This window comes from Pseudomonas sp. NY15463, assembly GCF_048068415.1.
In the GTDB taxonomy this organism is placed as follows: Bacteria; Pseudomonadota; Gammaproteobacteria; order Pseudomonadales; family Pseudomonadaceae; genus Aquipseudomonas; species Aquipseudomonas mosselii_C.
In genome coordinates this window covers 1-57,671 of the sequence record NZ_JBLUQD010000009.1, presented here as the reverse complement: position 1 = coordinate 57,671, position 57,671 = coordinate 1, and the positions used below count along the sequence as shown (strand labels likewise).

The window sequence follows — 57,671 nt, the reverse complement described above, 5'->3', positions numbered from 1 at the left end:
CGACTGCCACGGTTTGCAGGCGCGACAGTCGCTCGCCATACACCAGCCGTCCGGTCAGGACCATGGTCAAGGGCAACAGAAAGTAGCCCATCGACACTTCCAGGCTGCGCCCGTGCAATGGAGCCCACAGGAACAGCCAGAGCTGCACGCCCATCAACCATGAGGTGCCGAGCATGCCTAGCAGCAACAGCGGAGCCTGGCGTACCCGTGCAAGCAGCGCACCGACGTGTTTCCAGTCACGCGAGAACAGCATGAACAGCGTCAGGCAGGGCAACGTGAGCAGGATCCGCCAGCCAAAGATTTCCTCGCCGTCCAGTGGGGCCAGGAAGGAAGTGTAGTAATACATCACGGCGAACAGGCAGGATGCCATGACCGACGAAACAATGCCTTTTGACACGAATGCCTCTGAAACGGGAGGAGGAGGGATAAATCAGCCGCGTATGATCTCAGGGGCAGGGGCCTGCGGCAACCGCAGGCTGCCTGGGCGTGCCGCCAGGGCCAACAACAGTTCAGCCAAGGGCATTGGCCGGGCGAACAGGTAGCCTTGTTGGAAGTCCACCCCATGACGTGCCAGATAGTCGCGCTGCGCCGTGGTCTCCACGCCTTCGGCTACGATGCCCAGGGCCAGCTTGCCGGACAGCTCGATGATGGTGTCGAGAATGTGTTGAGAAAGGGCATCGCCACCGATCATGGCGACGAAGCTTTGGTCGATTTTCAGGTAGTCGACCTTGAACTGGCGCAGGTAGTTGAGGCTCGACTGGCCAGTGCCAAAGTCATCCAGCGCGATCATGACCCCCATCTCGTGGAGTTTTTCGAACACTTCAAGGGTGATCGGCGTTGGCTCGATCAGCTTGCGTTCAGTGAGTTCCAGCGTGAGCGTCACCCGTCCAGGGGGGAAATGTTGCAAGAAGGCGCGGCAGTCGTCGATCAGGCTCATGTCACGGCAGTGATCGGCAGTAATGTTGATGCCGATGTGGAAGCCGTCTTCGAGCAGCGTCGAGTGCGGGCCCAAGGCTTGGGCGGTATGCTGCATCAGGCTGCGGGTCATGTCGACGATCTGCCCGCTGTGCTCGGCATAGGGAATGAACAGGTCCGGGCGAACCAAGCCCTCGCGTGGGTGGCGCCAGCGCATCAGCACTTCGACGCCGGCCCAGCGGTAGTCGTCTTTGCGTACCACAGGCTGGAAGTAGGGCAGGAATTCGCCAGCTTCAAGCGCACGGGCAAGTTCCGCTCGCGGTGAATTGGCCCGGCGCAGCTGCCAGCGGCAGGCCATACCGGCCAACACACCCAGCACCAATAGCAGGCTCAACAGCGCCGGATAGCGGCTGCGCAGAAGCTGCGCGGCCTTGTCCGGGCCGAAGCCTGCACGAACGCTGAACGGGTAACGACTGGAGCCAAGGGTGACCAGGGCGCTGGCTGGCACCGGCAGCGCGCCGCTGCGCACTTGGCCATCCTGGCCCAGCCAGTGGTTGCCTACCTGCACGTACACCTCTGCACCTGCTCCGAGCAGGCGCAGGGCCGTCAACAAGTGATAACCGTCCAGCGTGGTAATGGCCCCGCGCTGGCCTTGGCTGGCCCGGTATACCAGTAGCGAATGCCCAGGGGTCACCGAGTTGCCGTCCATCAGCCATAGCGTGCCGTCGGTGTAGTCGCGGGCATCGACCGGTTCGTCGAAATCGCCGAACAGCGATGAACAATACAGCGTATCGTGATCGAACAAGTTGGTAGAACGCACGAAGGCATTGCGTGTGACCTCGCCACGCAATGCCAGCTCTACTTGTGCACAGGGCTGTCCGGCTTTGGGCAGCAGTTGGTTGGCAGTCGCTGCGAGACTGTCGAGGATCGTCTCGATGTGCTGGACCACCTCTTGGGCGGTACCTTGGCTGCTGGCACGGATTTCGTGTTCGCTCTGCCAGCGAATCACTCCCAGCCCGCATAGCAGCGGCAGCACCGCCACGCCCCAAGGTAACAGAGTGCGCCAGCTCCAGCGGGCAGGGCGGCGAGTGGTCAGTGGCATGGTGTACGAACCTTGTAGCTGGTGATCGGATCAGGTACAGGATAGCCGTTTGTCGGCTGGCCCCGTTAACTAAAGCGCGACAAAGATATTTACGCCCTGTAGAATCGGTTTACGAATACAACAATAAGGTTGCCCTCTACCGAGGGATCGAACCGCCTGGAATCGGTCGCTATGACAAACCCTGTGTTCAAGCTGATCATCGGTGACTACCTCGCCCGCAGCGTACGCGGCATCCCTTGCTCACCCCCTCTGCAACGCGGCATCGCCCCCCTCCGATAAACGTTTATTCGCTGCAGATGAGGACATGAACATGGCAGATCTCTTCGACAATCCGATGGGCTTGGAAGGCTTTGAGTTCATCGAGCTTGCATCGCCCACGCCCGGAGTGCTGGAGCCGGTATTCCAGATGCTCGGTTTCACCAAGGTGGCCACCCATCGTTCCAAGGACGTGCACTTATATCGTCAGGGTGGCATCAACCTGATTTTGAACAACGAACCGAAAAGCCCTGCGTCATATTTCGCCGCCGAACATGGGCCGTCGGTGTGTGGCATGGCGTTTCGCGTGCGTAACGCCCACGAAGCCTATGCCCGTGCCCTGGCCCTGGGCGCCCAGCCGGTGGACATCGAAACCGGCCCGATGGAACTGCGCCTGCCAGCGATCAAAGGCATCGGTGGTGCGCCGTTGTACCTGATCGACCGTTACGAGGAAGGCAGTTCGATCTACGATATCGACTTCAAGTTCATCGATGGCGTGGACCGCCACCCCGTCGGCGCGGGCCTGAAGATCATTGATCACCTGACTCACAACGTCTACCGTGGCCGCATGAGCTACTGGGCTGGCTTTTACGAGAAGTTGTTCAACTTCCGTGAGATCCGCTATTTCGATATCAAGGGCGAATATACCGGTCTGACTTCCCGGGCCATGACCGCACCTGACGGCATGATCCGCATCCCGCTCAACGAAGAGTCGTCCAAGGGGGCCGGGCAGATCGAGGAGTTCCTGATGCAGTTCAACGGTGAGGGCATCCAGCATGTGGCCTTTCTCACCGACGACCTGCTCAAGACATGGGATGCCCTCAAGGGTTTTGGCATGCGCTTCATGACCGCACCGCCGCAAACCTACTACGAGATGCTCGAAGAGCGCCTGCCTGGGCATGGCGAGCCGGTTGGCGAGTTGCAGGCACGTGGCATCCTGCTCGATGGCGCCTCGGCCGAGGGCGATCAGCGCCTGCTGTTGCAGATATTCTCGGAAACCCTGCTGGGCCCGGTATTCTTCGAGTTCATTCAGCGCAAGGGGGACGACGGCTTCGGGGAAGGCAACTTCAAGGCGCTGTTCGAGTCGATCGAACGTGACCAAGTGCGCCGGGGAGTGCTGAACGTCGAGTGATGCCGTGCGCTAGGCTGTTGGGGGCGCGGCTAGCGAAGCCGTTGCCCCCTCAGGCGCTGCGAAAGCCTGCGCTGATTGCCGGCTATCGGCCCTGTAGTCGCTTGATCACCGCTTCGGCCACCAAGCCTGTCGATGCAGGATTCTGGCCCGTGATCAAGGCGCCATCCTCCACCACGAACGGTTGCCAAGGCTCCTCCGCGCAGCTGTAGTCCCCACCGCGGCCACCGAGTTCGTTTTCGGTCAGAAATGGCACCACCTTGTCCAATTCAGCAAGCTTTTCTTCGGTGTTGGAAAAGCCGGTCACCTTGCGGCCCTTGAGTAGCAAGCTGTTATCGCTGAGTTTGACGTTAAGCAGCCCCACCACCCCATGGCAGACGGCCGACACCACGCCGCCGCGTTCGAAGATACGCCGCGCCAGGTCTTGCAGCGGCAGGCTGTCGGGGAAGTCCCACATTACGCCGTGACCCCCGGCGTAGTAGATCGCGGCGTAGTCATCGGCCTTCACCTGGCTCGGGCTCAGAGTGGCACCCAGGCGACTCATGAAGGTGTTATCGTCGTACCATTGCCAGTCGAGGTCCGGTGCCATCTGCAAGCTGTGCGGGTCAATCGGCACATAGCCGCCTGCAGGGCTCACGAAGTCTACCTCGAACCCCGACTGTTGCACGGTATCAACAAAGTGCACGGCCTCGCCGAGCCACAAGCCAGTGGCTCGTTTGAGCGTGGGGTACTTGGCAGTATTGGTCAGCACAACCAGGATTTTAGTGTTCATCTGCGCACGCCTGTGCAGTCGTTGGGAATGAAGCCCCTAGAGCATAGCCGTCAGTGGCCAGGCCGCCATGTTCGGTGTGTGATGTGCTAGGCTGCTGCGAACAGGATGCTTGTGGAAACGACAACCATGGACCAGGACCCACGCCCACCCACCCAGGCGGCTGATGCCATGATGCACCGATCCATCCGGTTCAGGGGGCACGCCATTGGTCGCTAAAGCCCAGCGTCTGGGCGAACAGACCCAGATAGTGCTCCTGGCCCCTGCGCCCGATACGGCGCAGAGCTTGAACGGTAGCATCGTCAGTCACGATTGGAGCCGTAGCCCGCTGGGGCCGCTGTCCCACTGGCCACCGGCCCTGCGCATTGCTGTCGACATGCTGCAATTGTCACCGTTCCCTTGCGCCGTGGTGTGGGGACCAGAATTGTGCGTGGTGCAGAATGACGCCTACCCGATTCGCGGGCTGCAAGGGCGATGCTTCCACGACTTGTGGGAAGCGGCCGATCCGCCTATGGGGGCCGCGCTGTTCAAGGCGCTGGAGGGGCACGGTAGCTACGTCGAGGCGGTGAGGCTGCCAGGCTCTGGCGAAGGGCCATTTGCCTGCTACTACTCGCCGCTGCGCGATGACTACGGTTCTGTGGCGGGCTTCCTGCATACCGTGATCGCCGCCTCGGTCGACGCCGAACTCACCCGTGAGTGGCGCGAACGGGCGCAGTCGTTCGAGGCGCAACTGGCAAGCTACCTGGCGAACAGCGAGTACACCTGGCAACTGTCCCCCGATGTGATGTTGATGCTCGACAGCCAGCAGTGCCTGCGGTTGGCCAATCCGTCCGGACAACGCCTACTGGGTTGGTCTGAGCCGACATCGCCAGTGGACTCCGCTTCCCTGCTGGCGTTGCTGCATCCGGCCGACTGTACCGAGGCGCTTCTGGCACTCATCGCGTTGGGCAAGCAGGGCGGGGCGTCAACTTTCGAGGCACGTATACGCCACGTCGATGGCCATTACTGCTGGTTTTCCTGGACCACGGTATCGGGTCAAGCCATGCCCATGCTGGTCGGGCGTGACATCAGCCAGCAGCGCCAAGCGGTGCAGCAATTGGCCGAGGCTGCGCTGCGCGACAGTTCGCGCTTGGAGTCGGCGATCAAGCTGGCCGGCGGCATGGGCCATGAAATGAACAACGTACTGAGTGGGGTCGGTAGCAGCTTGGAACTGCTTGAGCGGCGTCTGTTGCAGGGCCGTCAGGAGAATCTGGAATACTACGTGAAACTGGCCCGTGAATGTGCCGAGCGTGCCATTGGCTTGACTCACAACCTACTGGCGTTTGCCCGCAGCCAGCCGTTGTCGCCGACGCCGCTGGACATCAACCAGTTGCTGCGTGATGCGCAATCGCTGCTGCGCCAGTCATTGGGTAGTGAAATCCAGTTGGATTGGCAGTTGGATACGGAGCTCTGGCCGGTTCAGCTCGACGCCGACCAGTTGCGCAACAGCCTGCTGCACTTGTGCGCCAATGCTCACGAAGCCTGCCTGGGGCGCGGCCGGGTGTCGATACGCAGCACCAACGAGCGGCTGACCACAGTGCAGGAGGGGCGGTCATCCCTCCCGGCGGGCGACTACGTTGCCATTCAAGTGGAAGACGACGGCCATGGCATGTCCGCCGAGGACCTCAGACAAGCGTTCGAGCCATTCTTCACCACCAAGGCCCTGGGGCGTGGCTCCGGGTTGGGACTACCCATGGTGCACGGTTTCGTCCGCCAATCCGGCGGACATGTGTGGATCGAATCGGTGCAAGGGCAGGGCACGCGGGTGATGATGATGTTCCCGCGCTACCCAGGCAGCCTGCCCGAACCGCAAATGCCTGACTTGGAGCCGTTTGCCGTGCAGGGCGAGCGGCTACTGTTGATCGATGATGAAGTGAGTCTGCGCCGATTGATGAAGGAAGCCTTGCTCGACCGAGGCTATGCGGTTGACGATGCCAGCGACGCCAACACCGGTATGGGCCATTTTCGTGTCGGCGGGCCCTTCGATCTGGTGATTACCGACATTGGCTTGCCGGATGGCTTCAATGGCCGACAGGCAGCCAGGGCGATGCGAATGCTCGAGCCTGGACAGAAGGTGCTGTTCATCACCGGTTACACCGAGGAGCAAATCGAACCGCCGATGCTGGCGGAGCAGGGCGTTGCCTTGCTGTACAAACCGTTCACCCTCGAAGCCCTTTGCCAGCAGGTCAAGCGCATGCTGCATGGCTGAGGCGTCTCAATGACGGGTCAGCATCTGCGACACGCGCTCACGTAATTGTTCCAGCTCGAAGGGTTTGCTTAGCAGCTGCATGCCGGGGCCGAGAAAGTCTCCCCGTTCTGTGGCCGTTTCGGCGTAACCGGTGATGAACAATACCGCCAGGGTCGGGCGCAGGGTGCGGGCGATCTCCGCCAGCTGTCGACCATTCATGCCGGGCAGACCCACATCAGTAATCATCAGGCCGAACGGCTGGGTCGTCTGTAGCTGCTCCAGCGCTTGCTCGGCATCGCAGGCCACGACACACCGCAGTCCCTCTTCCTCAAGCGACTGGCTGACCAGTTGGCGGACGTCAGGGTCGTCCTCGACCAACAAGATGGCCCGACTATCGCCTGCCTTGGGTAGCGTGGCTTGGCTACTGTTTTGAGTGCTTGGCCTGTAACGTGGCAGGTACACCTGCACCACGGTGCCTTTGCCGATCTGACTGTGCATTGTCAAACGTCCACGCGACTGTTTGCAAAAGCCATAGGTCATCGACAGGCCAAGTCCCACGCCCCGGCCAACGGGCTTGGTGGTAAAGAATGGCTCGAACGCGCGCTCCAGGGTGGTGGCTGACATCCCTTGACCAGTGTCACTGATACTCAGGCAGAGGTAATCGCCCTGGGCCAGCTCGGTGGAGGCGTCGGCTCGAACATTGTGTGCCTCGATGCTCAGCACGCCGCCGCTGGGCATGGCTTCGCAGGCGTTGCGCAACAGGCTGTCGAGCGAGGCCCGTAGTTGTGCGTGGTCGACGTAGGCATGCCAGAGGTCTGCATCGCATTGCAGCTTGAGCGTGATCCCCTGCGCCAATTGGCGACTCAAGTACTCACGGTTCAGTAGCGTACCGAGGTCCACGGCTTGGCTGTGCAACGTTTGGCGAGCGGAGAACGCCAGCAGGCACCGGGTCAGCAGGGCCGCGCGGGCAACTGCCTGGCGGCCCATTTGCAAAGGCGAGGCGAGCGTATCGCTGCGCCCTTTGCACAGCCGCCGCTCGATCAATTCCAGGCTGCCGCCAATACTGGTTAGCAGATTGTTGAAGTCGTGGGCAAAGCCCCCAGCTAAATGGCCGATCGCATCCAGCTTGCGGGCTTGCTGCACGGCCTGTTGCGCAAGTGCCTGAGCTTCTAGCTGTTGGTGCAGATCGCGTGCCTGGTACTGCCCGCGTCGGGCTCGCAGCGCCCACAGGGCCAGGTTGATCAACTGGGCATCGGCATACGGCGCGCTCAGCGCCAGCAGGTTGCCGAAGGCGTTCGCGCCGGGGGCAGCCTGGGTGACCAGCAACACGATGGGCAGGTCGGACCAGCCCGGTTGCCGCTCGATGAAACGGTGCAAGGGCGAACGCGCATCGGTAGGTAAGGCGGGCTCGGCAATCACCAGCAGTCCGGCCCCATCGTCCAACCAACGGCCCAGCCGATGCACGTCGCACGTCTGGCGGCAGGCAATGCCAGCCTGGGTCAGTACACGCCGGGTCTGGGTTCCCAGCGTGGCTGGAGCCAAGATCAGGGCTCGCTCCTCCAAAGGCGGTGCAACGGCCACGTCGAATCTCCTGTGGCAGTGGGCACGCCGCAATGGTCATGCCGCTCTCCTACTATCACTGGACCTTGCCGGGGGGATCAGGGTTCAACTGGCCCGTTAAGCACCTACAACCCCTGTTGCAATGCCGGGTCATCGGGGTTCTGCTGCTCGAGTTCGGCCAGCAGCACTTGGACATTCTGTAATTGGCCGGTTTCTTTCCAGTACTGGATCAGCAGCACCCTGGCACGGCGATTGGCGGGTTGGTGGCTGAGCAGTGTCTCCAGTTGCTGCTGCGCGGCTTCGACTTGCTCCAGCTGATGCAGGGTGACCGCTAGGGTGTAGCGGTAGTCGCTGTTGTCAGGCTCAAGTTCCACGGCGCGAGACAGCGCGAGCAGGGCGTATTCGGGTTGGTCGTGGCGCGTCAGCCACTGACCCAGTTGGTATTGCAGGAACGCCGAGTCCGGGCGCAGGGCCAAGGCCTTGGCCAGCACCTCGCGGGAGGCGTCGGGTTGGCCGAGGCGCTCGAGCAGACGCACGTGGGTCGCCAGCGCGTCCAGCCCTTCAGGGGCGAGCGCCAGGCTGCGCTCTAGCGCAGCCTGCGCCTGGGGGTAGGCCTGTTCGTGCATGTACAGGCGCGCCAGGTGCTCCTGCGCCACGGCATCGTCGGGCTCATGCTCAAGGGCTTGCTGGTACTGCTCAAGCACCTGCTGCAACGGGCCGAAATACAGGCCGATGGCGTCGGAGTCGAGCCCCAGCAAGGCGTCGACTACCGCAAAGCGCACGCTTTGGTCGTCATCCTCGAGCAGTGGCCCGAGGACCAGGCTGCGTTGCGCGGCAGGCACCAGGCGGCGGATCGCGGCGATGGCTGCGCGCCGCACCTGCGGGTCATCGTGTTCAAGGTCCTGGCGGGCTAGCTTCAAGGCCTGGGGCGAAGGGTAGTGAGGCAACTCGGCGTATAGCGCCGCACGGCGGATGGGGGGCAGGTCGTCACGCTGCAATTGCTGGTACAGCACGCGTGCCGCCCCCGGCAGGCCCTCATGTGCCTGACGCAACGCCTTGGCGTAGCTGTGCGGCGGCAAGCTGGGCGGGCTCGGTTGCGGGGTGCGCCATAGATAGCTGAGCACGCCAGGCACTAGGATCAGCAGCGACAAGGCGATCAGGAAGAGGCGGCGTCTGGGCATCGTGCGGTCCGTGGCGTCGGGAAGCGCAGAGCTTGGGACAGCTGCGCGGTAAATGCAACGGTGGAGGGGCCGCGCGGCACCGGCCTCGGGTATGATGCGAGCCTTTGTCAAACAACTGAGGCAAGCTGCATGTCCCTGAGCACTGAACAGATCGGTGAATTCCGTGCCTTCGCCGAACAACTGGCCGATGCTGCGTCAACGGCGATCCAGCCGTACTTTCGTGCGGCGCTGGATGTCGAGGACAAGGGCGGGCGTCTGTATGACCCGGTGACCGTGGCCGACAAGGCTGCTGAAGATGCCATGCGCGCATTGATCCAGGCGCGCTATCCCGAGCACGGCATCCTTGGCGAAGAGCAGGGCGTGGCCGTGGGCAGCAGCCCACTGACCTGGGTCCTCGACCCCATCGACGGTACCCGCGCCTTCATCACCGGCCTGCCGCTGTGGGGCACGCTGATTGCCCTGAACGACGGTAGCGCCCCGCGCATCGGCGTGATGAACCAGCCGTTTACCGGCGAGCGCTTCGTTGGCACACCCGAAGGCGCCTGGCGCAGCGGTACGCCCTTGAGGACCCGCGCGTGCGCCGATCTTGGTGCGGCCACGCTGATGTGTACCACCCCGGACATGTTCGACACCGATGCACGCAAGGCCGCCTTTAATGATGTGGCCAGCAAAGCTCGGCTGATGCGCTATGGCGGTGATTGTTATGCCTACTGCATGCTCGCCTCGGGCTTTGTCGACGTAATCGTCGAAGCCAGCTTGCAGCCCTACGATGTGCAGGCGCTGATGCCGATCATCCAGGGCGCCGGCGGGGTGATCACCGCCTGGGACGGCAGCTCAGCGCAGCAGGGCGGTTGTGTGGTGGCATGCGGTGACCCGGCGCTGCATGCGCAGGTCGTGCAGATGCTGCGTCACGCGATGTGACGCAATGATCGTTGCTCCCACCGGGCTGATGCGCCAACCGGCGGGAGCAGTTGCTGATCTCAGATCGAGTAGTGGCGCAGCTCCCGTGCGATCAGCATGCGCTGTATCTCGCTTGAGCCTTCATAGATCTGGGTGATGCGTGCATCACGGTAGTATTTCTCCACCGGGTAATCCTCCAGATACCCATACCCGCCATGTACCTGAATGGCCATCGAGCACACCCGCTCGGCCATTTCCGAAGCGAACAGCTTGGCCTGGGAGGCTTCCGACAGGCAGGGCTTGCCCGCCGTGCGCAGGCGCGCGGCATGCAGGATCAGCAAGCGCGCCGCATTGATCTGCACCTGCATGTCGGCCAGCAGGTTGGCGATACTCTGGTGCTCGTTGATCGGCTTGCCGAACTGGATACGCTCGCGCGAATAGCCTAGGGCCGCCTCGAACGCCGCACGGGCGATGCCCAGCGCCTGCGCAGCGATGCCGATGCGTCCGCCTTCAAGGTTGGACAGGGCGATGGCCAGGCCTTTACCGCGCTCACCCAACAGGTTGTCTGCCGGAATGCGGCAGTTGTCGAGTGTCACCGCGCAGGTGTCCGATGCACGGATGCCCATCTTGTGTTCACTGCGGTCCACCTTGAAGCCCGGCGTATCGGTGGGCACCAGGAACGCCGACAAGCCTTTCTTGCCCAGCTCAGGGTCGGTCACGGCAAACACGATGGCGAGTTTGGCCCGACGCGCGTTGCTGACGAACTGCTTGGCCCCGTTGATGACCCACTGCCCATCGATCAGTTCGGCACGGGTCCGCAGGTTGTGTGCCTCGGACCCGGCTTGAGGCTCGGTCAGGCAGAAGCAACCGATCACCTCGCCACTGGCCAGTGGCGCAAGCCATGCCTGTTGCTGCGCAGGGCTGCCGTAGGTTAGCAGTGGCCCGCAGCCGACCGAGTTATGGATGCTCATCAGTGCCCCGGTGGCGCCGTCGCCGGCAGAGATTTCCTCCACTGCCAGGGCATAGGCCACGTAGTCGGTGTAGCTGCCGCCGAACTGCTCGGGCACGACCATGCCCAACAGACCCAGCTCACCCATCTTGCGCACCACGCCGTCATCGATCCAGCCGGCTTTCTCCCAGGCCTGCGCCTGGGGCGCGATTTCGCCACGGGCAAAGTCCCGTGCCATGTCGCGGATCATGACTTGTTCTTCGCTCAGTTCCAGGTCTTGCATACACAGGCTCCCGGCCTTACAGGCCTTCGAAGAAGTGGGCGACGCGGCGCGCGTTCAGGCCGGCGAGGGTAGGTGGGTTCCAGCGTGGCTGTTTGTCCTTGTCGACGATCAGCGCGCGAACACCTTCGATGATGTCACCGTGTTCGAACCACTGGCGGTCCAGGTGCAACTCCATGGCGAAGCAGTCTTCGAGCGCCAGGTGGCGGCCGCGGCGCAGCAGTTCCAGTGTCACGGCCATGGCCAGGGGCGAGCGGGTTTCCAGCAGGTCTGCGGTTTGCAAGGCCCAGGCGTGACTGTCGCCAATGGTCACCGCGCGCAGTTGCTCGACGATGCTGGGCAGGTCGGGCAGGGCGAAGAAGTGGTCGATCACTGGGCGAAGCTTGGCCAGTGGTGCATCGTCGAGTACCTGGGTGCCGAGGCTGGCCAATAGGTTCTGCAGGTCCTTGAGTGGGTAGTCACCGAAGTGCAACCGATCCAGCCCCGCATCCAGCGACGCCAGACACTCGCTGTCCAGATACCAGTCGGCCAGGCCGCAGTACAACGCATCGGCGGCCTTGATCTGTACGCCACTGACGCCGAGGTAGATACCCAGCTCGCCAGGTACGCGAGGCAGGAAATAACTGCCGCCAACGTCGGGGAAATAGCCGATACCCACTTCAGGCATGCCCAGGCGGCTACGCTCGGTCACGATACGCAGCTCGCAGCCCTGTGCCAGGCCCATCCCGCCGCCCAGGGTGAAACCGTCCATCAGCGCCAGTACCGGCTTGCGGTAGTGATGCAGGCACAGGTCCAGTGCGTATTCCTCTTCGAAGAACGTCGCGTGCAGTTGCTCGCCGGCCTTGAAGCTGTCGTGCAGCGAGCGGATGTCACCCCCGGCGCAGAAGCCTTTGGGCCCCTCGCCACGTAGCATGACCGCGTGCACCTGGTCATCCAGGGCCCAACGGTGCAGGTGGTATTGCAGGGCGCGGATCATGTCCAGGGTCAGGGCGTTGAGTCCTGCGGGGCGATTGAGGGTGAGGTGGCCGATGTGGTTGCGGACTTCGGCCAACACGTGATCCGTGGCCGTGGGCTGAGCATGCGCGTTCATCGCGGTCTCCCTGCTTTGTTATTGATTTCCAAGGTGAAGCCTGGAATGCGCGGGTGGATCGCTGGATCCTGTCATGCGTATTTGCCTTGCACAATTGGCAAATCTGCAGGGTGTTGCTGCATTTTTACCTTGTGGCAATGCCCAGGCTGGTGTTTCCACTCTAACCCTGTGACCACGGCAGGCAAGCTTTGCTGCAACACCCAGGACTGTGCAGGTTCGAGAAGAGGGAACTGTCTACAGGTGTGGGTTGGCGTCCCAACCGCCACCGAGCGCGGCGTACAGGTTCACCTCGGCCACCAGTTGTGCCAGGCGATCGCCAATCAACCCCTGCTGGGCGCTGAACAACTGGCGCTGGGCGTCGAGGAAGGTCAGGCTGCTGTCCGCCCCGGTGCGGTAGCGGTTCTGCGCCAGGTCGTGGTAGCGCTGGCTGGCGTTCACCATGTCGCGCTGGGCCTGCAACTGGCGTTGGTAGGTGGCGCGCGCCGCGAGGCCATCGGCGACTTCCTGAAACGCCTCTTGGATGGCCTTCTGGTACTGCGCCACCTGAATGTCTTTCTGCAACTTGGCGTAGTCCAGGTTCGCGCGCAGGCTGCCGGCGTTGAACAGTGGCAGGCTGATCTGGGGCTTGAACAGCCAGGTGCCCGAACCTGCGTCGAACAACCCGGCCAGCGCCTGGCTGCTGGTACCTGCATTGGCGGTGAGGCTGATGCTTGGGAACAACGCCGCACGCACCGCGCCAATATTGGCGTTGGCCGCCTGCAACTGGTGCTCGGCCTGAAGAATGTCCGGGCGCCGTTGTAGCAGGTCCGATGGCATACCGGCCGGCACCGGGGCAATTTGCTCGTGGGCAAGGGGCAGGCCAGGCAGGTCGTCTGCGACCGGCCCGGCCACCAGCACGCCGAGTTGGTTCAGGTCCTGGGCCGCCAGGCGGCGGTAGCGCGCCACCGCCGCGCGGGTGCTGTCGACCCGGGTCTGCGCCTGAATGCGGTCGAGTGCCGATAGCGTGCCGACGCGCACCTGGCCGGCGGTCAGGCGCAGGCTCTGTTCGTCGGCGGCCAGGGTGTGCTCGGCCAACGCCAGCAGTTCCTGGTCGGCACGCCAGGTGAGGTACACGCTGGCCACGCTGGCCACCAGGCTCAGTTGTGCGGCACGGCGCGCCTGTTCACTGGCCAGGTAGGTTTGCAGCGCCTGCTCGCTGCTGCTGCGCAGGCGGCCGAACATGTCGAGTTCGTAGGCACTGACGCCCAAGGTCACGGCCTGGGTGCTGCTGATCACGCCGCTGTCGGTGCCGGTCATGCGCCGTGGCAGGTACTGGCGCTGGCCGCTGGCATCTAGGCTGACATGCGGCAGCTGCTCGGCGCGCTGCACGCGGTACTGGGCGCGAGTCGCCTCGGCATTGAGCAGGGCCAGCCGCACGTCACGGTTGTTGGCCAGGGCCGTCTCGATCAGTTGGCGCAGGGCAGGGTCGCGGAACATGGTCTGCCAGTGTTCGGGGGCTTGGGTGAACGCGATCGTCGGGTAGGCCGGCCCTTGCGGATAGCGCTCGGGGACCGGAGTCGACGGGCGTTGGTAGTGCGGAACCAGGCTGCAGCCTGCCAGGGTGGCGGCCAGCAGGGTCAGGGTGAATCGGTGCATTGCAGGCTTCCTTGCGGTTTCAGGCTCCCGCCATCCAGCGGGTCAGCCCGTGGCGGCCACTGACCCCCAACTTGGCAGTGGCGCGCTTGAGATAGGTTTCCACCGAGCTGTTCTTGACGTTCAATTGCTGTGCCATTTGCGGCACCGTACCGCCGGTGAGCAGGCCCAGACACACCTCCTGCTCGCGGCCGGACAGATTGATGGCGCCGCGCGCCAGGCGCTCGCCAAAGGCGGCGCGCAACGAGGCCGACTGGCTGTCGGCCAGGTGCGGGGCGTCGGCCGGCTGGGTCTGGAGCCGCAAGGCGTGGTGCTCGACCAGCGGCAACAAGGTGTCGGACAGGCTCTTGAGCAACGACAGCTCGGCCAGGGTGAAGGCGCGCTCGCAAGGCGGACGCTGGCAGCAGATCACCCAACGCCGCTCACCGCGGCACGACACCAAGTTGCATTGGTGCGCACTGCGCGGTTGTTGCGGGCGCCCCAACGGCACGCTTATCTGGATCAACACCGGGTCGTGCATCTGCAATACGCTCTGCAGCAGCGGTTCGGTCGCGGTGAGGGGCGTGTAGGCGCCCGCGCAGCCCAAGGCACGGATGTGCTCGATGCGTTGCTCGCGGATGTCGAGGGTCCATTCGCTGAGGTCCAGGCGCTGGATCGGCATCAGTTGCCCAAGCAACTGGAACATGTGCCCGGCAAAGTCCTGCTCGCCGCTGCGGGCCACCAGTTCGCCGAGTTCCAGGTAAAGCTGCGGGGCAGGGCGGCGGGCTAGGTTGTCGGTCAGTCTCATGGTGGTGTCTTCCTTGATTCGGGGCGTTCGACGAGCGGTTCGCTGGTCGAGTCCTGTCCTTGAGCTGCTGGCGTGGCGCTATTCAAGCCTTGAGCCTGGCCGGTGTCTGTCATGGAAATGGGGGACAGAAAATGCCACGTCGGCAGCGATACGTTTTGGCGTGGATAAACAGGCAGGCATGCGAAGAACGACGCAAAGGCGGCAAATTGACGTCAAAAAACAGCGTATTGCCGCACTTTGCGCATCGCGGGTGAGCAGGTAGGCCATGAATGACCCTCTGCTGTAGCGATTCTCCTACAAGAAAATCAGCAACTTTTACGCGTGCGGCGTTGTCCGGGTTTAAGGGGCCATACACGCGTGCAGGCCGGTGTTTGAATCCGCGGACGATCATTCGCAAGGACGCGCCACGCTCATGTCTGCCACCGACACCTACCCACTGACCACCGCTCAGCGCGACATCTGGTTGGACCAGATCAGCCGCGGCGACTCACCGCTCTACAACATCGGTGGCTACATCGAACTCGACGGCGAGCTGGATAGCGCGCTGTTGGGCCAGGCCCTTGCGCATCTCGTTGCGCTGCACGATGGCTTGCGCACGCAATTGCTGCCATGCGCCGCCGACGGATTGCCTCGTCAGCGCTTCGAGCCGTCGCTGAGCCTCGGGCTTACGCTGTTCGACCTGAGCGACGAGGCCGACCCGCAGGCCGCCGCTCGGCACCTGATGCGACAGCGCATGATGCAGCGCTTCGATCTGCAGGGCGGCCCCCTGGCGCGCTTTTTCCTGGTCAAACTCAACCCCCAGCGGCACCTGCTGGCCGGTCAGGCCCACCATCTGATCATCGATGGCTGGGGCTTCGACCAGCTGTTCTGCCAGTTGGGGCAGTACTACGGGCGGTTGCAACAAGGTCAGCCGTTGCCGGCCCAGGCCCCCTCGTACAGCGCCTTCATCCACGACGATGTCGCTTATCAGGCATCGGCACGTCACGCGCGCGATCGCGCTTACTGGCTGGCCAAGTTTGAGGCCCTGCCTGAGCCCTTGGTCTTGCCCAAAGGCCTCGCGCCGCTAGCGGCTGATACCACCCCGCCCAGTCAGGCCTTGGACCTGCCGTTCGACAGCAACCTGCTGGCGCGCATGCAGTGCCTGGCCGGGCAACTGAACGCCTCGGCCCTGCATGTGCTGCTTGCAGCCCTGCATGTGTATTGCAGTCGCATCTGGCAGCGCGACGAATGGGTGGTCGGCCTGCCAGTGCGCAACCGTGCCAACCCAAGCTTCAAGGCCACCCTGGGTCTGTTCACCCAGGTCAGTGCCTTGCGCATGAGCTTCGGTCGCCAGCTGGGCTTCACCGACCTGGTGCACGGCATCCGTGACAGCCTCAGGCAGGACTACCGTCATCAACGCTTTGCCCTGAGCGAACTCAACCGTGCCTTGGGCCTGCTGCGTGAAGACCGAGGGCAACTATTCGAGCTGAGCGTGTCGTTCGAAGAAGACGGCAACGCCCTGCGTTACGGGCAGATCCAAGGGCGCAGCGTTAAGGTCAGCAGCGGCCACGAGCCGACCCCGCTGACGTTGCACTTGCGCAGCAATCGTCAAACTGGGGAGGCCTGGCTGCACCTGGTCTACAACCTGGCCTGGTTCAGCGCGCAGCAAGCCCAGGCCCTGGCTGACCGGCTGCTGCATATCCTGCATCAGGCCCTGGCCGACCCGGCGCTGGCAGTGGCCGACTTCGACCTGCCGAGCGCCGCCGAGCACGCCCAGTTGCAGGCCTGGGGGCAGGGGCAGAGGCAGGATCTTCCCGTCCAAGCGCGTTGCGTACACCGACGTATCGAGGCGCAGGCGGCCCTTGCGCCGCAGGCTGTCGCCGCCTGGCATGAAGGGCGCAGCCTCAGCTACGCCGAGCTGAACGGGCGCGCCAACCACCTGGCCGAAAGACTGATCGCCCTGGGTGTGCTGCCCGAGGATCGCGTAGCGATCTGCGCCAGGCGCGGCCTGGACACCTTGGTTGGCCTGCTGGCCGTGCTCAAGGCCGGTGCTGCCTATGTGCCCCTGGACCCCGCGCACCCCGGCGAACGCCTGGCCTGGTTGCTCGAAGACTGCGCGCCCAAGGCGCTGCTGAGCCAGGCGCGGATCGACCTGCCCGTTTCAGGGATACCACGACTCGACCTCGACCCGGCGACCCCCTTGATGGCGGACAACCCTGTTGTACCCGGTTTGAGGCCGGACAACCTGGCCTATGTGATTTACACCTCAGGTTCTACCGGCCAGCCCAAGGGGGTGATGGTCGAGCACCGTATGCTCGAAAACCTGATCGACTGGCATTGCCGAGCGTTCGGCCTGAAGGCTAGCGAGCAGGTGTCGTGCCTGGCCGGTTTTGGATTCGATGCCATGGCCTGGGAGGTTTGGCCGACGCTGTGCGCTGGTGCCACGCTGCACCTGGCTCCGCGGCAAGAAGGCGCTGAGGATATCGACAGCTTGCTGCGCTGGTGGCGCGACCAGCCGCTTGACCTCAGCTTCCTGCCTACGCCGGTGGCTGAACACGCCCTTGGCCAGGGCCATGATCACCCGACGCTGCGTACCTTGCTCATCGGCGGTGACCGTCTGCGCCAGCTCAAGCGCAGTCCACGCCACGCACTGGTGAACAATTACGGTCCCACCGAGGCCACCGTGGTCGCCAGTTACGGCGCCTTGCATAGCGGCGGGCCGCTGCATATCGGTGGTCCAGTGGACAACGCCCGCCTGTACGTGCTCGATTCGTACCAGCGTCTGCTGCCGCCGGGCGTGGTGGGTGAGTTGTATGTGGCGGGTGCCGGCGTTGCGCGGGGCTACCTTGGGCGCCCGGACTTGACCGCCGAGCGTTTTCTCGACGACCCGTTCCATGGCGGGCGCATGTACCGTACCGGCGACCTGGTGCGCTGGTTGGCTGACGGCACCCTGGAGTACCTGGGGCGTAATGATGATCAGGTGAAGATCCGCGGCGTGCGGGTGGAACTGGGAGAGATCGAAGCGGCGCTGACCCGCCACCCGGCCTTGCAGGAATGCGTGGTCATGGTGCAGGGCGGGCACTTGCTGGCCTGGTTCATCGCCTCGGCAGAAGTGACGCCGCGTCAATTGCACCAACACCTGGCCGAACACCTGCCCACGGCGTTGCTGCCCAGCGCTTATCAGGTCATGCAGGCTTGGCCATTGACCGCCAACGGCAAGCTCGACCGTCAGGCGCTGCCGGCGCCTGGCGCCGAGGCCTGCATCCGGCATACCTACGTCGCACCTGAAGGCGCCATCGAGCAGCGCCTGGCGGTGCTGTGGGCAGAGCTGCTGGGGATCGCGCAGGTTGGCCGGCATGACCATTTCTTCGAGCTGGGCGGCCATTCGCTGCTGGCGGTGCAGTTGATCGAGCGCATGCGCGCCGAAGGTCTGCATGCCGATGTGCAGGTGCTGTTCGGCCAGCCGACCCTGGCTAGCCTGGCCGCCGCCACCCGGCGCAACGCCATGCAGCGGGTGCCGGATAACCGGGTGCCGGCTGCGTGCGAGCAACTGACGCCCGATCTGCTGGTGCTGACGAGCCTCGCACAAGCGGATATCGACCGCATTGTCGCTGCTATACCAGGTGGCGCTCCCAATGTGCAGGAAATCTACCCGCTGGCGCCGTTGCAGCAGGGCCTGCTGTACCACCACATCACCGATACCTGCGACCCCTACCAGCAACAGGCTCTGTTCAGCTTTGCCAGCCGCGAGCAGGTTGAGCTATTCAGTCACGCTCTACAACAGGTGATTGCGCGCCACGACATCCTGCGCACCAGTCTTGCCTGGGAGGCGCTGGCGCAGCCGCAGCAGGTGGTATGGCGCCACGCCGCGCTGCCGATGCGCAAGTTGCCCGCAGGCCGCGATGCTGAGGCGCGTTTGCGTGCCACCTGTGAACCCTTGGACCTGCGCCACGCGCCATTGATGGCCTTGGGCGTTGCCGAAGACACCGAGCAGCGGCGTTGGCTGGGCCTGCTGCGTTTCCATCATCTGGTCAACGACGCGGTATCGCTTGGCTTGCTGATGGCTGAACTGCGCGCGTTCATGGCCGGGCAGGGCGCTGAAATTCCGGCATCGGTGCCTTATCGTAACTTTGCTGTGGCACACCGCGCAGCGGGTCGTGAAGAGCAGCACGAGGCTTTCTTTACTCAGCTGCTCGGCGACTTCCAGTCGCCTACCCGGGTGCTCGGGGTGGACAGCCTGCCTGTCGATCCTGATGACTTGCAATCGCTCGAGCATTCGCTGCCGCCTGCCTTGGTCCAGGCCTTGCAGGCCCTGGCGCGCCAACACGACGTCAGCCTGGCCAGTCTTTTCCACCTAGCCTGGGCTCAGGTGCTGGGCTGCCTGTCGGGCAGCGACGAGGTCGTGTTCGGCACTGTGCTACTGGGCCGTCTGGCCGCGGGCGAGGGGGCTGAGCGAGCGCTGGGGATGTTCATCAATACCTTGCCGCTGCGAGTGCGCCTGGCCGGCCTGAGCCTTGGGCAGGCCCTGACCCGCACTCACCAAGGCCTGGCAGGGTTGCTCGCGCATGAGGATGCGCCGCAGGTGCTGGCACAGCGTTGCAGCGCGCTGCCGGCTGGCGTGCCGCTGTTCGACAGTCTGGTCAACTACCGCCAGGGCAGCGCGCCTGGCCAGGTTGGCTTGCCCGGTGTCGAGCTGCTTGAGGCCAGCGAGGTGGTCAGCCAACCGCTTATGCTGGCTGTGGATGAGCATCGCGAGGCCATCCAGCTGAACTTACGTGCGCCGCGCACCCTGGGTGTGGCGCGTCTGCTGGCGTACTTGCTGCATACGCTGGAAGGCTTGCTGGGCCACGGCGCTCAACGCCCGCTAGAACAGTTGTGTAGCGTGCCGGTGGAGGAGTTGCAGCCGTTGCTGGTCGGCCTCAACGCCACTGACGATGCCAGCAGCCCCGTGCACCAGACCTGGCCTGCGCTATTCGCCCAGCAGGTTCGGCGCTGCCCTGATGCGGTGGCCGTGCAGGCCGGCGAACAGCGTCTGAGCTACCGCCAGCTCGATGAGCAGTCCAATCGCTTAGCCCACCAGTTGCGGGCCATGGGTGTGCAGCCCGATAGCCGAGTGGCGATCTGCGTCGAACGCAGCCTGGCGCTGGTGGTCGGCCTGCTGGGCATACTCAAGGCCGGTGGTGCCTACGTGCCGCTGGACCCCAGTTATCCCGACGAACGCCTGCGCTACATGCTGGCCGACAGTACGCCCCAGGTGCTGCTGGTGCATGCTGCTAGCGCAGGCCTGTTGGCAGGCAGCGGTGTGCCCACCCTGGATCTGGATCGGGACACCTGGCATCAGCAGCCTGCCCACGCACCGGTGGTGCCCGGCCTGCACCCTGGCAATCTGGCCTACGTGATCTACACCTCAGGCTCTACCGGCACGCCAAAAGGGGTGATGGTCGAGCACCGCGGCCTGTGCAACCTGATGCATTGGGGCACTGGCCTGTGCCCACCGCGCCCAGGCGATGCGCTGCTGCAACGGGCACCGTTCAGCTTCGATGGATCGGTCTGGGAGTTGTTCTGGCCCCTCAGTGCTGGCCTGCGCCTGGTGCTGGCACGCCCTGACGGCCATCGTGACCCTGCCTACCTTGCCGAGCTGATCCAAACCCAGGGCGTGACCTGCGTCAAGTTCGTGCCGGCCATGCTGCAACCCTTCCTCGACGTCGAGGGCGTCGAACGCTGTACCGGGCTACGTGACATTTTTTGCGGCGGCGGCGAGTTGACCCTGGCCATGGCAGCGGCGGTACGTACACGCCTGCCGTGGGTACGCCTGCACAATGTCTATGGCCCGACCGAGGCCACCGTGGATAGCACCGCCTGGACCCTGGAACCCGAGCAGGCGCTGCCCCTTGGCGCGCCGCCAATCGGGCGGCCCATCTGCAACACCCGCCTGTACCTGCTCGATACCCATGACCGGCCGGTACCCTTCGGTGCGGTGGGCCAGCTGCATATCGGCGGGGTTGGCGTGGCGCGCGGCTATCTTGGCCTGCCCGCTCTGCAAGCCGAGCGCTTTATCGCCAGCCCATTCGTGGCCGGCGAGCGGCTGTACCGCACCGGCGACCTGGCACGCTACCGCGCCGACGGCGAGTTGGAGTTCCTTGGCCGTAATGATTTCCAGCTCAAGTTGCGCGGCCTGCGCGTCGAGCCTGGTGAAATCGAGGTGCAATTAGCGAGCTACCCCGGGCTTGAGCAGGCGCTGGTGTCAATGCACGAGGAGCGCTTGGTGGCATGGTTCACCTGCCGCCCGGGCTACAGCGCGCCAGGGCTTGAGGCGCTGCGCTGCCACATGTTGGCGCGCCTGCCCGAACATCTGGTGCCCTCGGCCTTCGTGGCTTTGGACACCTGGCCGCTTAGCCCCAACGGCAAGGTCGACCGCCAGGCCCTGCCCGCGCCAGGCCCAGACGCGGTGATCAGTCGTCAGTACCAGGCGCCGCAAGGTGAACTGGAAGCCGCTTTGGCGCAGATCTGGAGCGAGGTGCTGCGCATCGAGCAGGTCGGGCGCGACGACAACTTCTTCGAACTTGGCGGGCATTCGCTGCTGGCTGTAAGCCTGGTGGCGCGTATGCGCCAGGCCGGCCTGCATGCCGATGCCCGTAGCTTGTTCAGCCAACCGACCCTGGCCGGCCTTGCCGCCAGCACCCAATTGCAGGCGGCCCGCGTGGAGGTGCCGCGCACGACCATCCCAGGCTTGGCGGCGCGGCGTCGGCTCTGACCTAACCAAGCCGAACAGCTTGCGCAACTGCTGTGGGAGCGGGTCTACCCGCGAACACCTGCGACGCCGGTGCCATGCACCGCGTCGCTTGGTTCGCGGCGGGTTACCTGCCTGGGTTTGTCCCGGCTTCCCATGTCAGCCCCGGCGGCCCCGATCCTTTAGTTTCACCCCCGACTTTTATTGACTTGGCAAAGCAGGATGCTTACCTCATGCCCCTGAGCGAACTGATGTCGGTGCTGTGCACCCGCGCGATCCGACTGCAACGTGACTGTGACGACCTGGTGGTGCTTGGCGCCGACGATGCCCTGGACGACGACCTGTGGCAGGCCCTTGCCGACCACAAGCCGGCGCTGCTGGCGATGCTGGCCGGGCAGGGCGATGACTGGGTCAGCCCGGCGCTGCGCATCACCCCCGACATGCTGCCGTTGGTGCAATTGGACCAGGCCGCTATCGACCGGATCGTCGCCACGGTCCCGGGCGGGGCGGCCAACGTGCAGGATATCTACCCGCTGGCGCCGCTGCAGGAGGGCATGCTCTACCATCACCTGAGTGCCACTGCCGGCGACCCCTACCTGTTGCAGGCCCAGTTGCGCTTTGCCAGCGCCGCGCACCTGGCGGCGTTCTGCGAAGCCTTGCAGTGGGTGATCCAGCGTCACGACATTCTGCGCAGTGCAATCCTTTGGGAGCGTTTGGACGAGCCGCTGCAGGTGGTCTGGCGCGAGGCTCCACTGCTGTGCGAGGCGGTAAAACTGGATGGGCCGGGCGACGCCCTGGCGCAATTGCGCGCGCGTTTCGACAGTCGGCATTTTCGCCTCGATCTTGCCCAGGCGCCATTGCTGCGCCTGGTCCATGCGCCGGGTCACGCCGAGGAAGTGGTCGGCTTGCTGCTGTTCCATCACACGGTCATGGATCACGCCGCGCTGGATATCGTGCGTCGCGAGTTGCACGCCCATCTGACTGGTAACGCCGAGCAAGTAGGGCCCGCCGTGCCGTTTCGCGATCTGCTGGCCGAAGCACGCAATGCCCGTGATGCGGGGGCGCAGCAGGCTTTCTTCGGCCAGATGCTCGGCGATATCGACGAGCCCACCCTGGCCTTTGGCCTGGCCGAAAGCGAAGGGCTGCCCGTAGAAGAGGCCCGGCTTACCCTGGAGCCTACCCTCAGCCTGCGCCTGCGTGGCCTGGCCCGGCAGCTCGGCGTCAGCCCGGCGAGCCTGATGCACTTGGCCATCGCGCGGGTGTTGGGGCATGTTTCCGGGCGCGAGACCGTGGTGTTCGGCAGCGTACTGCTGGGGCGCATGGAGGCCGGTGCCGGCGGCGAACAGGCGTTGGGTATGTTCATCAATACCTTGCCGCTGCGGGTCGATGTGGGCGCTCTGAGCGTCAGCGAAGGGCTGCACGCCACTCATCAGCGCCTGAGCGGCCTGCTCGGCCACGAGCAGGCTTCGCTGGCCGAGGCCCAGCGTTGCAGCGGTGTCGCCGCTCCCACAGCGCTGTTCAATTGCGTGCTCAACTATCGCCACAGCGCGGCGGGGGACGCGGACGCGGTGATCGAGGTGGCGCCGGGTATCCACGTGCTGGGTGCCGAGGAGCGCACCAACTACCCACTCACGCTGAACATCGACGACCTGGGCGAGGCGTTTCGCATCACCGCGTTGGTGGCCAGCCAGATTGGCGCGCAGCGCATCGCCCGCTACCTGGCGCAGACCCTTGGGCAATTGGCCCAGGCGCTTGAGCACGCCCCGCACACCTCGGTGCAGGCGCTGGACATCCTACCCCCCGACGAGCGTGAGCACCTGCTGCGTGCCAGCAACCAGCCGTTGCAATCATTTGCCACCACGCCGCTGCTGCACCAGCGTTTCGAGGCGCACGCCAAGGCTCGCCCGCAGGCCACCGCGCTGATCTTCGAGCAACAGAGCATCAGCTACGGCGAGCTCAACCGCCGCGCCAACCAACTGGCCCATCGCCTGATCGGCCTGGGCATAGGGCCAGAGGCTCGGGTGGCGATTTGCGTCGAGCGTGGCCCGGCGATGATCATCGCCATGCTCGGGGTGCTCAAGGCCGGCGCTGGCTACGTGCCCATCGACCCCGGCGCGCCGGCCCAGCGGATTGCCTTCACCCTGGCAGACAGTACGCCCTCGGTGGTGCTCTGCCAGGCTGACAGCGTGGCAACGCTCGGCACCCCCACAGCGCCGTTGCTGGATCTGGACGATCCGTGCCTGGCCGAACAACCTGAACATGACCCGCTGCGCCCGGAGCTGCTGCCTTCACATTTGGCCTATGTGATCTACACCTCCGGCTCGACCGGGCTACCCAAGGGGGTGATGGTCGAGCATGGCAACGCCAGTCGCCTGTTCGGCGCCACTGACGCTTGGTACGGCTTCAACCGCCAGGACGTCTGGGCGCTTTTCCATTCGTTCGCCTTCGACTTCTCGGTGTGGGAAATCTGGGGCGCGCTGGCCTACGGCGGCCAGTTGCTGATTATCCCCCAGTCGATCAGTCGCGACCCGGATGCTTGCTACGCGCTGCTCTGCCAGAGCGGTGTGAGCGTGCTCAACCAGACGCCCAGTGCGTTCCGTCAACTGGTCGCGGCTCAAGGCCGCAGCCCCTTGCAGCATTCGTTGCGCCAGGTGATCTTCGGTGGCGAGGCACTGGAACCAGGCTCGCTCAAACCGTGGTACGCGCGCATTGGCAACGCCGGCACGCGGCTGGTGAACATGTACGGCATCACCGAAACGACGGTGCACGTCACCTACCGTCCGCTGCAGGCTGCCGACGCGCAGTTGGTGGGCGTCAGCCCGATCGGCGAGCGCATCCCGGACCTGCAATTGTACGTGCTCGACAGCCACCGCCAGCCGCTGCCGGCCGGGGTGACCGGAGAGCTGTACGTGGGCGGGGCCGGGGTTGCCCGCGGCTACCTCAACCGCCCCGAACTCAGCGCCGAACGTTTTATCGCCGACCCGTTCAACCCGACAGGTCGGCTTTACAAGACCGGCGACCTGGCACGTTGGGCCACCGATGGCGGCCTTGAGTACCTTGGTCGTAACGACGAGCAAGTGAAGATCCGCGGCTTTCGAATCGAATTGGGCGAGATCGAAGCTCGTCTGGCGGCCTGCGCCGGTGTCCGCGAGGCGGTAGTGCTGGCTCGCCGCGATAGCGCTGACGAGGTGCGTCTGGTGGCTTGGTGGCTGGCTGAGGAGGGCGTCGCCCCTACGGTTGCTGAACTGCGCCAAGCCCTGCTGCAGGACCTGTCTGACTACATGGTGCCCACCGCCTTCGTGCGTCTGGACAGCTTCCCGCTGACCGGTAATGGCAAGCTCGACCGCAAGGCGTTGCCTGAACCGGATAGCAGCGCCTTCGCCCGGCATGCTTTCGAGGCGCCGCAAGGCCAGACCGAGCAGCTCATCGCGCAGATCTGGCAACAATTGCTGGGCATCGCCAAGGTCGGCCGCCATGACAACTTCTTCGAACTTGGCGGCCATTCGTTACTGGCGGTCAAGCTGGTGGAACGCATGCGTCAGCACGATCTGGCCGCGGATGTCCGGGTGCTGTTCGGCCAGCCGACTCTGGCGGCCCTGGCCGCTGCGGTGACCGCCGGACAGGCTGCACCGGTACCGGCCAACCGCGTGCCGGCTGGCTGCACACGGATCGAGCCAGACATGCTGCCACTGGCCAACCTCGGGCAGGCAGACATCGACCAACTGGTGGCGGGGATTCCCGGCGGTTGTGCCAACGTACAGGACATCTACGGCCTGGCACCCTTGCAACAAGGCATTCTCTACCATCACCTGGCCAGCGATGGCGCCGACCCTTACGTACTGCGCGCACGCTTTGCGTTTGCTGGCGAAAACGAGCTGCAAGGCTTTATCGCTGCGTTGGATACGGTCATTGCCGAGCACGACATCCTGCGTACCAGCATCCACTGGCAGGGCCTTGAGGAGGCGGTGCAAGTGGTACATCGCCAGGCCCGCCTGCCGGTGGTTGCAAGCGCCGACCTGCACCGCCTGGACCTGAACCGCGCACCGTTGATGAAACTGGTGCGCCACCGCGATGGCGAGCGCTTGGAGGCGACCCTGCTGTTGCACCATATCCTGCTCGACCACACCGCCACCGAGTTGCTCGTAAACCAGGTCGGCGCGGTGTTGCAAGGGCGCCGCCTGGCGCTGGACAGCGTGCCGTACCGTAACTACGTGGCGCGTAGCCGCCTGGATGCCGACCCAGCAGGCGACCAGGCGCTGTTTTGCGAGATGCTCGCGGACATCGACGCGCCGACCGAGGTGTTCGGCCTGCGCGATGTGCAAGGTGACGGGGTACAGGTGCTCGATCACACGCACGCGCTGGCCCCGGCGTTGGCTGTGCGACTGCGGGTGCAGGCGCGCCAGCTGGGGGTCAGCATCGCCAGCTTGGTGCACCAGGCCTGGGGCCAGGTACTGGCGCAGTTGTCCGGCCGCCAGGAGGTGGTGTTCGGCACTGTGCTGCTTGGCCGGCTGCAAGGTGGCGCAGGGGCTGACCGGGCACTGGGTATGTTCATCAACACCTTGCCGCTGCGGGTCAGCGTCGATGCCATGGGCGTTGCCGAAGGTGTGCGTCGCACCCACCAGCGCCTGGCAAGGCTGCTCGGCCACGAGCAAGCCTCGCTGGCCCAGGCCCTGCGTTGCAGTGGCGTGCCCAGCGACCAGGCGCTGTTCACCAGCCTACTCAATTTCCGCCATGCCAGCCCCAAGGTCGCAGGCGACGGCCTTGGCTGGGCGGGTATCGAGCTGCTGGCCTCCCGCGAGCGCAGCAACTACCCATTGGTGGTCAACGTCGACGACCAGGGTGAAGGCCTCAGCCTGACGGTGCAGGCCGTGCCCCAGGTCGATGGCGGGCAGGTCTGTACGCTGCTGGCTTGCGCCCTGGAGCAGCTTGCCCAGGCCTTGGAACAGGCCCCGCAAAGCCCGCTGTACGGGCTGTCCAGCTTGCCGGCGGGCGAGCGCGAACGGGTGCTGCACCGGTTCAACGACACCTGCCGCGACTACCCGCGCGAGCAGCCCTTGCATGCGCTGTTCCAGGCCCGTGCGGCCGCCTGCGGCGACAGCGTGGCGGTGATTCACGGCCAGCGCCAATGGCATTACACCGAACTGGCCGAGCACGCCAACCGCCTGGCCCATCACCTGCTGGCCGTTGGCCTGCTGCCGGGCGAGCGGGTGGCGCTGCTGCTGCCGCGCTCGTTCGACCTTGTGGCCGCGCAACTGGCGGTGAGCAGTTGCGGTGCCACCTATGTGCCGCTGGACGGCAATGCGCCGGTGGAGCGCCAAGCGTTTCTTCTCGAAGACTGCGGGGCGCGCGTGTTGCTGACTCACAGTGACCAACCTCGCCCCGGCCATACCCAGCGCGTGGAACTGGACACCCTCGACCTGGCCGCTTACCCAGCTGATGCCCCGGTGCTGGCGGTGGCGGCCGACAGCGCCGCCTACATCATGTACACCTCTGGCTCCACTGGCACGCCCAAGGGCGTGCAGGTGCCGCATCGGGCCGTAGCGCGGCTGGTGATCAACAACGGTTTCGCCGAATTCAACGGCGACGACCGGGTAGCCTTTGCTTCCAACCCCGCGTTCGATGCCAGCACGCTGGAGGTATGGGCACCGCTGCTCAATGGCGGCGCAGTAGTGGTGATCGACCAGCACCAGGTACTGGCACCCGATAGCCTTGGCCAAGCGCTGCTCGAAGGCCGCGTGACGGTACTGTGGCTGACTGCCGGGTTGTTCCACCAATACGCCGATGCCCTGTTGCCGGTGTTCGCTACGCTGCGCTACCTGATGGTCGGCGGCGATGTACTCGATCCGGCAGTGATTGCCCGGGTGCTGCAAGGCGGTGCACCCCAACACCTGCTCAACGGCTACGGGCCGACCGAGGCCACCACGTTCAGTACCACCCATGAAATCCGCAGCGTGGGGGCAGGGGCAATTCCTATCGGCGTACCGATCGGTAACAGCCGCTGCTACGTCCTCGACGCCCGTCGCCAGCCGCTGCCGGTGGGCGCGGTGGGCGAGCTGTACATTGGCGGTGACGGCGTGGCCCTGGGTTACCTGGGCCAGCCGGAACTGACCGCAGAGCGCTTTATCGATGATCCTTTCAGCAGCGAGCCGGGGGCGCGCCTGTACCGCAGTGGCGACCTGGCGGCCTGGCAGGCCGACGGCACCTTGCGTTACCTGGGGCGCAGTGACCAGCAGGTCAAGCTGCGCGGCTTCCGCATAGAACTGGGCGAGATCGAGACGCGTCTGGCCGCTTGTGCCGGGGTACGCGACGCCGTGGTGCTGGTGCGCGAGGACGTGCCTGGGGACAAGCGCCTGGTCGCGTACTTCCAGGCCGAAGACCAGGCGCCGGCGATTGCCAGCTTGCACGAACAGCTGCTGGGCCAGTTGCCCGACTACATGCTGCCCGCCGCCTACGTGGAGGTTGCCCAGTGGCCGCTGACTGCCAACGGCAAGCTCGACCGCCGCGCACTGCCGGCGCCGGGCCAGGGCGATGTGCTCAGCCGTGCGTTCGCCGCGCCCGAGGGGCCGCTGGAAACCCGCTTGGCGGCGATCTGGGCTGACTTGCTGAAGGTCGAGCGAGTAGGGCGGCTCGACAACTTCTTCGAACTCGGTGGCCACTCGCTGCTGGCCGTGAGCCTGATCGAGCGCATGCGCAAGGCGGGCCTGGGCGCCGATGTGCGGGTGCTGTTCGCCCAGCCGACCCTGGCCGCGCTGGCCGCGGCAGTGGGCAGTGGCAGCGAAGTGCAGGTGCCCGCCAACCGGGTTCCGACCGGCGCCGATGGCATCACGCCGGACATGCTCAGCCTGGTGCAGCTCGATCAGGCCAGCATTGAGCGCATCGTCGCCACGGTGCCAAGTGGCGCTGCCAATGTGCAGGAAATCTACCCGTTGGCGCCGCTGCAGGAGGGCATCCTGTACCACCACCTGAGCGCGGCTCAGGGCGACCCCTACCTGCTGCAATCGCGCCTGGCCTTCGACAGCCTGGCGCGCCTGCAAGCCTGGGCCGCAGCCTTGCAGCAGGTGATCGCACGGCATGACATCCTGCGCACTTCGCTGGTCTGGGAAGGCCTGGCGGAGCCGGTGCAGGTGGTCTGGCGCCACGCTGAGCTGGCGGTGGACGAGATCGCCCTGGACGGCACCAGCCCACTGCCGCTGATCGACCAGTTGCAGGTGCGCTTCGACGCCCGTCAGCAGCGTATCGACCTGGGCCAGGCGCCACTGTTGCGGCTGGTCTATGCCCACGATCCGGCCAACCGCCAGGTGGTGGCGATCCTGTTGTTCCACCACCTGGCCCTGGACCATACCGCCATGGACGTGGTCGGCAGCGAAATGCTCGCGCTGCTGCGCGGCGAGCCCCGCGCGCTGGGCACGCCGGTGCCGTATCGCAACTATGTTGCCCAAGCCCGCCTGGGCAACGACCGTCAGCGCCACGAAGCGTACTTCCGCGCGCTGCTAGGCGATGTCGAAGAGCCGACCCTGCCCTTTGGCCTGCATGACGTGCAAGGTGAGGGTCACGCCATCGAGGAGGCCCATCAGGCGCTGGACGGCGCACTGGCCCTGCGCCTGCGCGAGCAGGCCAGGCAACTGGGTGTTAGCGCCGCCAGCTTGGCGCACCTGGCCTGGGCACGGGTGGTCGGGGTGCTGGCCAACCGCAGTGACGTGGTGTTCGGCACCGTGTTGATGGGCCGCCTGCAAGGTGGCGAGGGCGCCGACCGGGCGCTGGGGGTGTTCATCAACACCTTGCCGCTGCGGGTCGACACCCGTGCCCCGGTAGAGCAGGCCGTGCGCGCTACCCATGCCGGGCTCTCGGCACTGCTTGGCCACGAGCATGCCGCACTGGCCGAAGCCGTGCGTTGCAGTGGCTTGCCAGCCGGCCAGCCACTGTTCAGCGCCTTGCTCAACTACCGCCACAGCAACGCTGAGGCGCGCCGTGACGGCGAAGGTATCTGGGAGGGCGTGCGCCTGCTGGGTGGCGAGGAGCGCAGCAACTATCCGTTGACCCTGAGCGTCGACGATTTGGGCGACGATTTTGCCTTGAGCGTGCTGGCCCAGGCCGGCATCGGCGCCGGACGCGTCGCTGGCTGGATGGCCAATGCCCTGGAGCAACTGGTGCAGGCCCTGGAGTACGGCGGCCAGCTGCCAGTTGAACAACTGCCGCTGCTGGCGGCCGAGGAGCGTGCACAACTGCTCGAAGGCTTCAATCAGCACGTGCGGGACTACCCGACGGGGCATACCGTGCACGCCCTGGTCGAGGCCCAGGCGGCCCGGACCGCCAGCGCCCGCGCGGTGGTGCAAGGTGACGACGTGCTGAGCTACGGCGAGCTGAACTGCGCCGCCAACCGCCTGGCCCACCACCTGATCGGCCTGGGCGTGACCCCGGGCGCGCGGGTGGCACTGTGCCTGCCGCGCTCGCCACGACGGCTGGTGGCCTTGCTCGCCGTGCTCAAGGCCGGCGCGGCCTACGTGCCGGTGGACCCTGCCTATCCGGCTGAGCGGATTGCCTACCTGCTGCACGACAGCGCGCCTGCGCTGGTGCTGGCCGAGTCGCACGGCCCGAGTCTGGGCGAAGAGGTGCCAAGGCTGGACCTGGACCTCGGCGACTGGCATAGCGCCGCCGAGCACAATCCACAGGTGCCGGGCCTGACTGACCACGACCTGGCCTACGTGGTCTACACCTCCGGCTCAACCGGCCAGCCCAAGGGCGTGATGGTCGAGCACCGGACCCTGGCCAACCTGGTGCATTGGCACTGCGAGGCCTTCGACCTGGGCGCCGGCAGCCAGACGGCCAGCGTTGCCGGCTTCGGTTTCGACGCCATGGCCTGGGAGGTCTGGCCGGCATTGTGCGCCGGGGCCGCGCTGCACCTGCCCCCGGTCGCGGTGGCCGGTGATGATGTGCAGACGCTGCTGGAGTGGTGGCAGGCGACACCGCTGGAGGTCGCTTTCCTGCCCACGCCGTTGGCCGAACAGGTACTGCGCAAGGGCCAGGGCCATCCAACCCTGCGCACGCTACTGACCGGCGGCGACCGCCTGCGGCCATTCGACCGTGCGCCGGGCTTTGCCGTGGTCAACAACTACGGCCCCACTGAAACCACCGTGGTGGCGACGTCCGGGGAGGTTACCCCGGGCAGCGTGGTGCATATCGGCAAGCCGCTGCCCAATACTCGGGCTTACGTGCTCGATGACCAGCGACAGCCGGTGCCGGTGGGCGTGGTGGGCGAGCTGTACATCGGTGGCGCCGGGGTCGCCCGGGGCTACCTGGGCCGCGCGGACCTCACGGCCGAGCGCTTCGTCGACGACCCGTTCCAGGGTGGGCGCATGTATCGCAGCGGCGACCTGGTGCGCTGGAACGCCGACGGTACGCTGGATTACCTGGGCCGCAACGACGACCAGGTGAAAATCCGCGGCATGCGCGTCGAACTGGGCGAGGTCGAGGCGGCGTTGGTAGCGCAGCCGGGGATCGCCGAGGCTGCCGTGCTGGTGCGTGGCGAGCGCTTGCTGGCTTGGTTGCGCGCCGACGGTGAGGTGGATCTCGACGAGCTGCGCCAGGCCCTGGCTGCGCGCCTGCCGGCGCATATGCTGCCGCTGGCGTTGATTCCCCTGGATGCGCTGCCGCTGACCGCCCACGGCAAGCTCGACCGGCGTGCGTTACCCGACCCGGATCCGGCCAGCCTCGCCGGCCCGGTGTTCGAGGCGCCGCAGGGCGCGCGCGAAACCGCCATCGCGCAGGTTTGGGCCGAGGTGCTGGGCGTTGAGCGGGTTGGCCGGCACGACAACTTCTTCAGCCTGGGCGGTCATTCGTTGCTGGCGGTAAGCCTGGTGGAGCAGTTGCGTAGCCAGGGCATCGAATGCGATGTGCGTCAGTTGTTCAGCCAGCCCAGCGTGGCCGCGCTGGCTGCAGCCCAAGGTCCGGCCCGCCAGGTGCAAGTGCCGGCCAATGGCATTCCTGCCGGCTGCCGGCAGATCGTCCCAGGCATGCTCAGCCTGGTGGCGCTGACCCCGGCGCAGATCGCGCGGATTGTCGAGAGCGTGCCGGGCGGGGCCGCCAACGTGCAGGACATCTACCCGCTCGCGCCGTTGCAGGAGGGCATCCTCTACCACCACTTAGGCGCCCGTGGGCATGATCCTTACGTGTTGCAATCGCACCTGGCGTTCGACAGTGAGGAGCGCTTGCAGGCCTTTGCCGACGCACTGCGCACGGTAATCGCCCGGCATGACATTCTGCGTACAGCAGTGCTGTGGGAGGGCCTGCCGCACGCTGTACAGGTGGTGTGGCGTGAAGCCCCGTTGCTGGTACGTGAGCAGCGCGAGGCCGCCGCGCAGTGGCTGGACCTGGCTCAGGCGCCGTTGATTCGTCTGTATTTCAGGCGCACGCCCGGTAGCCCACGGCTGCTGGCCACCTTGCAGTTCCATCATGTGGTGCTCGACCACACCGCGCTGGAGGTGGTACGCGCAGAAATGCTCGCCTGCCTGCATGGCGGGGGTGAGCCTGCGCAGCCGCCGGTGCCGTACCGCAACTACGTGGCCCAGGCGTTGCTGGGTGTCAGCGAAGCCGAGCACGAGGCGTTCTTCCGTGGCCAACTGGCCGATATCGACGAGCCGACCTTACCCTACGGCCTCAACCCGCAAGCCGGCAACGTTGGGACAATCGATGAGGCGCGCCTTCGACTGCCCGAGGCCTTGCAGCGTCAACTGCGCAGCCAGGCCCGTCAGCTTGGGGTGAGCACTGCCAGCCTGCTGCACCTGGCCTGGGGGCGCTTGCTGGCAGCGACCAGCGGCAAGGCCTGCGTGGTGTTCGGCAGCGTGCTGCTGGGGCGCATGGGCGGTGGCGACGGTGCAAGCCACGGCCTGGGCATGTTCATCAACACCCTGCCGCTGCGCCTGGACCTGGAGGGTTTTGACGTGCGCCAGGCCGTGCGCAATACCCACGAGCGGCTGAGCGCGCTGCTGGCCCATGAACATGCCTCCCTGGCCCTGGCCCAGCGTTGCAGCGCCGTAGCTGCGCCGCAGCCGTTGTTCAGCGCCATGCTCAACTACCGCCACGGCGAGGCGGAAGGTGCGGTGCAGCGCCAGGCCTGGCAGGGCATCGAGACCCTGTCCAGCGAGGAGCGCACGCACTTTCTGTTCAGCCTCAATGTCGATGACTTCGGCGATGCCCTGCGCCTGACCGCGCAGGTGCCTGCCGAGGTTGGCGCCGCGCGGGTATGCCAGCAAATGCAGGCGGTTCTCGAAGGCCTGGTGCAAGCCCTCGAGCGTCAACCCGACCTGGCGGTGCAGCGCCTTAACGTGCTGCCGGTGCAGGAACGTGAACGCCTATTGTTGGGCTTCAATGCCAGCGCGGCGAACTACGACCTCGAACAGACCGTGCATGGCCTGATCGAAGCGCAGGTCCGGCGCAGCCCCGACGCGCTGGCTGTGCGCGGGGAAGACGGTGAGCTGAGTTTCGCCCAGCTCAACGCCCAGGCCAACCGCCTGGCCCACCACCTGATCGCCCTGGGGGTAAAACCCGACGATCGTGTGGCGATCTGCGTGGAACGTGGCGTGGCGATGGTGGTCGGCCTACTGGCCATCCTCAAGGCCGGCGGCGCCTATGTGCCGGTGGACCCGGATTACCCGGCCGAACGCATCAGCCATATGCTCACCGACAGCGCACCGGTGGCCGTGCTGGTCCATGCCGCGACCCGGCACGTGCCGCAAGGCCTGCCGGTGTTAGACCTGGACCACGCCAGCTGGACTCAACAGCCGGACAGCAACCCGGTGGTGCAGGGCCTGACGCCAAACCACCTGGCCTACGTGATCTACACCTCCGGCTCCACCGGCCTGCCCAAGGGCGTGATGAACGAGCACCGTGGCGTGGTCAACCGCCTGCTGTGGACCCAGCAGCAATACGCGTTGGGTGCCGATGATGTGGTGTTGCAGAAAACCCCGTTCAGCTTCGACGTGTCGGTGTGGGAATTCTTCTGGCCGCTGCAAACCGGTGCTTGCCTGGTCATGGCTCGCCCTGGGGGCCACAAGGACCCGGCTTACCTGCGCGAGGTGATTGTGCGCGAGCAGGTCACGACGATGCACTTCGTCCCCTCGATGCTGGACGCTTTCCTGGCTCACGGTGATGCCGAAGTTGCCGCGCTCAAGCGTGTGCTGTGCAGCGGTGAGGCCTTGCCCGGCAGCCTGGTGCGGCGATTCAAGGCGCAGTTGGCCGCTGTCGAGTTGCACAACCTGTACGGCCCGACCGAGGCGGCAGTGGACGTCAGCGCCTGGCACTGCACCGAGGCGCCGGACAACACGCCAATCGGCAAGCCGGTGGCCAACACGCAGCTGTATGTACTCGATACCCATGGACAACCGGTGCCACAAGGGGTAGCCGGCGAGCTGTACATCGGCGGCGTGCAGGTGGCCCGCGGTTACCTCAACCGCGCCGAACTGAGTGCCGAACGCTTCCTCGATGACCCGTTCACCCCAGGCGGGCGGCTGTACCGTACTGGCGATCTGGCCCGCCACCTGCCGGACGGTAATTTGGAGTACCTGGGCCGCAACGACGACCAGGTAAAGCTACGCGGGCTGCGTATCGAGCTGGGCGAAATCCAGGCTTGCCTGACTGCTATCGACGGCATCCAGGAAGCCGCCGTGCTGGCACCCGAAGTACAGGGTGAGCGCCGGCTGGTGGCGTACTACACCGGGCGTGCCCAAGCGGTGGAGGCATTGCGCGGCGAACTGCTGCGCCACTTGCCGGAATTCATGGTGCCGGCGCTGTACGTGCACCTCGCGGCGCTGCCGTTGAGCCCTAACGGCAAGCTCGAGCGCAAGGCATTGCCGCTACCGGGCGCCGAGGCCTTGGCCAGTCGGCCATTCGAGGCCCCGCAAGGCGCCACCGAGCAACTGCTGGCCGAAGTCTGGGCCGAGCTGCTGGGGCTTGAACGGGTCGGGCGGCACGACAACTTCTTCGAACTGGGCGGCCACTCGCTGTTGGCAGTGACCCTCACCGCGCGCTTGCGTGAACACGGCTTGGAGGCCGAAGTGCGCGCCTTGTTCGAACAACCCACCTTGGCCGGCTACGCAGCCATCACAGACAGAATGGAGATCGTCCTGTGAGCATCGAACAACTTCTGGCCACCTTGGCCAGCCATGACATCCAGCTGGCCCTGAAGGAGGGTCAACTGGCCGTGCAGGGCAACCGCCAGGCGCTGAGCGACCCGCACCTGATGGCACAACTGCGCGAGCACAAGGCGGCGTTGATCGCGCTGCTGGCCTGCGGCGGCTACCAGCCCGGCCAGCGCGGCCCGGTGCAAGTCCCGGCCAACGGCATTGCCGCTGGTTGCACGCATATCACCCCTGACATGCTGACCTTGGCCGCGCTCGAACAGGACGCCATCGACCGGCTGCTGGCCCAGGTGCCGGGCGGGGCAGCCAACGTACAGGACATCTACCCGCTGGCCCCCTTGCAGCAGGGCATTCTCTATCACCACGTCAGCAGCAGCGGCAGCGACCCCTACGTGATGCAGGCGCAGTTTGCGTTCGCCGACCGCCAGCGCCTGGACGCCTTCGCCGAGGCCTTGCGCGGGGTGATCGCGCGGCATGACATCCTGCGTACCTCGGTGCACTGGGACGGGCTGGAGCAACCCCTGCAAGTGGTCTGGCGTGAGGCGCCGCTACAGGTCGAGGAGGGCGATGACGCGCCCTGGCTGGACCTTGCCCAGGCGCCGTTGATTCGCCTGCGCTACCGGGCTGCCGAGGAGAACGGGCGGATCCTGGCCAGCTTGCAGTTCCACCATATCGCCCTCGACCACAGCGCCCTGGACGTGGTACGCCACGAATTGCAGGCACTGCTGCAAGGTCTGGGCGCCAGCCTGGGCACGCCGGTGCCGTTTCGCAGCTATGTGGCCCAGGCCTGCCTGGGTGTGAGCGAAGCCCAGCACGAGGCGTTCTTCCGAAGCATGCTGGAGGACCTCGACACCCCGACCCTGGCGTACCAGTTGCAGGACGTACAGGCCGACGGCGGACACACCGACGTACACAGCCTGGCCCTGGACAGCGCGCTGTGCCTGCGCATCCGCGCCCAGGCCAGGGCCAGCGGGGTCAGCGTAGCGAGCCTGTTCCACCTGGGTTGGGCCCAGGTGCTGGGTGCCCTGACCGGGCAATCGAGCGTGGTATTCGGCACCGTGTTGATGGGCCGCCTGCAAGGTGCCGAAGCCACCGATCGGGCCTTGGGGATCTTCATCAACACCTTGCCACTGCGCGTGGAACTGGGCGCACGGGTCGTGGCCGAGGCGCTCAAGGCCACCCATCAGCGTCTGGCCTCGCTGATGCGCCACGAGCACGCTCCCCTGGCGTTGGCCCAGCGGTGCAGCGCAGTGGCTGCGCCGACGCCGCTGTTCAACAGCCTGCTCAACTATCGCCACAGCGCCGTCGATGCCAGCGCCCAGGAGCGTGCAGCTTGGGCCGGCATCGATATCCTGCACTCCGAGGAGCACAGCAACTACCCACTGACCTTAAGCGTCGACGACCTCGGCGAGACCTTGCGCCTGACCCTGCTGGCCAGCACCGAGGTACCTGGGGAGCGGGTCTGCGGTTACCTGGAGCAGGCCATGCGGACCTTGGTCGAGGCCTTGGAGCAGGGCGGGCAGGCAGCGTTGCACAGTCTATCGGTACTGCCGCAGGCAGAGCGCCGCGGGTTGCTCGACGAACTCAACACCCAGGGTTACCCCCACGACCTCACCTTGACCTTGCACCAGCACGTGGAACGCCAGGCCGCAGCACGCCCGACGGCTATCGCCGCCAGTTGCCTGGAACAGACACTGGACTACGCCACCCTGAATCGTCGCGCCAATGCGCTTGCCCATCAGTTGATCGCCCTCGGCGTCTGCCCTGATGCGCGGGTCGCGGTAGTTGCCCGCCGTGGCCTGGACACCGTGGTTGGGCTGCTGGCGGTGCTGAAGGCGGGCGGCGCCTATGTGCCAGTCGACCCGGCGCACCCGGATGAGCGCATCGCCTACCTTCTGGCTGACAGCGCGCCCCAGGTGGTGCTGACCCAACAAGCCTTGCGCGGGCGGCTGGATGCCGTGCAGGTGCCGCTGCTGAACCTCGACCAATCCGACTGGCCGGCCCGCGACGACAATCCACAGGTACCCGGCCTGACCCCGGCCAACCTGGCCTACGTGATCTACACCTCCGGCTCCACCGGGTTGCCCAAGGGCGTGATGGTCGAGCACCGGACCCTGGCCAACCTGGTGGGCTGGCACTGCCGGGCCTTCGACGTGGGGCCGGGGCGGCACACATCGAGCCTGGCCGGCGTCGGCTTCGACGCCATGGCCTGGGAGCTGTGGCCGGCGCTGTGCAGCGGCGCCTGCGTGCATGTCGCACCGCCTGGTGACGGCAACGACGACCTTGATGCGCTGCTGCGCTGGTGGCAGGCGCAGCCGCTGGATGTGAGCTTCCTGCCCACGCCGGTGGCCGAATACGCGTTCGGCCAGCAGCTTGGCCACCCGACCCTGCGCACCTTGCTGATCGGCGGTGACCGCCTGCGCCAGTTCAACCGCGCCCCGACCTTCAGCGTGGTGAACAACTACGGGCCCACCGAAACCACCGTGGTAGCCAGCTCTGGCGTGGTTCAGCCTGGCGGGGTACTGCATATTGGCGCGGCAGTGGACAACACGCGCCTGTACGTACTCGATACCCAGGCGCAACCGGTACCGTTGGGGGTAGCCGGCGAGCTGTACGTGGGTGGCGCCGGGGTTGCGCGGGGCTATCTGGGGCGTCCGGACCTGACTGCCGAGCGTTTTCTCGACGACCCGTTCCACGCAGGGCGCATGTACCGCACTGGCGACTTGGTGCGCTGGCTGGCCGACGGCACCCTGGAGTACCTGGGGCGCAACGATGACCAGGTAAAGATCCGCGGTGTACGCATCGAACTGGGCGAGATCGAGAGCCGGCTGGGCAGCCTGCCGGGGATCCGCGAGGCGGTAGTGCTGGCCCGCGAGGACCAGCCGGGACAACCGCGCCTGGTGGCCTACTTCACGGCCCAGTCCGAGGGGGAAGAGGCCACGCCGGCAGGCTTGCGCGCGCAGTTGCAGGCGCACCTGCCCGACTACATGGTGCCGGTGGCCTACGTCGCCTTGCCGGCATTTCCATTGACCGCCAACGGCAAGCTTGACCGCCGGGCCTTGCCGGCACCCGACCGCACGGCGCTGTTCGAGCGCGGCTACGAGGCCCCGCAGGGCGAGCTGGAGCGCACCCTGGCGCAGATCTGGAGCGAGTTGCTGCAGGTTGAGCGGGTAGGGCGGCGCGACCACTTCTTCGAGCTGGGCGGGCACTCGCTGCTGGCCATGCGCCTGGTATCCCAGGTGCGCCTGCGCCTGGGCGCGGAATTGCCACTGAACGCGCTGTTCGCGCATGCCGAACTGGCCGCGTTGGCCGATTACCTGACTAGCGCGCAGGGCAGCGCAGTACCGCCGATCGTGCCAGCGCCTGCCGGGCAGGCCGGGATGCTGTCGTATGCCCAGCAACGCCTGTGGTTCCTTGCGCAGATGGGCGAGGCTGGACAGGCCTATCACATTCCCATGGCCTTGGGCCTGCGTGGCGCGCTGGATGCGCAGGCGCTGGAAGCCGCCTTGCTGCGCATCGTCGAGCGTCATCACACGTTGCGCAGTCGCTTGATGGCCGACGGCGAGCAGGTGCAGGTGCAACTGTGCGCGACGCCTGGGCCTGGGTGGCTGCAACGGATCGACCTGCGTCAGGCGCCCCAGCGCCTCGCTGAGCATTTACAGCAGGTGGCGGTCCTGCCGTTCGACCTTGGCCAAGGCCCGCTGCTGCGTGCCAGCCTGTTGCAACTGGCCGATGACTACCACGTGCTGGCGGTCACCGTGCACCATATCGTTGCCGACGGCGGCTCGCTGGCGGTGCTCACCGCCGAGCTGTCGCAGCTGTATCCGGCCCTGCGCCGTGGCCTGCCCGATCCGCTGCCGCCGTTGGCTCTGCAATACACTGACTACGCCTTGTGGCAACGGCGCTGGCTGGATGGCGAGCGCTTGCAGCAACATGTGGCCTTTTGGCAGCGCAGCCTTGCCGGCGCCCCGACGTTGCTGACCTTGCCCTGGGATCGACCACGCCCGGCGCGCCAGGAACATGCCGGCGCCACGTTGCCGGTACGCCTGGATGCAGGTCTGAGCGCCGGCCTGCGAGGCCTGGCCCTGCGCCACGGGGCCACGCCCTACATGGTGCTGCTGAGCGCCTGGGCCAGCCTGCTGACACGCCTGGCGGGTCAGCAGGAAGTGGTGATCGGCTGCCCGGTGGCCGGGCGCGACCGGGCTGAGCTTGAGGGGTTGGTGGGGTTGTTCGTCAACACCCTGGCGCTGCGTATCGAAGTGCCCGAGGCTGTCAGCAGCGCAGCGCTGCTGGGCCAGGTCAAGGCCCGGCTGCTGGAGGCCCAGGCGCATCAGGCGTTGCCGTTCGAGCAGGTGGTCGAGGCGCTGCGCCCGAGCCGTAGCCTGGCTCACGCACCGCTCTTGCAAACCACCCTCAACTGGCTGCCGGGATCGCTCGGCGAGCTGAGCCTGGATGGCCTGCACATCGAAGGGGTGGCCCAGGCCGGGCAGTTGGCCAAGTTCGACCTGTCGTTGAACCTGGGCGAGCAGGATGACTGCATCGTCGGCTCGCTGGAATACGCGACGGCGCTGTTCGATGAAAGCAGCGTGCGCCGCTATGCGGGCTATTTCGAGCAACTACTGCGGGCGATGGTGGCCAACGACCAGGCCGAGCTGGCCAAGATCGAACTGCTGGCACCCGAGGAGCGTCATCGCCTGTTGCTGGAGTTCAACGCCACCGCGGTGGAATACGACCTCGAACAGACCGTGCATGGCCTGATCGAGACACAGGTCCGGCGCAGCCCCGACGCGCTGGCTGTGCGCGGGGAAGACGGCGAGCTGAGTTTCGCCCAGCTCAACGCCCAGGCCAACCGCCTGGCCCACCACCTGATCGCCCTTGGGGTAAAACCCGACGATCGTGTAGCGATCTGCGTGGAACGTGGCGTGGCGATGGTGGTCGGCCTACTGGCCATCCTCAAGGCCGGCGGCGCCTATGTGCCGGTGGACCCGGATTACCCGGCCGAACGCATCAGCCATATGCTCACCGACAGCGCACCGGTGGCCGTGCTGGTCCATGCCGCGACCCGGCACGTGCCGCAAGGCCTGCCGGTGTTAGACCTGGACCACGCCAGCTGGACTCAACAGCCGGACAGCAACCCGGTGGTGCAGGGCCTGACGCCAAACCACCTGGCCTACGTGATCTACACCTCCGGCTCCACCGGCCTGCCCAAGGGCGTGATGAACGAGCACCGTGGCGTGGTCAACCGCCTGCTGTGGACCCAGCAGCAATACGCGTTGGGTGCCGATGATGTGGTGTTGCAGAAAACCCCGTTCAGCTTCGACGTGTCGGTGTGGGAATTCTTCTGGCCGCTGCAAACCGGTGCTTGCCTGGTCATGGCTCGCCCTGGGGGCCACAAGGACCCGGCTTACCTGCGCGAGGTGATTGTGCGCGAGCAGGTCACGACGATGCACTTCGTCCCCTCGATGCTGGACGCTTTCCTGGCTCACGGTGATGCCGAAGTTGCCGCGCTCAAGCGTGTGCTGTGCAGCGGTGAGGCCTTGCCCGGCAGCCTGGTGCGGCGATTCAAGGCGCAGTTGGCCGCTGTCGAGTTGCACAACCTGTACGGCCCGACCGAGGCGGCAGTGGACGTCAGCGCCTGGCACTGCACCGAGGCGCCGGACAACACGCCAATCGGCAAGCCGGTGGCCAACACGCAGCTGTATGTACTCGATACCCATGGACAACCGGTGCCACAAGGGGTAGCCGGCGAGCTGTACATCGGCGGCGTGCAGGTGGCCCGCGGTTACCTCAACCGCGCCGAACTGAGTGCCGAACGCTTCCTCGATGACCCGTTCACCCCAGGCGGGCGGCTGTACCGTACTGGCGATCTGGCCCGCCACCTGCCGGACGGTAATTTGGAGTACCTGGGCCGCAACGACGACCAGGTAAAGCTACGCGGGCTGCGTATCGAGCTGGGCGAAATCCAGGCTTGCCTGACTGCTATCGACGGCATCCAGGAAGCCGCCGTGCTGGCACCCGAAGTACAGGGTGAGCGCCGGCTGGTGGCGTACTACACCGGGCGTGCCCAAGCGGTGGAGGCATTGCGCGGCGAACTGCTGCGCCACTTGCCGGAATTCATGGTGCCGGCGCTGTACGTGCACCTCGCGGCGCTGCCGTTGAGCCCTAACGGCAAGCTCGAGCGCAAGGCATTGCCGCTACCGGGCGCCGAGGCCTTGGCCAGTCGGCCATTCGAGGCCCCGCAAGGCGCCACCGAGCAACTGCTGGCCGAAGTCTGGGCCGAGCTGCTGGGGCTTGAGCGGGTCGGGCGGCACGACAACTTCTTCGAACTGGGTGGCCACTCGCTGTTGGCGCTCACCTTGCTCGCGCGCTTGCGCGGCCGAGGCTTGCAAGTGGATATCCAGGTGCTGTTCGCTGAACCGAGCCTTTCGGCGCTGGCAGCAACAGTGGCTGCTGGTGTCGTGACCGAGGCTCCGGCCAACCGTATCGCTCACGACTGCCAGCGCATCACGCCCGAGCTGTTGCCGCTGGTGGCGCTGGAGCAGCCAGCCATCGATAGCGTGGTCGCCGCCGTCGCCGGTGGTGACGCCAATGTGCAGGACATCTACCCATTGGGGCCGTTGCAGGCCGGTATTCTCTACCATCATTTGGCCAACCCCGAACAGGCTGACCCTTACCTGCAACAGGTGCACTTCGCCTTCAGCGATGCCAACCGCTTGCAGGCCTTTGCCACGGCCCTGCAAGCCGTCATCGCGCGCCACGACAGCCTGCGTAGCAGCCTGCACTGGGACGGCCTGCCAACCCCGGTACAGGCGGTTTGGCGCAAGGCGAGCCTGCCGGTACGAGCGGTGACAACGCTGGACGATCCGGCGCATGACCACATGGACCTGACCCAGGCCCCGCTGCTGCGCCTGCTGCACTGCCGCGAAGCGCAGGGCCCGCGTATTCAGGCGCGCTTGCAGTTCCACCATGCGGTGCTCGACCATGTGGCCCTGGAGGTGCTGGTGCACGAGTTGCACGCGCAGTTGCTGGGCGAAGCGCAGCAGTTGCCGGCCCCCGTGCCATACCGTAACTACATCGCGCAGACCCTGCGCAGCGCCGAGGGCGAAGCTGGCGAAGCGTTCTTCGCCAGGCAGCTTGGCGATATCGATGAACCGACCTTGCCCTACGGCACGCAGCGCCCCCATGGCAGCGATGCTCCGCGCCAGGCGTACCGGGTGCTTGCGCCAGGGTTGAGCGAGCAACTGCGCGAGCAGGCACGCTTGGCCGGGGTCAGTCCCGCCAGCCTCGTGCACCTGGCCTGGGCCCTGGTGCTCGGGCAGTTGTCCGGGCGTGACAGCGTGGTGTTCGGCAGCGTGCTGCTCGGTCGCCTGGCGGGTGGTGAAGGCAGCGAGCGGGCGCTGGGGGTGTTCATCAACAGCCTGCCGCTACGTCTCGACCTGGCCGGGGTGAACGTGGCCGAAGGCGTGCGTGCCACCCACCAACGGCTGAGCGAGTTGCTGCGCCACGAGCATGTTCAGTTGGCCCAGGCGCAACGTTGCAGTGGCCTGCCAGCGGGCGTGCCGCTGTTCAGCGCGCTGCTCAACTATCGCCACGGCAGTGCCACGTCCGGCGAACAGGCACGCGCCTGGCACGGCATCGAGTTGCTACGCGCCGAGGAGCGTAGCAACTACCCGCTGGCCCTGAGCGTCGACGACGACGGTGCAGGCTTCGCCTTGACGGCCCAGAGCGCCGAGGGCATCGACGCCGGACGTGTCTGCGCCTACCTGGAGCAGGCCTTGACGGTACTGGCGCAGTGCCTGGCCGAGGTGCCGGACACGCCATTGAGCCGCCTGTCGATACTGCCGGCAGACGAGCGTGTGACCCTGCTCGATGGTTTCAATGCCACCGACCGCGACTACCCCCGTGACTTGCCGGTGCACCGCCTGTTCGAGCAGCGCGTTGCCAGCCATCCGCTGGCAGTCGCGGCAGTGCAGGGCAGCGACCGTTTGCTGTACGGCGAGCTGAACGAACGCTCCAACCGCCTGGCTCACTACTTGATAGGCCAGGGCGTGGCTCCTGGCGATGCCGTGGCGATCCTGCTGCCACGCTCGCTGGAGTTGCTGGTGGCGCAACTGGCGGTGGCCAAGTGTGCGGCGGTCTATGTGCCGCTGGACTGCAACGCGCCCGCCGAACGCCAGGCCTACATGCTGAGCGACTGCCAGGCAGTGGCGCTGCTGTGCCGCGCCGCTGACCGCCTGGAGTCGCCGACCCGGCGCATTGCCTTGGACCGCCTGGCCCTGCACGACATGCCGGGGCACAACCCAAACCTTGCCCAGGGCGGCGAGAGTGTTGCCTACGTGATGTACACCTCCGGTTCCAGCGGTGCGCCCAAGGGCGTGCAAACGCCGCATCGGGGCATCGCTCGCCTGGTGCTGAACAGCGGCTATGCCGATTTCAATGCCGAAGATCGCATGGCCTTCGCCGCCAACCCTGCGTTCGATGCCAGCACCGTCGAGGTGTGGGGCGCGCTGCTCAATGGCGGGCAGTTGTGGGTGATCGACCAGGCGACCTTGCTGGACCCGGTGCGCCTGGCCCCGTTGCTGCGTGAGCTGAGCGTGATGTTCCTGACCACGGCGTTGTTCAACCAGTACGTGCAGTTGATCCCCGAAGCGCTGGCCGGACTGCGCGTGCTCATGTGCGGTGGCGAACGTGCCGAGCCCGAGGCATTCAGGCGGCTGCTGGCAGTGGCGCCGCACGTGCGCCTGGTGCATTGCTACGGCCCTACCGAGACTACTGGTTATGCCACCACCAGCGAGGTGCGGGCTGTGCCGGCTGGCAGCGACAGCGTGCCGATCGGCCGGCCTATCGGCAACACCCGTGTGTACGTGCTCGATGGCCAGGGCCGGCCCGTGCCGGTGGGCGTGGTGGGCGAGCTGCATATCGGCGGCGACGGCGTGGCGCTGGGCTACCTGAACCGCGCGCAACTGACTGCCGAGCGCTTTGTCGAAGACCGCTTCAGCGCTCGCCCAGGGGCTCGCCTGTACCGTACCGGTGACCTGGGCTACTGGCGCGAGGACGGCCAGTTGGAGTGCCTTGGCCGCAATGACGACCAGGTCAAGATCCGAGGTTTTCGCATCGAGCTGGGCGAGATCGAGCAGCATATCGCGCGCTGTCCAGGCATTGGCGAGGCCGTGGTGCAAGCCTTGCGCCTGGACCAGGGGCCACTGCGCCTGCTGGCCTGGTACAGCCGCCGCGATCCGGCGTTGAGCCCGGAGCACCTGCGTACCTGGTTGCAGGCGCGGGTGCCGGAGTACATGGTGCCAGTGGCGCTGGTCGCAATGGACAGCCTGCCGCTGAACAACAACGGCAAGGTCGACCGCAAGGCGCTGCCGGTGCCGGCCCTCGGGGTCATTGGCCAGGACCACCACGAGGCGCCGGCCACGGCCCTCGAGCAGCGCCTGGCGCAGGTATGGGGTGAAGTGCTGGAGGTAGCCCAGGTCGGCCGTCACGATAGCTTCTTCGAGCTGGGCGGCCATTCGCTCAGTGCCATCCGCCTGGTCAATCGCCTGCAGCAGGAAGGCCTGGCCAGCAGCCTGGCCGAGCTGTTCCAGTACCCGACGGTCGCGGGCCAGGCCAAGCTCATGCAGCAGGGTATGGTGCCGCAGCCCGAAGGGCTGGTGAGCGTGCGCAGCGAAGGCGATGAGCCACCGCTGTTCCTATTGCACGAGTTCAGTGGCCTGGAGCTGTACTTCCCAGTGCTGGGTCAGCAGCTGCCGCCGGGGTTCCCGATCTACGGCGTGCCGGGCATTGCCCTCGGTCAAGCCCAACCACAGACCTTGGAGTGCCTGGCCAGCCGGGCCATCGAGCGGATTCGCGCGGTGCAGCCGCAAGGGCCGTACCGCCTGGCTGGCTGGTCGTTTGGCGGCGTGCTGGCCTACGAGATCGCCGCGCAATTGCGTGGCGCCGATCAGGCGGTGAGCTTCCTCGGCCTGATCGACACCTTCCTGCCGCGCCTGACCGACCAGGGCAAGCCGCGCTGGCAGGGGCCGTGGCTGCTGGAGCGCCACCTGCTATTGCACTGCACCCAGTACTGGCAGTCCCAAGGCGCGGCGGGCTTGGTGCAGTTGGCCAAGTTGAAGGTGCTCGAGCAGCAGGCACCGGCGTTCGATGAACTGCTGGCCGCTTGCCGCGACGAGCAATTGCTGTATGCCGGCCTGGTGGAGGCTGAGGACGTTGCCTTGCGCCACTTCCTGGAACGCGAGCTGGCCCACGGGCATGCCTTGGCCCATTACCGGATCGAGCCGCTGGATGTGCCGGTTCAATTGTTCTGTGCCCAGCAACGCAGCGGCGTCAGCCCGGCCCAGGGCTGGGTCGATACCCTTGGCACGGCGCTGGTGCACAGCATTGAGGTGCCGGGTGATCACCGCAGCATGATGCAGCCGCCCCATGTGCAGGCCCTGGGCCAGGCGTTGGGTGAAGCACTGGCGTTGGCCTGCGCGCCGGCCAGTGTGGCCCACCAGCCGCTGGTGGCTATCCAGAGCGGTCAGGCCGGGCAGGCGCCGTTGTTCTGCGTGCCAGGCGCGGGCGATAGTGTGACGCGCTTCGTCGGCCTGGCCGATGCGTTGGGGCCGGAGCGGCCGCTGTACGGCCTGCAACCCCGCGGGTTGGAAGGCGCCGGCGTGCCGCACCGTGAGGTGGAGGTCGCCGCCCGCTGCCATGTGCAGGCGCTCCAGGCGCTGTACCCGCAAGGCCCAGTGCACTTGCTGGGGCACTCGTTCGGCGGCTGGGTGGCGCATGCCATGGCCTGCCAACTGCAAGCGCAGGGGCGCGAGGTGGCGTCCTTGACCCTGGTCGACAGCGAGGCGCCGACCTGCGGCAGCGTGTGCGGCAGGCCCTATACCACCACGGCGGCGTTGCAGCGCCTGGTGGAATCCGTGCAACTGGGCAGCGGCAAGGCCCTGGGTATCGATGCCGAGGCGTTCGCGCGGGCCGACGACGACCAGCAACTGCGCCTGCTGCACGCGGCCATGCAGCAAGCCGGGCTGTTACCGGCGCGGGCCGGGGTGCAGGCCTTGGCTGGCACGCTGCGCACCTTCAGTGCCGCGCTGCGCACGGTGTACCGCCCGCAAGCCATCTACCAGGGGCCGGCCAGGCTGGTGCTGGTGGCCGACGCCTGCGTCGATGCCGCTGGTAACCAGCGCGAGCAGGCGGCCATGCGCAGCGGCTGGCAGCAACTGTTGCCGCAGTTGGAGGTGTGGCAGGGGCCAGGTGACCACTACAGCGTGCTCAAGGCGCCGCAGGTGTACAGCGTAGCGGCGTGGTGGCAGGACGGGCAGGCGCGGTCGGAGCAGGTGGTGCCGCGTTGAACGTGGTGGGTGGGGGCAGGCTTGCCCCCACGCCGCCGAGCGCCGTACGACCTGCTGGCTGAACGTTGGACCAGCGACATTTATCAGGATTGAAGAGCGTTTTATGGACAAGAGCAGAACGCGCAAGATCGGCCTTGGCATTGCCGTGGCCCTGGTGGCGGGGGTGGCGTTGTACGCCATCCAGGCGCCGGCCAAGCCGCCGCTGTACATCACCGCCACGGTGGAGCGCGGCGATATCGAGAATGCGGTGCTGGCCACCGGGGTGCTGGAAGGCATCCGCCAGGTGGACGTGGGGGCCCAGGTTTCTGGGCAGTTGCGCGCATTGAAGGTCAAGCTCGGCGACAAGGTACAGAAGGGCCAATGGCTCGCCGAGATCGATCCGCTGGTGCTGCGCAATACCCTGCGCCAGGCCGAGGTGGACGAGGAGAAGCTGCGCGCTGAGCGGCGCTCCACCGAGGCGCAGTTGCAGCAGGCGCGGCGGGTCTACGAGCGCTACAAGCTGCTGCAGAGCGACGAGTCGGTGTCGCGCCAGGACTATGAGAGCGCCGAGTCCGAGTACCAGGTGCAGCAGGCTGCGCTGCGTTCGCTCGATGCGCAGATCAAGAGCGCCCAGGTGCAGGTCGATACGGCCAAGGTGAACCTGGACTACACCCGCATCAGTGCGCCAATCGACGGCGATGTAGTCGGTATCGTCACCCAGGAGGGGCAGACCGTGATCGCCCAGCAGCTTGCCCCGATCATCCTCAAGCTGGCAGACCTGGACACCATGACGGTCAAGGCACAGGTGTCGGAGGCCGACGTGATCCATATCAGCCCCGGTCAGCAGGTCTACTTCACCATCCTGGGCGAGGACAAACGCTACTACGCCACGCTACGCGGCACGGAACCTGCGCCCCAGGACTATCTGGAGACCACCGACAAGACCGGCGCCAGCAGCACTCGGCAGAACAATGCGGTGTTCTACAACGCGCTGTTCGAGGTCCCCAACCCAGACCACCGCCTGCGCATTGCCATGACCGCCCAGGTACGTATCGTGCGTGATACCGCCAAGGCGGTGCTGATGGTGCCGGTGGCCGCGCTGGGACCGCGCAACCAGGACGGCAGCTACCGGGTGCGGGTACTCGATGCCAAGGGCCAGGCCCAGAGCCGCGACGTGCAGGCGGGTATCAACAACAACGTCAAGGTTGAGATCAAGGCGGGCCTGGCCGAAGGCGACCGGGTGGTGATCGGCGAGCCGGTCGGCGACCTGGCGGGGGCCTGAGCATGAACATGAGCGTTGCACCGGACATCCTGTGCCCCTCAGGCGGCGAGCAGCCGCCCGCATTGCTGCAGTTGCGCGGCGTCTGCCGCAGCTTCATGGCGGGTGATCGGGAGTTTCTGGCGTTGCGCCAGATCGACCTGAGCATCCATGCCGGCGAGCTGGTGGCGATCATCGGCGCCTCGGGCTCGGGCAAGTCGACCCTGATGAACATCCTGGGTTGCCTAGACCACGCCAGCGCTGGCAGCTACCAGGTTAGCGGCCAGGAAACCCGCGACATGGACGACGAGGCCCTGGCGGCGCTGCGGCGCGACCACTTCGGCTTCATCTTCCAGCGCTACCACCTGTTGCCGCACCTCGATGCGCTGCGTAATGTCGAGATACCGGCGGTCTACGCCGGTACCGCGCAAGGTGTGCGTCACGCACGTGCCCGCGAGCTGCTGACCCGGCTGGGCCTGGCCGGGCACCTGGCGCATCGGCCCAGCCAGATGTCCGGCGGCCAGCAGCAGCGGGTGAGTATCTGCCGCGCGTTGATGAACGGCGGGCAGGTGATCCTCGCCGACGAACCTACCGGGGCCTTGGACACTGCCAGTGGCAAGGAGGTGATGCGCATCCTGCTGGAGCTGCACCAGGCCGGGCATACGGTGATCCTGGTGACCCACGACCCCAAGGTGGCGGCCCATGCCGAGCGGATCATCGAGGTCAGTGACGGGCAGATCGTCAGCGACCAGTGCAACCGCTCGGCGCGGGACATGCCCGCCGAGTCTGCGCCGGGCGCCGCCGAGGCGCCTAGACCAAGACGCTTGGTGGCCGGCATGGGGTTGTTCCGCGAAGCGTTCGCCATGGCCTGGATCGCGCTGGTATCGCACCGCATGCGGACCTTGCTGACCATGCTCGGGATCATCATCGGCATCACGTCGGTGGTGTCGATCTCGGCTATCGGCGAGGGCGCCAAGGGGTATGTGCTGCGCGATATCGAGGCGATCGGTAGCAACACCATCGATATCTATCCAGGCAGCAACTTCGGCGACAGCCGGGCCAAGTCCATCGAAACGCTGTTGCCAGGGGATGTGGCTGCCCTCAACCAGCTGTACTACGTCGACAGCGCCACACCGGTGATCGGCCGCAGCCTGTTGGTGCGCTACCGCAACATCGACGTGGATGTGCAGCTCAACGGCGTCAACGAGCGTTACTTCAAGGTGCGCAACATCCGTTTCGATGCCGGCATTGGCTTCAGTGCCGACGATGCCCGACGCCAGGCGCAAGTGGTGGTGATCGACCACAATACCCGTCAGCGGCTGTTCGGCAAAGGCGTCGATCCGCTTGGCCAGGTGATCCTGCTGGGCAGCCTGCCGTGCACGGTGATCGGTGTGACCGCCGAGAACAAGAACCTGTTCGCTGCGAACAACGGTCTGAATGTCTGGCTGCCCTACGAGACCGCAGCTGGCCGCGTGTTCGGCCAACGGCACCTGGACAGCATCAGCGTGCGCATCCGCGATGGCGTGCCGAGCAAGCGAGTCGAGCAGGAGGTCAACGCCCTGATGTTGCAGCGCCATGGCACCAAGGACTTCTTCACCAACAACCTCGACAGCATCATGCAGACGGTGCAAAAGACCAGCCGCTCGCTGACCTTGTTGCTGTCGCTGATCGCAGTGATTTCGCTGGTGGTGGGGGGCATTGGGGTGATGAACATCATGCTGGTGTCAGTGACCGAACGCACCCGTGAGATCGGCATTCGTATGGCGGTGGGCGCGCGTCAGTCGGATATCCGCCAGCAGTTTCTGGTGGAAGCGGTGATGGTGTGCCTGATTGGCGGGGTGATCGGCATCGGGTTGTCCTACGGCATCGGTTCGCTGTTCACCCTGTTCGTCTCGCAGTGGCAGATGGTGTTCTCGCTGGCTTCGGTGGCGACCGCCTTCGCCTGCTCGACACTGATCGGCATCGTGTTTGGCTTCGTGCCGGCGCGCAACGCCGCCCGGCTCGACCCGATCGAGGCATTGGCACGGGATTGAGTCGCCGCCGCCAGGCGCAAGCGTCAGTGGTGTCGTGCCGGCACCTGGGCGTCGTACATCCAGCGCATCAGCGAGTGGCGCCCGCTGATGCCCAGTTTGATCGCCGCGCGGCGCAGGTAACTTTCCACGGTGTTGACCTTCAATGCCAGCAGCGCCGCTTGCTGCGGCGCGGTGTGCCCGGCCAGCAGCCCTAGGCACACCTGGTGCTCACGCTCGGAAAGGCTCAGGCCGCGTTGCTGCAGGCGCTCCAGGAAACGTGCCGGCATCGACTCGCCAACGGCCGGCGGCGGCTGCAGGGCGTCGCCGTGCTTCTCAAGCATTGGCAGCAGCAGCGGCGAGATGTCCTCCAGCAAGTGCCGCTCGGACAGCGTGAAGGCATCGCCCCGTGCTGCGCGCAGTACGGTGATCTGATAGTGGTAGCCATTGTTGCTACGGACCAGTTGCAGGCGTGCCGGGTCGCCCAGGTTAATCGCCGGGTGCGACAACACGGTCTCGCACAGCAGCGGTGGATCGCCTTCGCCGCAGGCGATGCGCGACTGACGAATATGCGTGGCATCGACCGTCAGTTGGGTGCTGATCAAGTCATGTAGCCTGCGCGGGAACTGCGCGCTGCCAGTGCTGGCGATGGCTTTGCCGATGTGTGGAAAGGGCAGGTGTGGGGGCATGGTGTCGTCCGTGAGTCAGTGAAAGTCAGCGCGGCGTGTCCTGTAGCGGCGCAAGTTGTTGCGAACCCTATTACAACGATTGAGTGACCATAAAATGAAACAAGATAATGTCATGGTAATGGCATTGGCCGGATTGAAACAGCATGACTTATCGGTCATCGTTAACTTTAGCGTAACGAATAGACGTCCTGCTTGATTGATACAACACTTGCCGCCGCCCTAAGGTGATTTCACGACAGCGAACCCGTGGAGTCACCCAATGACAACAATGAAGAATCCACCGCCGCAATGGTCGCGGCGCCGCGCCGAGAAACAGCGTCGCCTCGACCGCGTGCGCCATCTGGCCGAGGGGGCGGTGTTGCCCACCGAGCGGATCGTCGAGGCCCTGGAACTGCTGCTGGCACCGGGCGACCGTGTGGTGCTCGAAGGCAACAACCAGAAGCAGGCCGACTTTCTCTCGCGTTCGCTGGCCAAGGTCGATCCCGAGCGCCTGCACGACCTGCACATGATCCTGCCCAGCGTCAGCCGCGCCGAACACCTGGCGTTGTTCGAACGCGGGATTGCACGCAAGCTCGACTTCTCGTTCGCTGGCCCACAAAGCTTGCGTATCAGCCAATTGCTCGAAGACGGCCTGCTCGAAGTCGGTGCCATTCATACCTACATCGAGCTGTATTCGCGCCTGCTGGTTGACCTGATCCCCAACGTCACCTTGGTGGCTGGCTTCATGGCCGACCGCGACGGCAACCTGTACACCGGCCCCAGCACCGAGGACACCCCGGCGCTGGTAGAACCAGCGGCGTTCAGCGATGGCATCGTGATCGCCCAGGTCAATCAACTGGTGGATCGCGTGGATGACTTGCCACGGGTGGATATCCCGGCCAGCTGGGTGGACTTCGTGGTGGTCGCCGACCAACCGTTCTACATCGAGCCGTTGTTCACCCGCGACCCACGCCACATCAAGCCGGTGCACGTGCTGATGGCGATGATGGCGATTCGCGGCATCTACGAGAAACATCAGGTGCAGTCGCTCAACCACGGCATCGGTTTCAACACGGCTGCCATCGAGCTGATCCTGCCGACCTATGGCGAATCCTTGGGCCTCAAGGGCAAGATCTGCCGTAACTGGACCCTCAACCCGCACCCGACCTTGATCCCGGCCATCGAGACCGGCTGGGTGCAGAGCGTGCACTGTTTCGGCACCGAGCTTGGCATGGAGGACTACATCGCCCAGCGCCCGGATGTGTTCTTCACCGGGCGCGACGGTTCTTTGCGCTCGAACCGCATGATGTGCCAGTTGGCCGGACAGTACGCTGTGGACCTGTTTATCGGCGCCACCTTGCAAGTGGACGGCGACGGCCATTCCTCCACCGTGACCCGTGGACGCCTGGCCGGCTTCGGCGGCGCGCCGAACATGGGCCATGACCCGCGTGGCCGGCGCCATGCCACCCCCGCCTGGCTGGACATGACCGTGCCGGACACGCTGCTTGAGCGTGGTCGCAAGCTGGTGGTGCAGATGGTCGAGACCTACCAGGAAGGCGGTAAGCCCACCTTCGTCGATACCCTCGATGCGGTGGAGGTGGCAAAGAAGGCCGGTATGCCACTGGCACCGGTCATGATCTACGGCGACGACGTTACCCACCTGCTGACCGAGGAGGGCATCGCCTACCTGTACAAGGCCCGTAGCCTGGAGGAACGGCGACAGATGATCGCCGCCGTGGCCGGCGTCACCGCGATTGGCCTGCGCCACGATCCCAAGGACACCGAACGCCTGCGCAAGCTCGGACTGGTGGCCTTGCCGGAGGATCTGGGCATTCGCCGTACCGACGCCAGCCGTGAACTGCTTGCCGCCCGCAGCATTGCCGAGCTGGTGGAGTGGTCTGGCGGCTTGTACAACCCACCTGCACGGTTCAGGAGCTGGTGATGATGAATGCCTACGATCTGACGCTGCGTCAGGCGTTTCACGCGCACGTCGAGACCAGCCCACTCCCTGTGACGGCGAGCTTGAGCGCTCCAGGGTCGCAGCAGGGCGCCGCGCTGCCCTTGGCTGATCATCTCGCCGACCTGGCCGTCGCCGCGCTGCTCGACGAAGCCGACCTGTCGCCCAAACCTGGACTGGTGGACCGGCGCAGCAATGGTGCCCACCACGACATGAGCCTGGCGCTGATGCACGCCTCGGCCCTGGCCCTGTGGCCGTGCCTGCGGCAAATGGCTGAAGCCGCGCAGCAGTGCGGCGCGATTGGCCTGCCACTACGCGCGGCCCTGGGCCGCCTAGGCCGGGAGGGCGAAGCGACGATGCTGGCCACCACCGGTGGCGTCAATACCCACCGCGGGGCGATCTGGGCCTTGGGCTTGTTGGTCGCCGCTCGCGCCCTCGACCCCGGTGCCAGCGCCGAAACCCTGGCCCGGCGCGCTGGACGGATTGCGCTGCTCGATGATCCTGTCGCGGTGATGAGCGATAGCCACGGCAACCAGGTCCGTCAACGGCATGGCGTGGGCGGCGCGCGTGAGCAAGCCCAGCAGGGCTTTCCGGCAGTGATCGAACACGGTTTGCCGCAACTGCGCCGTAGCCGGGCCGCTGGTGCGGGCGAGGCGCATGCCCGGCTCGATGCACTGCTGGCGATCATGGCCACCCTCAGCGATACCTGCGTGCTCTGGCGTGCCGGGCCCGAAGGTCTGCAGGTCTTGCAGCGAGGGGCCGACGCCGTGCTCGCTGCCGGTGGCAGCGCCAGCCTTGGCGGACGCCGGCGGCTGCGCGAGTTGGATGCGCAGTTGTTGCGCTTGAATGCCTCTCCGGGTGGAGCCGCCGACCTGCTGGCGGCCTGCCTGTTCCTCGAATCTGCTGGGAGCGTGTGACATGCAGACCCTGAACTTTGATTTTCCTGCTCAGCAGCCGGGACGCGGTCGCGCCCTGGTGGGCTGCGTCAGCTCAGGCGACCTGGAAGTATTGATCGAGCCGGGCGAGGCCGGACGCCTGGAGATCCAGGTCGTGACCTCGGTCGATGGCGGCCAGGCGCGCTGGGAACAACTGTTCCAACGCCTGTTCGCCGACCGCGCCGTGCCGGCGCTGAAAGTCGACATCCATGATTTCGGTGCTACCCCCGGTGTGGTGCGCCTGCGCCTGGAGCAAGGTTTCGAGGAGATCGCGCATGACTGATACCGAGCGCCTGCTGCGTCACCGCAGCTTCGTCGAACTGGGGGCCCGCCAGCGCGCCCGCGCTGTGCTCGACGAGGGTACTTTCCGTGAATTGCTCGACCCCTTCGAGCGCATGATGTCGCCGTGGTTGCCGCGTCAAGGCATCGTGCCGCAGGCCGATGACGGCGTGGTGATCGCCAAGGGCCTACTGGCCGGGCGCCCGTGTGTGGTGGCGGCCATCGAAGGCGGCTTCCAGGGCGGCAGCCTGGGTGAGGTGGGTGGGGCGAAGATTGCCGGTGCCCTGGAGCTGGCAATCGAAGACAACCGCGCCGGCATACCCACCTGCGCCGTATTGCTGCTCGAGACCGGTGGTGTGCGGTTGCAGGAGGCCAACCTTGGACTGGCAGCAATTGCCGAGGTCCAGGCGGCAATCGTCGAGCTGCGTACGTACCAGCCGGTGATCGGCGTGATCGCAGGTGCGGTCGGCTGTTTCGGCGGCATGTCCATTGCCGCGGGGCTGTGCAGCCACCTGCTGGTCACCCGCGAGGCGCGCCTGGGGCTCAATGGCCCGCAAGTGATCGAGCAGGAGGCGGGCATCGACGAATACAACGCCAGCGACCGGCCGTTCATCTGGAGCCTGACAGGCGGTGAGCAACGCCATGCCAGCGCCTTGGTGGATGGCTTCGTGGCCGACGATGTCACACAGGTGCGCCAGGCCCTGTTGCAACTACTCGACACCCCCAGCGCCGAGCGTGCCGAGCGCTGGGCCTGGTACCTCGAACGCCTGGCCCGGCTGGGTGATGACGTAGCACAAATGGACGCCGCCACGGTGCGCGCCCTCTACCAAGGAGATGCCCCATGAACCGTGCCTTGAACTGGCTGCCGGGCCTGGCCGGCGGCGAAGCGCTGGGGGGATATCCCGCCTCGGTGCAGGTCATCGATGGTGAGCTGGACAATCGCCTGGCACGTTTCATCGCCGTGGTGCCCGATGCCGACAATCCTTTCCCGCGCGCGCGCTCGGGCGAAGTTGGCCTGCTCGAAGGCTGGGGGTTGGCCAAGGCGGTCAACGAGGCGGTGGAGGCCGATCGTGGGCGTACTAAACGCGCCATCGTCGCGGTGATCGATGTGCCCAGTCAGGCCTACGGGCGCCGCGAGGAGGCGCTGGGTATCCATCAGGCGTTGGCGGCTGCGGTACAGGCCTATGCCCGCGCACGCTTGGCCGGGCATCCGGTTATCGGGTTGCTGGTGGGCAAGGCCATGTCTGGCGCGTTTCTCGCCCACGGTTATCAGGCCCAGCGCCTGATCGCCCTGGATGACAATGGCGTAATGGTGCACGCCATGGGCAAGGCGGCGGCAGCGCGGATTACCCTGCGTAGCGTCGAGGCGCTGGAGGCGCTGGCGGCGGACGTGCCGCCGATGGCCTATGACCTGGCCAGTTACGCCTCGCTGGGCCTGCTCTGGCGCAGGCTGGGTGTCGCCAGCGCCGAGGCGCCAACGGCGGCGGATATCGCCACGGTGCGTGCATGCCTTGCACAAGCGGTGAGTGATATCGGCGAGTCTACCGACTTGGCGTCGCGTCTTCAGGGTGAGCACCGGCGCGCTTCTCGCGAGGTCCGCGAGCGCCTGCGTCGCCAATGGCAGGAGGCCTGAGATGAACGCCCTGCGCCCGCATGACTTGCTGTGGGGCATGACGTCGGCCATGTTGCCTGACGACGCGCCGGGCTGGGCGTTACAGGTACTGGATCAGGGGCTGCCGGTGGTGGTGCGGCGTGCCGGTTGCACGCAAGGTTGGGTCGCGGTCGGGGTGCGTGGCGATGGGCGTGAGCGACGTTATGCGGCGCTCATGCGCACGCAGGATGTGACGCAGGTAGCGAGCCCTGAGCAGATCGTGGCGCGTGCACAACTGGGGTTAGCAGCCTGTTGGCCTGCGCTCGATGCGCTGGGGGCCGTCGCCAGGGTGCTCGACAGCAGCCACCTGGCCTGGGGGCCGACTGGCGGCGTGGGTTACCAACTCGCCACCGGTATCGAGGTGTTGCACGCCGACAGTGACCTGGACCTGCTGCTGCGCACCCCGCAACCGCTGGCACGGCAAGCGGCTCGCGACCTGCTGGAGATTCTCGACTGCGCACCCTGCCGGGTAGACGTGCAACTGGAAACCCCAGGCGGCGCCGTCGCGCTGCGCGAATGGGCGGGGCCGGCGCGGCGGGTATTGCTCAAGGCCACCAATGGCGCACGCCTGGTCATCGACCCGTGGGCGGCGCTGGAGTGGGCAGCATGAGCAGCCTGTTCGTCTTCCCAGGTCAGGGTGCCCAGCAGGCCGGCATGCTCCATCGCTTGCCGCCGGGCAGTGAAGAGCTGGTGGAAGAGGCCTGCGATGTGCTCGGCGAGCCGGTGCTCGCCCTGGACAGCGCCGAGGCTCTGCAGGATACCCGCGCAGTGCAACTGTGCCTGTTGCTGGCCGGGGTGGCCTGGGCGCGCTGGCTGATGCAGCGTAGCCCGGCGCCCGAACACGTCGCCGGGCTGTCCATCGGGGCCTATCCCGCTGCGGTGATCGCACAAGCCCTGGCATTCGCCGATGCGGTGCGCCTGGTGGCCTTGCGTGGCGAGTTGATGCAGCGGGCCTATCCGCACGGTTATGGCATGACCGCCCTGAGCGGCTTGTCGCAGGCAGAGGTCGAGCAATTGCTGGGGCAGGTCAGCGACGAGGTGTACCTGGCCAATCTCAACAGTGACAACCAGATTGTCATCGCCGGTCGCGACGAGGCCATGGCCGAGGTGGCGCGCCTGGCTCGCCGCCAAGGCCAGGGCGTGGCGCGCCGGTTGGCGGTGAGCGTGCCATCGCACTGCCGTTTGCTGGACGCGCCAGCCGCGCAACTGGCGGCGGCTTTCGCCACGGTGGCTGTGCACAGGCCGCGCATCACCTGGCTGAGCGGTTGCCGCGCACGGCCGATGCACGACCCTGCGCAACTGCGTGACGAGTTGGCCGGCAACATGGCGCGCATCGTCGATTGGCGTGGCCTGTTGCGCAATGCCTACGAGCGCGGCGTGCGCCTGCACGTCGAGCTACCGCCAGGCAGCGTGCTCACGGGTCTGGCGCGTGCGGTGTTCGAACAGGGCCGGGTGGTGGCCCTGGAAAATACCCGAGCCGATACAGTGGACGCCTTGCTGCGCCAGGAGGTGGCTCACCGCCAATAACGCCGCTCCTGGTTTCGAAGAACAACAACAAGCAACTTCGACAAACGCTGAGGACAACAACAATGATCATCTATGGTGTGGCCTTGCTGGCCGTATGCACCCTTGCCGGCGTCATCGTCGGCGACTTCCTGGGTGTGCTGCTGGGCGTCAAATCCAATGTGGGCGGTGTGGGTATCGCCATGATCCTGCTGATCTGCGCACGCTTGTACATGCACCGCAAAGGTGGCATGAGCAAGGAGTGCGAGTTTGGCGTGGGCTTCTGGGGTGCAATGTACATTCCGGTGGTGGTGGCTATGGCTGCCCAGCAGAACGTCGTCACGGCCCTGCATGGCGGGCCGGTCGCGCTGCTCGGGGCGGTGGGTGCGGTGCTGGTGTGCGGGCTGACGATTGCCTTGATCAGCCGCAGCCATCGCGGTGAGCCGCTGCCGCCGCTGGAGGCGCCTACGACCCAGAACGCGCAGGCTGTGCCTGCGGGAGGTCGCTGACATGTGGCCGATCATTGATAATGCCCTGGAACACAATGGCCTGATCACCGCTTTCGCGGTGGTGGGCGCAATCATGTGGCTGTCGGTGCTGCTGTCGAAGTACCTGACCTTTGGCCGGGTCCACGGCTCAGCCATCGCCATCGTCATCGGCCTGGTGCTGGCCTGGGTTGGTGGCACGCTGACCGGTGGACAGAAAGGCCTAGCCGACATGGCTCTGTTCTCGGGGATAGGCCTGATGGGCGGCGCCATGCTGCGCGATTTCGCCATCGTTGCCACGGCCTTCGAGGTGCAGGCCACCGAAGCGCGCAAGGCCGGCATGATCGGCGCGGTAGCGCTGCTGCTGGGCACCGTGCTGCCGTTCATTGTCGGCGCCTGCGTCGCCTGGGTCTTTGGCTACCGCGATGCGGTGAGCATGACCACCATCGGTGCGGGAGCGGTGACCTACATCGTCGGGCCGGTGACGGGGGCTGCGTTGGGCGCAAGTTCCGATGTGATGGCGCTGTCGATCGCGACCGGCCTGATCAAGGCCATTCTGGTGATGGTGTTCACGCCGGTATCGGCGCGCTTGCTGGCGTTGGACAACCCGCGCTCGGCGATGGTGTTCGGTGGCCTGGCCGGTACGGTGTCCGGGGTGACGGCCGGGCTGGCCGCCACGGATCGGCGCCTGGTGCCGTATGGAGCGTTGACCGCGACTTTCCATACTGGGCTAGGGTGCTTGATGGGGCCTTCGATCCTGTACTTCTGTGTGCGGGGGTTGGTGGGGTAGAGGTTGCTGAGGTCTGCGGAGCCACCCACCGCGTCGCTTGCTGCGTGGTGGTCTGGCACGCCGGTAAACCCGTTTCCACCTGTAGGAGCGGCCGTGTGGGCCGCCAGGGGGTCGGTGCCCCCCCCCCCCCCATTGCAGAAGACGAAAAAAATGGGGGGGGCCGCGGCCCCGAGGCCGGCCCAGGGGCCGCGACG

The 57,671-nt window shown here is 66.0% G+C and carries 27 protein-coding genes (1 of these 27 running past the window's edge); 17 read left to right on the top strand and 10 right to left on the bottom strand.

Annotation, left to right across the window (positions count from 1 at the left end; translation table 11 throughout):
* Positions 1-397 carry the beginning of an EamA family transporter RarD gene (gene rarD / locus ACNFIC_RS21635; RefSeq protein ID WP_138217866.1) on the bottom strand. 491 nt of this gene lie to the left of the window's left edge, so the window shows 397 of its 888 coding nt (coding positions 1-397); its start codon is at positions 395-397; its stop codon lies off the left edge, out of view.
* Positions 398-430: 33 nt separating this feature from the next.
* Positions 431-2,017 carry an EAL domain-containing protein gene (locus tag ACNFIC_RS21630; RefSeq protein ID WP_416781946.1) on the bottom strand — a complete coding sequence of 529 codons (1,587 nt, stop codon included), beginning with the start codon at positions 2,015-2,017 and terminating at the stop codon, positions 431-433.
* 310 nt (positions 2,018-2,327) lie between these two features.
* Here ACNFIC_RS21630 and hppD point away from each other — a divergent pair, with 310 nt between their 5' ends.
* Positions 2,328-3,404 carry a 4-hydroxyphenylpyruvate dioxygenase gene (hppD, locus tag ACNFIC_RS21625; RefSeq protein WP_138217864.1) on the top strand — a complete coding sequence of 359 codons (1,077 nt, stop codon included), beginning with the start codon at positions 2,328-2,330 and terminating at the stop codon, positions 3,402-3,404.
* A gap of 82 nt (positions 3,405-3,486) precedes the next feature.
* Here hppD and ACNFIC_RS21620 read toward each other — a convergent pair whose 3' ends face one another.
* Positions 3,487-4,173 carry a type 1 glutamine amidotransferase domain-containing protein gene (locus ACNFIC_RS21620; protein ID WP_416781944.1) on the bottom strand — a complete coding sequence of 229 codons (687 nt, stop codon included), beginning with the start codon at positions 4,171-4,173 and terminating at the stop codon, positions 3,487-3,489.
* Positions 4,174-4,378: 205 nt separating this feature from the next.
* On the opposite strand from ACNFIC_RS21620, the gene ACNFIC_RS21615 reads away from it, so the two are divergent.
* Complete coding sequence (locus tag ACNFIC_RS21615; RefSeq protein WP_416781943.1) at positions 4,379-6,418, top strand: ATP-binding protein; 2,040 nt, start codon at positions 4,379-4,381, stop codon at positions 6,416-6,418.
* A 6-nt stretch (positions 6,419-6,424) separates the two neighbouring features.
* On the opposite strand, the gene ACNFIC_RS21610 is transcribed toward ACNFIC_RS21615, so the two are convergent.
* A complete protein-coding gene (locus ACNFIC_RS21610; RefSeq protein WP_416781942.1) occupies positions 6,425-7,978 on the bottom strand; it encodes a response regulator in 1,554 nt (517 codons plus the stop codon).
* A gap of 104 nt (positions 7,979-8,082) precedes the next feature.
* Positions 8,083-9,138, bottom strand: coding sequence for a tetratricopeptide repeat protein (locus ACNFIC_RS21605; protein WP_416781941.1), 1,056 nt, complete (start codon positions 9,136-9,138; stop codon positions 8,083-8,085).
* A gap of 129 nt (positions 9,139-9,267) precedes the next feature.
* Between ACNFIC_RS21605 and hisN the strand changes: the two genes are divergently transcribed.
* Positions 9,268-10,059: a histidinol-phosphatase gene (hisN, locus tag ACNFIC_RS21600; protein ID WP_138217859.1), complete on the top strand. Its 792-nt coding sequence runs from the start codon at positions 9,268-9,270 to the stop codon at positions 10,057-10,059.
* A gap of 59 nt (positions 10,060-10,118) precedes the next feature.
* Here hisN and ACNFIC_RS21595 read toward each other — a convergent pair whose 3' ends face one another.
* The 4 genes from ACNFIC_RS21595 to ACNFIC_RS21580 form a co-directional block, all read right to left on the bottom strand.
* Positions 10,119-11,270, bottom strand: a complete 1,152-nt coding sequence (locus ACNFIC_RS21595) for an acyl-CoA dehydrogenase family protein (RefSeq protein ID WP_416781940.1) — start codon at positions 11,268-11,270, stop codon at positions 10,119-10,121.
* A 16-nt stretch (positions 11,271-11,286) separates the two neighbouring features.
* The gene (locus ACNFIC_RS21590) at positions 11,287-12,357 is read right to left on the bottom strand and encodes an enoyl-CoA hydratase/isomerase family protein (RefSeq protein WP_138217857.1); all 1,071 of its coding nucleotides are present in this window, start codon (positions 12,355-12,357) and stop codon (positions 11,287-11,289) included.
* A gap of 234 nt (positions 12,358-12,591) precedes the next feature.
* Positions 12,592-13,992, bottom strand: coding sequence for an efflux transporter outer membrane subunit (locus ACNFIC_RS21585; protein WP_416781939.1), 1,401 nt, complete (start codon positions 13,990-13,992; stop codon positions 12,592-12,594).
* 19 nt (positions 13,993-14,011) lie between these two features.
* Positions 14,012-14,776: a helix-turn-helix transcriptional regulator gene (locus tag ACNFIC_RS21580; RefSeq protein WP_416781937.1), complete on the bottom strand. Its 765-nt coding sequence runs from the start codon at positions 14,774-14,776 to the stop codon at positions 14,012-14,014.
* Positions 14,777-15,188: 412 nt separating this feature from the next.
* Here ACNFIC_RS21580 and ACNFIC_RS21575 point away from each other — a divergent pair, with 412 nt between their 5' ends.
* The 5 genes from ACNFIC_RS21575 (at position 15,189) to ACNFIC_RS21555 (ending at position 49,233) form a co-directional block, all read left to right on the top strand.
* A complete protein-coding gene (locus ACNFIC_RS21575; RefSeq protein WP_416781935.1) occupies positions 15,189-21,509 on the top strand; it encodes an amino acid adenylation domain-containing protein in 6,321 nt (2,106 codons plus the stop codon).
* 209 nt (positions 21,510-21,718) lie between these two features.
* Positions 21,719-34,609, top strand: coding sequence for an amino acid adenylation domain-containing protein (locus ACNFIC_RS21570; RefSeq protein ID WP_416781934.1), 12,891 nt, complete (start codon positions 21,719-21,721; stop codon positions 34,607-34,609).
* Positions 34,606-45,963 carry an amino acid adenylation domain-containing protein gene (locus ACNFIC_RS21565; RefSeq protein ID WP_416781933.1) on the top strand — a complete coding sequence of 3,786 codons (11,358 nt, stop codon included), beginning with the start codon at positions 34,606-34,608 and terminating at the stop codon, positions 45,961-45,963. Before ACNFIC_RS21570 ends, ACNFIC_RS21565 begins: the two co-directional genes overlap by 4 nt.
* 103 nt (positions 45,964-46,066) lie before the next feature.
* Positions 46,067-47,224, top strand: coding sequence for a macrolide transporter subunit MacA (macA, locus tag ACNFIC_RS21560; RefSeq protein ID WP_138217852.1), 1,158 nt, complete (start codon positions 46,067-46,069; stop codon positions 47,222-47,224).
* 8 nt (positions 47,225-47,232) lie between these two features.
* Positions 47,233-49,233 (top strand): MacB family efflux pump subunit, encoded by a 2,001-nt coding sequence (locus ACNFIC_RS21555; protein ID WP_416781931.1) that lies wholly within the window; start codon positions 47,233-47,235, stop codon positions 49,231-49,233.
* Between the two features lie 23 nt (positions 49,234-49,256).
* Here the strand turns inward: ACNFIC_RS21555 and ACNFIC_RS21550 are convergent, their stop codons facing one another.
* The gene (locus ACNFIC_RS21550; RefSeq protein ID WP_416781929.1) at positions 49,257-49,898 is read right to left on the bottom strand and encodes a helix-turn-helix transcriptional regulator; all 642 of its coding nucleotides are present in this window, start codon (positions 49,896-49,898) and stop codon (positions 49,257-49,259) included.
* 259 nt (positions 49,899-50,157) lie between these two features.
* On the opposite strand from ACNFIC_RS21550, the gene mdcA reads away from it, so the two are divergent.
* The 9 genes from mdcA to madM all read left to right on the top strand — a co-directional run bounded on the left by mdcA (position 50,158) and on the right by madM (position 57,477).
* The gene (gene mdcA, locus ACNFIC_RS21545; protein ID WP_138217849.1) at positions 50,158-51,819 is read left to right on the top strand and encodes a malonate decarboxylase subunit alpha; all 1,662 of its coding nucleotides are present in this window, start codon (positions 50,158-50,160) and stop codon (positions 51,817-51,819) included.
* A 2-nt stretch (positions 51,820-51,821) separates the two neighbouring features.
* Positions 51,822-52,751, top strand: coding sequence for a triphosphoribosyl-dephospho-CoA synthase (locus ACNFIC_RS21540; RefSeq protein WP_138218169.1), 930 nt, complete (start codon positions 51,822-51,824; stop codon positions 52,749-52,751).
* A 1-nt stretch (position 52,752) separates the two neighbouring features.
* Positions 52,753-53,052 carry a malonate decarboxylase subunit delta gene (locus ACNFIC_RS21535; protein WP_416781927.1) on the top strand — a complete coding sequence of 100 codons (300 nt, stop codon included), beginning with the start codon at positions 52,753-52,755 and terminating at the stop codon, positions 53,050-53,052.
* Positions 53,045-53,893 carry a biotin-independent malonate decarboxylase subunit beta gene (locus ACNFIC_RS21530; RefSeq protein WP_138217847.1) on the top strand — a complete coding sequence of 283 codons (849 nt, stop codon included), beginning with the start codon at positions 53,045-53,047 and terminating at the stop codon, positions 53,891-53,893. Before ACNFIC_RS21535 ends, ACNFIC_RS21530 begins: the two co-directional genes overlap by 8 nt.
* Positions 53,890-54,681, top strand: a complete 792-nt coding sequence (gene mdcE, locus ACNFIC_RS21525; RefSeq protein WP_138217846.1) for a biotin-independent malonate decarboxylase subunit gamma — start codon at positions 53,890-53,892, stop codon at positions 54,679-54,681. The genes ACNFIC_RS21530 and mdcE overlap by 4 nt, the downstream gene beginning before the upstream one ends.
* Before the next feature lies 1 nt (position 54,682).
* Positions 54,683-55,309, top strand: a complete 627-nt coding sequence (locus ACNFIC_RS21520; protein WP_138217845.1) for a malonate decarboxylase holo-ACP synthase — start codon at positions 54,683-54,685, stop codon at positions 55,307-55,309.
* Positions 55,306-56,226, top strand: coding sequence for a malonate decarboxylase subunit epsilon (gene mdcH, locus ACNFIC_RS21515; RefSeq protein ID WP_416781926.1), 921 nt, complete (start codon positions 55,306-55,308; stop codon positions 56,224-56,226). The genes ACNFIC_RS21520 and mdcH overlap by 4 nt, the downstream gene beginning before the upstream one ends.
* Positions 56,227-56,288: 62 nt before the next feature.
* Positions 56,289-56,711: a malonate transporter subunit MadL gene (gene madL / locus ACNFIC_RS21510; protein ID WP_138217843.1), complete on the top strand. Its 423-nt coding sequence runs from the start codon at positions 56,289-56,291 to the stop codon at positions 56,709-56,711.
* Position 56,712: 1 nt separating this feature from the next.
* Positions 56,713-57,477 carry a malonate transporter subunit MadM gene (gene madM, locus ACNFIC_RS21505; protein ID WP_138217842.1) on the top strand — a complete coding sequence of 255 codons (765 nt, stop codon included), beginning with the start codon at positions 56,713-56,715 and terminating at the stop codon, positions 57,475-57,477.
* The last annotated feature ends 194 nt before the right edge of the window (positions 57,478-57,671 follow it).

What these genes read in the sequence shown, in the direction of transcription:
- ACNFIC_RS21620 (WP_416781944.1), bottom strand. Translation starts at nt 4,173, where the DNA reads ATGAACACTAAAATCCTGGTTGTGCTGACCAATACTGCCAAGTACCCC.
- hisN (WP_138217859.1), top strand. Translation starts at nt 9,268, where the DNA reads ATGTCCCTGAGCACTGAACAGATCGGTGAATTCCGTGCCTTCGCCGAA.
- ACNFIC_RS21570 (WP_416781934.1), top strand. Translation starts at nt 21,719, where the DNA reads ATGCCCCTGAGCGAACTGATGTCGGTGCTGTGCACCCGCGCGATCCGA.
- ACNFIC_RS21555 (WP_416781931.1), top strand. Translation starts at nt 47,233, where the DNA reads ATGAGCGTTGCACCGGACATCCTGTGCCCCTCAGGCGGCGAGCAGCCG.
- macA (WP_138217852.1), top strand. Translation starts at nt 46,067, where the DNA reads ATGGACAAGAGCAGAACGCGCAAGATCGGCCTTGGCATTGCCGTGGCC.
- madM (WP_138217842.1), top strand. Translation starts at nt 56,713, where the DNA reads ATGTGGCCGATCATTGATAATGCCCTGGAACACAATGGCCTGATCACC.
- mdcE (WP_138217846.1), top strand. Translation starts at nt 53,890, where the DNA reads ATGAACCGTGCCTTGAACTGGCTGCCGGGCCTGGCCGGCGGCGAAGCG.
- madL (WP_138217843.1), top strand. Translation starts at nt 56,289, where the DNA reads ATGATCATCTATGGTGTGGCCTTGCTGGCCGTATGCACCCTTGCCGGC.
- ACNFIC_RS21595 (WP_416781940.1), bottom strand. Translation starts at nt 11,270, where the DNA reads ATGCAAGACCTGGAACTGAGCGAAGAACAAGTCATGATCCGCGACATG.
- hppD (WP_138217864.1), top strand. Translation starts at nt 2,328, where the DNA reads ATGGCAGATCTCTTCGACAATCCGATGGGCTTGGAAGGCTTTGAGTTC.
- ACNFIC_RS21585 (WP_416781939.1), bottom strand. Translation starts at nt 13,992, where the DNA reads ATGCACCGATTCACCCTGACCCTGCTGGCCGCCACCCTGGCAGGCTGC.
- ACNFIC_RS21535 (WP_416781927.1), top strand. Translation starts at nt 52,753, where the DNA reads ATGCAGACCCTGAACTTTGATTTTCCTGCTCAGCAGCCGGGACGCGGT.
- ACNFIC_RS21530 (WP_138217847.1), top strand. Translation starts at nt 53,045, where the DNA reads ATGACTGATACCGAGCGCCTGCTGCGTCACCGCAGCTTCGTCGAACTG.
- ACNFIC_RS21550 (WP_416781929.1), bottom strand. Translation starts at nt 49,898, where the DNA reads ATGCCCCCACACCTGCCCTTTCCACACATCGGCAAAGCCATCGCCAGC.
- ACNFIC_RS21580 (WP_416781937.1), bottom strand. Translation starts at nt 14,776, where the DNA reads ATGAGACTGACCGACAACCTAGCCCGCCGCCCTGCCCCGCAGCTTTAC.
- ACNFIC_RS21590 (WP_138217857.1), bottom strand. Translation starts at nt 12,357, where the DNA reads ATGAACGCGCATGCTCAGCCCACGGCCACGGATCACGTGTTGGCCGAA.
- ACNFIC_RS21630 (WP_416781946.1), bottom strand. Translation starts at nt 2,017, where the DNA reads ATGCCACTGACCACTCGCCGCCCTGCCCGCTGGAGCTGGCGCACTCTG.
- mdcH (WP_416781926.1), top strand. Translation starts at nt 55,306, where the DNA reads ATGAGCAGCCTGTTCGTCTTCCCAGGTCAGGGTGCCCAGCAGGCCGGC.
- ACNFIC_RS21605 (WP_416781941.1), bottom strand. Translation starts at nt 9,138, where the DNA reads ATGCCCAGACGCCGCCTCTTCCTGATCGCCTTGTCGCTGCTGATCCTA.
- ACNFIC_RS21520 (WP_138217845.1), top strand. Translation starts at nt 54,683, where the DNA reads ATGAACGCCCTGCGCCCGCATGACTTGCTGTGGGGCATGACGTCGGCC.
- mdcA (WP_138217849.1), top strand. Translation starts at nt 50,158, where the DNA reads ATGACAACAATGAAGAATCCACCGCCGCAATGGTCGCGGCGCCGCGCC.
- ACNFIC_RS21540 (WP_138218169.1), top strand. Translation starts at nt 51,822, where the DNA reads ATGAATGCCTACGATCTGACGCTGCGTCAGGCGTTTCACGCGCACGTC.
- ACNFIC_RS21575 (WP_416781935.1), top strand. Translation starts at nt 15,189, where the DNA reads ATGTCTGCCACCGACACCTACCCACTGACCACCGCTCAGCGCGACATC.